This window comes from Chitinophaga pinensis (assembly GCF_007896845.1).
Lineage (GTDB): Bacteria > Bacteroidota > Bacteroidia > Chitinophagales > Chitinophagaceae > Chitinophaga > Chitinophaga pinensis_C.
Genome location: NZ_VOHS01000026.1, coordinates 1 through 57,671, shown reverse-complemented (window position 1 = coordinate 57,671; position 57,671 = coordinate 1). Strand labels below are relative to the sequence as shown.

The window sequence follows — 57,671 nt, the reverse complement described above, 5'->3', positions numbered from 1 at the left end:
AAACCATCATTTATGTATTTATGAGCAGTCTCCGCGGACTGAAACGCGAGATGTATCTGGAAAACAGCTACGCCCGTATGGAACCCGCTATTGATATGCTCGTACGCATGACCATGCTGACAATTAAAGACTGATATTTTTTTGTCCCACTTTCGACAATTTACCAAATTATGTCGAAAAGTAAAGAAAGGAACAGACTGTATATATGACGACACAAGCTGAAAAATCCAATGCCTTCCGGGCATTCCGTAATAGAAACTACGCATTGTTCTTTGCCGGACAATCCACCTCACAGATCGGCACATGGATGCAACGCACCGCCGTCAGCTGGGTGATTTATTCCATTACCCACTCTGCCTCCATGCTCGGACTGGCTGTGTTTGCACAACAATTTCCCTCCTTCCTGTTTTCATTGCTGGGAGGAATCGCTTCTGACCGCTATGACCGCCGCAAAATATTACTGATCACACAAACAGCTTCGCTGATACAATCCGTTTTACTGGCAATACTCACCTTCACCAATCACTACATGATCTGGGAAATAATGGTATTGAGCGTCATCCTCGGGATCGTAAATGCGTTTGACACACCCGCCAGACAACCCATGGTACACGAACTGGTCAGTAACAAGGAAGATATTACCAACGCACTGGCGCTTAACTCCGCCATGGTAAATATCGCCCGGCTTGTCGGTCCTGCCCTCTCAGGTATTGTATTGCAATCCTTCGGCGCACATACCTGTTTTATCTTAAACGCAGTAAGCTTTCTGGCCGTACTGGCATCACTATTACTGTTAAAGTTGCCTCCGTTCATAGCACCCACCAACAAAAAACACGTGGTAACAGACTTATCCGAAGGTTTCCTGTATTTGAGACAAACACCGCGTATAGGCACCATCATCATACTGATGATGTGTATGGCGTTCTTCGTATTCCCATACGATACCCTCACACCTGTCTTTGCAAAAACCATCTTCAATGGTGACGCCCGCACATTTGGCTATATCGCCAGCGCCGTGGGGTTTGGCGCCATCACCGGCAGCTTCTTTCTCGCCTCTTTGAAAAAGAATGCCAACCTCACCAACATTCTGTTGATCAGCATAGGTGTACTGGGAGCAGGATTAATAGGATTCTCGCAATGCACCTCCTTTTTCGGGGCCATCCCCTTCGCTGTGATCATTGGCATCGCATCGCTGACTCCCGCCACAGTCAGTATTACCATTATTCAGATAGAAGCAGCAACCAACATGCGCGGCCGGGTAATGAGTTATGTCGCTATGGCCTACTTTGGCATGTTGCCTTTGGGCAGCCTGCTGGCCGGCGCCGCCTCACAACAGCTATCAGCACCATGGACGATGCTCCTGCAGGGAATCATCTCAATCATTATAATGCTTGTATTCTACCGCTATCTCAGACCGGAACACATCCATAAAAAGGACCTGCAAAATCTGCAGGAAGCCGAAAATAGCGTCACCGATAAAGTATAAGATTCAAATTACACACTATAAAACGTATGCAATGAGTAACAACACAAACAACACCGCCTTACTGGTGATGGACATGCAGAACGCAATGTTATCTACATTCTCCGAAGGCGCAGCAGTAACAGCCAATGTGGCCAAAGCAATAGCAAACGCCCGTAGCAAAGGAATACCTGTGATCTATGTAGTCGTAGGCTTCAGACAAGGCGCACCCGAAATCAGTGCCAACAACAAAGTATTCATAGAAAATAAAGCACGGTTTTCCAATGTAAACTTTACCGATTTCACCGCCATACACCCCGATCTCGCCCCACAAGCACATGAGCCGGTGGTAGTAAAACGCCGCTTCAGCGCTTTTACAGGCAGCGATCTGGAAGTACTGCTGAGAGGCTTACGTGTTGACCACCTCGTATTGACAGGTATTGTTACCAGCGGTGTTGTCCTTTCTACATTGAGAGAAGCAGCTGATAAAGACTTTCGCATCACCGTATTATCCGACGGCTGTGCAGACCGGGAAGCAGACGTACACGAGTTTCTGATGACGAAGATATTCCCTCGTCAGGCAGAAGTACGCACCATAGAAGAATGGAATAAAGCCTGACCGCGTCAGAAATACTTTTCTATCGTCAGGCCATAGTTAAATAACAGGTTCTCTCTCCCCGTCCGGTTGAGCTTATTGTAAGTAAGTGTAGAAGTGATGCTCAGCCATTTATTGAGGAGAATAGACAGACTTGAGGTGGACTTGATATTGATATCCCGTCCCAACGACAGGGAATTTTGCAGAAAATGCGCCCCGTCAATGACCACGATATCATGGATCACAAACTTGTAAAGTAAGCGAAAAGAATTACGGAAAGTGTGATAAATATCGGGAATGGTGTCTTCCAGAAAGAGGTTGCTGGTTTCGAATAATATGCCGTCGCTTAACGACAGATACGCCTTTTTTGAATCCAGAAGGTTATAAGCAATACCAGCGCCTCCCTGGAAGCGGTCATTGATTTTCAGGGAATAACTTTTATCGTAAGTGGCCAGTCCCCAGTAATAAATCTGACGGACAGACCGGAACAAACTAAAATCAAGTGCAGATGCAAAGTCATTATTGGTCAGCGTTCCATCCTGCTGCCCATAGATCCATCCGCCACTGCCATTCAGGGAGATTTTCTTTTTACTGACACCCACCTTGAAGCTATTGTTGAGCAAATACGCCCTGCCATCCTGTGTGGTGTTAATAGAACCCATAGAAGCAAATTTGCCGTAATAGTGCACGGAATCGCTGAATTGTGCAGAAGCTGTGGTGAAAAAAGTCAGTGTCAGCAAGAGAGAAAAAACATACTTCATAAATCAGTGCATTCTTTTTAAAATCACGTAATCAGTCCTATCTTTTGAGAATGAGCAATGGCTTCACTGCTATGTTTAAAATAACAGCAGGGAATACCTCTGCTCATGATCACATCGGCAACCTCCTGAGTGGCCGCATAACGGCTGTTGCGCACATGACGCAGGTATACAGCAAGGATCTGGGAAGGAAAGTGTTTCGTGATAGCCTCGTAAATGTTCGGATCTTCCTGCGTATCATCACCCAGCAAAATAAAGCGCATATGTGGATAATGCTTCAGTATACGACTGATCCTCGTGAACTTTGTAGCATGTTTCTGCTGACCGCTTTTCAGCAATAACAGCAAAGGCTTCAGCTGACTTAGCAGGAATACGCCTTCCGGCAAACCATGCATACGACAGAATTCACGGATGTAATTATACAGGTTCCATTCACTACTGGACACATAAAAAAATGGACGCGGCAATCTGCCTTTATTATCTGCATCGCTTAACAGGCGATAATGATTCACGACTCCTTCAAATGGTTTACGTGTACGCGCATTGCGGGTAAATAACACATGCAGTCTTTTGAAAAGTGATGCAGAATGCGACACGAGAAAAGTATCATCAATATCTGAAATGCATCCAAACTGACTACGATGTGGAATTATCACTACACCTACCGCACGCGTTACCGGACTTTGCTCCACATCCGTGATCGTAACCTCCACTGTATGATCACCCGCTTCAGGCATCACTTCCGGCTTCCACTGTAAATGAAAAAAACCGTCTTTCTCCGTAACAGCACGTATGGCCCTTCCCTCCCATATAAGCTCCACTGTTGCGCCATTCCGGGGCTTCACCATAAACAAACGTATCAATGCGAGTGTATTCACGAGGAAAAACCGGCTGTAATGCGTACGTGGCAAAGGGCCACGATCCAGTACATGACCAAATATTTCCATTTGTTCCGCGCCGCCTACACCATGATAAATTTTAATGTGCGTCCGCGCTTCCAAACCCAGCCGATGTAGAATTTTATTCCATAAAGACATTCAGGCGCTTATTTTGCAATGAACAAAAAGTATAATTTATGAGTAAGCACATGGCGCAAACAACACCTATGCGGCTCAGGCTCCTTTTTGTGATAAATCCTGTTTCAGGCGGCAAAAAGAAGGCCGATCCTGAAACATTCATCAAAAATTATTTCCGCGAACGCGCGGAAGAAGTCCACTTTTTCATGCTGGACGGGCCACAGCAGTCACTTACAGCGGTTATAAAAAAAATAGCACCCGACAGAGTTATTGCTGTCGGCGGAGACGGTACAGTAAAGATGGTAGCAGAAGAACTGCTGGGAAAAGACATTCCCCTCGGTATTCTACCCACAGGATCCGCGAATGGTATGGCTACGGAATTGTGTGTACCGGCCGACTGGGAACAGGTATTACACCTGATTTGCAATGAAACACCAGCGGAAGAGAAACATATTGATCTGATCAGGGTCAATAAAAAAGATGTCTGTATACACCTGAGTGACGTCGGATTAAACGCCTTACTGGTAAAGAATTTCGAACAACGCGGCATTCGCGGAAAGCTCGGATATGCCCTCTCTTCCTTCAAAACATTATGGCAAAATAAACGCCTCGCTGTTCGTATTGAAAATAAAGACCTCCAACTGACCCGACAAGCCCACATGATCGTACTGGCCAATGCCCGTATGTACGGCACCGGTGCCTGCATCAATCCGGACGGAGACCTGACCGATGGTTTATTCGAAGTAGTGATCCTGCGGAGATTGTCCATTCCGGAACTCCTGAAAATGCTGTTCAGACACCGCCCCTTTGATCCGGCCAAGACAGAAATACTGCAGGCCAGTCAGGTGACCATTTATACCCGTAAAAAAGCTCATTTTCAGATAGATGGCGAATACAGGGGTAAAATAAACGAAGTAACAGCCTCAATCCTCCCCAAAGCACTTAAAGTAATCGTACCTGCTCCCCCGCCTTCGGCAGACAGCTAAGATCATATCAGCTATTAAGTGGAAACTATCAGCTGAAATACAATGTTGACACAGCTCTCCGGACGCGTATACCGTTCTTCCGGGCTACTCTCCATCCGTCAATATATTGCCGGCAATTGTATTCTGCTTTCTATTTTGTATACAAATAATTTATATGCGGAAGATACTACTGCTCCTGGCAATTCTACTGTCAGGTTATGGCGTTATTGCTCAACAGACTTACGAGTTTAAAGATGGATTGATCAGCGGCCCCTGCCACCAATACGGCAGAACAGCCCTGTTCACAGATCAGCTGGCCTATGAACTTTGCAACGGACAACTGAAAACACCCGCGAAAGGTGCTGCTTCCTTTCCGGACGAAAAAGGTGCTGCACAACAATGGGAGACAATTACAGCCGGTACCGACGGCTCCTTCACCGGTCGTAGAATCAACAACGGCTACCTATATGTCTCCTATAATGCGCCAAAAGCACAAACTGCGATACTGAACATTTCCGGTCACCAGATGGTGTATGTCAACGGTACACCACACGCCGGAGACATGTATCGTTATGGCTGGATGTACATTCCCGTGCAACTCCGTCAGGGAAACAACGAATTTTATATCCGTACCGGCCGTAGCTGGGGTCGCGCAGGTATCAAAGCTAAACTGCTCTTCCCCGAAAAACCGGTATATATCAGCATCGCTGATTCTACCATGCCTTTTGTAGTAGCAGGCAATAATAACAGTGATCTCTTGGGAGCAGTGGTTGTTGTCAACACCTCTGCACAACCCCTGAAAGGACTGTCCATCAGCGCAAAAGTAAACGGTAAAACAGTGACCACTGCCATCCCGGAAATAGCCGCCCTCAGCACACGTAAAGTGGGCTTTAAATTTGACGCTTCTGCAACAGCGGCAGATGGTAGCTATAACTGTGAACTGACCCTGAGTGGTAAACAGATAGCAGATACGAAGACCTTTGCACTGAAAGCTGTAACCAACAAAGATCACTACAGCAATACATTCATCAGCGATATCGATGGCAGTGTACAATATTATGCCGTTTCTCCACAGGCGAATCCGGATGGCAAAGCTCCTGCCTTCTTCCTGTCAGTACATGGCGCAGAAGTACAGGCGATCAATCAGGCCAGCGCGTACAAATACAAAGACTGGGGTGTACTGGTAGCTCCTACCAACCGTCGTCCGCGTGGTTTCAACTGGGAAGACTGGGGACGTCTCGATGCACTGGAAGTATTGAATATCGGTCTGAATACCTTCCATCCGGATCCTGAAAGAATATACCTGACAGGTCACTCTATGGGTGGACATGGTACATGGTACCTCGGCGCTACCTATGCAGGCAAATGGGCCGCTATCGCTCCTTGTTCGGGTTATCCTACCCTGATGGGCTATGGTTCAGCAGATGGTCTGATACCAGATTCTCCGCGCAACAGCACCGAACAGATCCTGCTGAGAGCAAGTAATCCCAGCAACACCTTCAAACTGGCCACCAACTACAAAGCTGGTGGTGTATATATCCTGCATGGCGACAGCGATAAGGTAGTTTCTGTCGATTATGCAAGACAGATGAAGAAGATCCTGGCCGACTTCCATAAAGACTTCAGCTATTACGAATATCCGGGTGGCGAACACTGGTATGGCGATACCTGTGTAGACTGGGGTCCTTTATTCCAATACTTCAAATGGCATACGATTCCTGCTGATACCAGCGTAAATGAAATCGACTTCACGACTGCCAATCCTGCTATATCCGCAGTACACCACTGGGTACGTATCCTGCAACAGCAACACGCACTGGAATACAGCCGTATACAGCTCAGCAGGAATCATGCACGCAACGCAGTAACGGGTACAACCACCAATATCCGCACACTGGCGATCGACCTGAAAGACGTACCAGTTGGTCAGGCACTCAGCATCACCCTCGATGGCAATCCTGCTATCAGCTATACCCGCCGGAATGGCGACAGTCTGCTGTACCTCCAACAGGATGCACAATGGGCAATCAGTAAAGCGCCATCGGCTACGGATAAAGGCTCTGTACGTAACGGTACCTTCAAAGAAGCCTTCAACCACCGTATGGTATTTGTATACAGCACGGCAGGTCAGCCAGCTGAAAATGAATGGTCACTTAACAAAGCCCGTTATGATGCAGAAACCTGGTATTATAGAGGCAATGGTGCGATTGATATCGTAGCTGATAAAGACTTCAATGCGGCCAGCTATCCTGACCGTGGCATCATTATCTATGGTAACGCAAGCACCAACAAAGCATGGAAACAACTCCTGTCACAATCGCCTGTACAGATAACACGCGGTAAAGTAACCGTAGGCAAACAGGAATATAACGGTGAAGGATTTGCCGCTTATTTCATGTGGCCGAGAGCTGATAGTAAAACAGCTTCTGTTGCAGTAGTAGCAGGCACCGGATTAGCCGGTATGCGTGCTGCAGATGCAAACCAATACTTCGCAGGTGGCAGTGGATTCCCTGACTATATGATCTTTGATGTAGAATTGCTGAAAGGCAATACACAGGCAGTAAAGACAGCAGGATTCTATGATAACACATGGAAAATGGACGAGAAAGAACAGATTAAGAATTAAGAATAACCTGAGAAATAAAAAAGGGATGCGTCTACATCAGATGCATCCCTTTTTTATTTCAATATCATTTTACACCAATTTCCACAACACTTTAATTGCTGATTCACTATTGCTTAACCGACACTATCCTCCATAACTTCCCCTTCCCTTCTACCGGCAGACAACTTGCCTCCAGCGTTCTGTCCACCATCTTCCAGATCATATTCTCCACCCTGCTGGCCGGTGACGCAAATGCCTGCATTGCCAGTCCTGCAATCTCACTTTTATTCAGCGCCTGTTGGATCAGGACAGCCATCGCACCTGACAGGACCGCAGGGGCATATTCCCCGGGCCCCTCCAGTTGTAATATCTGCGCAGCTGCGATGTTCACCCAACCGGAATAACCATCTCCGCCGATAAAGACAAGCGCCTCTGAGAGTGTATTAAGAATGGAGGTATAACGGGTAATTGCCTTATCTGAAGTATGTTCGATCTGTGCCTGACGACACACTTCCTCCATCCGGGTACGTACTGTATCCATAAATTCACGGAAGGAGGGGTCACAAGCCTGAATATCACTCCATCCCAGCACGATTAAGGCGTTTACTTCGCCCGCACGGACTGGTATAATGACAGCCGAGGAAAGTGCCTCAAAAAGGTCTTCAAATGCGTTTTTTTCAGGAATCTGCGTCCAGTAGATAGGACGATGGCCTGCTTTTTCCAATAGCTGATGTATCGGCCCGGGATTGAAAATAAGCTCATCAAGGTAAACAGGCGTTGCGCCTTTTACTCTGGCCGTGTAACTATCCTCAAAGTCCAGCTGCAGGGACATATAAGCCCCGGTCAGCTCACGTAATAACGAGATACCAAATGATAAAAAAGTACGGATGTCTCTCCGTCTGTCCCATTCACTAGTCTGACTGATAAAGGTCAATGCTTTTCGTTCCCAGCTTGCCAAAATGTGTGATGTTTGGTTGTAGTCATATAAAATTACGGATAGCGCTGATCACTTCCAGCGGCGCTACCACATGGGGGAAATGTCCCGTTGCGGATACATTTACTTTTTTGCTGCCGGGTATATGTTGTGCAAGATAATCACCTACTACCAGCGGTACAGCTACATCATCCGTGGTCTGTACAATCAGGGAAGGTACGCTACACTTTGCAAGATCTTCGCGGTGATCCATCTCGAAGATAGCCTTTGCTACTGACAATGCAATATCCGGACGTATCACCGATAAGGATGCTGCAAATGCTTCAGCCAGGTGAGGCCGGTCAGCATTCCTCATCACTAGCGCAGAAAATCCGCTGGCCCATGCATAATAATTTGTACTCATTGCATTGTATAAACCATTGAGTGCTTCCATGTCAAACCCACCGGTGTAGCCACTTGCAGGATCGTTCAAATATCTCGGACTACTGCCCAGCAGAATCAGTTTATCAAAACAATCAGGGTATTTAATCGCAGTCAGCAGCCCGATCATACCATTCACAGAATGGCCCACGTATATAATATGAGAGAGCTGCAAAGATTTAATGATATCCGAAAGGTCTGTCACATATCCCTGCATATTACTGTAACGGGACGGATGAAAGGCTTCGATATCAGCCTTCCCACCACCGACATTATCAAACAAAACAATCTTATAGTCCTGTTCAAAAGCTTTTACCAGAGGATCAAACGCCGTCTGGTCAGATCCAAAGCCATGGCCGAAGATGATTGTTTGCGCTGCGTTCCGGTTACCGCAGATGTGTATATTATTCTTCTGTGTTACACTTGCTGTGCTGCTCATACGATATGGAATATTAGAAACAGGGATAGCTTACACTTCAGCTAAAATACGCAAATTATGTGGTTAAACAGACTTACATGATCTGAGGAATAAAAGCATACACGACAGGACAAGATGTGTAAAATTGCCACTAAACAGCGGACTATATCAGTAAAACAGCACACTTGTAACTCCGATGGCACAGTTTATGTTTTTAGAGGAGTAAAATCATTGTTCATTTTTTAAAAGCTCCAAAATTATGACACCTCTGAATTATGCCAGCAAGGGTCTGTTAACCATGTTAGCCCTGACAGGATTAATTGCTTTCTCATCATGCAGCAAAGACGATGATGATTCCACTGTTGACCCGGATGCAACTGTCAAAATTGTAAACGTTTTACCTGATGCAGGATCTGTAGATGTATACAACGGATCCAGCAAGATCACTGCTTCCGCTATCGGCTATGGCGAATCTACCGGTTATCTGAATGTAAAGGATGGCGATGCAACCTTTGATTTTAAATCTACCGCTACCGGCAACACGGTATTGTCTGCACCTGTTAAGTTTAAAGGTGGTAGTTATTCATTGTTTGCTACTGGTGAAACAGATGGTAATGCTACTGTAGGTATCCTTGCAGAAGACAATCTCGGGGCACCTGCAAGTGGTAAAGCGAAAATTCGTTTTGTACACGCAGGCAGCGATGCACCTCCCGTTAACTTTCTCGTAAATGACAGCCTGCTGTTCACCGGTACAGGCTACAAAACGGCTACCGAATTCAAAGAAATGGCAGCAGGAACCTACACACTGAAACTTAATAATGCAAGCAGCGGAGAGACTGCCATCAGCCGCACAGGTATTGTATTGGAAGCTGGTAAAATTTATACAGTTGTTGCACAGGGATTACTGACGCCAACACCAGTACTGGAACAACCATTTGCATTAAATGTAATGGCTAATAACTAGTACATCAGGATCATACACACCTGCATAAAAAAACCCGGTTGCCATAGCAACCGGGTTTTTTCTTTTTATATCTTTTCAGATAATTACCATTGCAGGTCGAAAGTACCACCGCCGTTCACAACGAATGTACCTTTTCTTCCACCTTTGAAAGTGATAATACCCTGATAGCTGAACGCATTACCTTTGCTGTCCTTACCTGTGATCTTTACAGCAGCACTACCGGAAACGATTTCCTGTGTTGTTTTATTCACTTTAATGTTAGTTGATTCGTAGTGAATTTCGCTGGAGTAAGAAGGAATTTCAGCAGTTTTAGAAGTCAGGTCGCCTGTAGCGTCATATTTCTGGCTGATCTCCCAGTTTGCGCTGTTTGCACCCAGACCTCTCAGTGTATATACTGAAGAGAATTTGCTGGATGTAGCAAATTTTTCCATTGCCAGTGCAACACGGCCGGAGTAAGAGAAGTCAAACTGTGAAGGGATAGTCTGCTGACAAGTCAGGCCATATGTCCAGTACAGTGCATAGTCAAAGCTGAAGTTCTGGCCATCACCAGCAAGTTTAAGAGAATCTTTTTCAGACTTACCACAAAAGTCGCTCAGTTTACCACCAGATGCTTTTCTTGCTTCGAGATTAGCCACAGCCATGGTTGCAGAAGAGATCTGATCGGTCAGACCACCCTGTGCAGTCACAGACTGAGTTACCATTACAGCCGCATTTTCGCTGGTTACGCCCGGAGTGTTTTTGTCATCGTCCTTTTTAGAACAGGAAGTTACGCCAACAGCAATACCGGCAGCTACCAACAGGAACAACAGTGTAGATCTTCCCTTTGCGAAAGAGAGGTTTTGTCTTTTCATAGATTGCGACATTTTGGAATTTAATGTTGATGATATATTAATGATTGATGCTTCTTTACATTCACACGTAGGCTAAGTACAGTTTCCTTGTCTCACAAATCTATAATAATATAATTTTAAATCATAATATAAACGGAGATTTTACAATTCTATTGTTCTCATGACAATTGTGATAAAACTTTCTCCTGATAATCAATGCAGAAAGAGAAATCTGACAAAAAAATACGCTTCTCTTACAGTCCGGTTATCACTCAATTCAAAATTCATTTAGAATCCCCGGACGCTCTCTTACACATTCATCCAATGCTTAAACTCTCCTCCCCTCGCTTTACTGATCAGTATCTGCTCTCTTGCAGGTGGATTCACCTTCAATAACAAACGCCCATTAAAATAAAAATCTACTTCCTGTATGGCTGATCGCTGTACTATAAACTGTCTGTTAGCCCGGAAGAAGATCGCAGGATCCAACTGTTGTTGCAACTGTTCAAGCGTAAAATCAATGATAAATTCCCGCTTATCAACTGTCCCCGCATACACCAGTTCATTGGCGGTATAAAACCATGCAATATTGCCGGCAGATAAGGGCAGTAGTTTATCACGGCTATGCACGAGAAAAGATTGTTTGTAACTAACAGGCCCCTCTCTCATACCCGCTGCCATCTTCAGCAGCGCCTCGTATCCCGCAGTATCTGCAAACGGTTGATGTAAACGTTTGAATTTCGCAATAGCGTTCTTCAGATCCTCCTCATCCACCGGTTTCAGAATATAATCAATACCATTGGCCTTAAATGCCTGCAGTGCATAATCATCATATGCCGTAATAAAGATCACCGGCAAAGAGACATCTATCTTCGTGAAAATATCAAAAGAAAGTCCATCTCCAAGACGGATATCCATAAACAACAGGTCACATCGCTGCATATGTTGCTGCAGCCAGTTTACCGCTTCTCCCACACCACTCAGTATTGCCAGTACCTCACTGTCAGGCGCCACATCCTGTATCATATAGCGCAGGTTACGGGCGGTGGCTGGTTCATCTTCTATGATCGCGACACGTAAAGACATATTATTTCAATGGTAGTTTTACAATAAAATCTGCTGCTGTTTTGCTGATACTGATCTCCTGCTCCAGCAATATGCGATAACGCTCATTCAGATTAGATAATCCGATACCAGTACCCGGCGGATAAAATGATAAAGGCTGTAGATTATTCCGGACTAACAGACACCATCTATCCCCATTCCTTTCAGCAGTAACACTGACAAGTAAAGGGCTGGACACCGTAACAACATTGTGCTTCAGCGCATTTTCCATCAGGGGTTGAAGAGACATGTGTGGGAGCTTCTCTGTCAACAGTGCCTCCGGTATATCAATAAGCAATTCAAAGCCCGCTTCATGACGCATTTTCAACAAGGCCGCATAAGCACGTACAGCCTCCAGCTCTTCTTTCAAAGACACCAGATGATTATCTTCACGCTGCAACGAATAACGGAATACTTTGGATAGCTGGTTGATGTAATATTGTGCCTTTGTCGGATCTTCCCTGACAACACCAGACAGACTACTCAGCGCATTAAAAAAGAAATGCGGCTGCAACTGTCCCTTCAGCAGTTCAAGTGCTGTTTTGAGATGCGCATTACGCAGACGCACATTTTCCAGTTCACTGGACCTCGCCATACGCAGAATATTCACAATTTTCAATTCAATGCCTGCCAGTATAAGTATGAGCATAAACTTTATGCCGATACCATTCCCCGGCAGTAACCCCTGTCCAAAGAAACGGCGCTGTACACCAATACTGACCGTCGTAAAAAAGAAAAATAACAGCAGGAGTAATAAAGCGGTCCGCCCTTCCCGGATCCATTTCCACCTGCGGAAGGGACCCTGAAAATGATGTTGCGCCAGCAGGAATACCAACAGACAAAACAGGAAGCTCACGCCGGTCTGAAATAACCATTCCCCCATGTTGAAATGCATGTATCTCGCCATTACACTGTCTTCCTTCAGCGCAAGCAGACGGGCAATATTCAGTGCGATGGCAATAAACAGGGAGCTATAGATATATAACATTCTTCCCATTGGCTCAGTCATAGATGCAAATGAACAACACCTGCGCTAAATGTATAAAAAAATAAGGGGGAAGCTGTAAAAGAGAGGGGTGAAATAAAAAATCGCTTCCGCCGGCAGGCGAAAGCGATTTACTGCTGCAATATCGATCGCGGCTGTCTGTAACAGACTATAATTCTCTGATCCAGATATTTCTGAAGCTCAACGGCTCACTCTTATCGCCATGGGACTGCAATTTGATCGGGCAGGCGCCATGTGCCTTGTCATAAGAAGCTTTACCGATGTATTTGGTTGGTCCGTGCAGCTCGGTATTGTTCTGTACCAGCACACCGTTAAAGAATATGGTTACACGGGCAGGTGACTGCAATGAACCATCGCTGTTGAAACGGGGAGCCGTCCAGATAATATCATACGTCTGCCACTCGCCTGGCTTGCGGTTAGGATTCACCAGCGGAGCGGTTTGCTTATAAATACTACCCGCCTGACCATTTACATATGTTTTGTTGTTGAAGTTGTCAAGGATCTGTAATTCATAACCATCATCACCTGCACCTGTAGACGCGAGGAACAGACCGCTGTTACCCCTGCCCTGCCCGGTACCGGTTATATTTTTAGGTACACGCCATTCAACATGTAACTGATAGTTAGTGAAGGATCTTTTTGTCTGGATGTTACCAGTCGTTTTATCTACAGTGAAGATGCCTCCTGCTACTTTCCACTTCGCAGGCTGCTCCGGGTTACTTACAGATACCCACTGGTCCAGACTCTTACCGTCAAATAATACGATCGCATCTGATGGCGCATCTGCGGCTGTTTTACCGGGTGTAACAACTGTTGGAACCGGTTCCCATACTTCCGTGTCTTCAGGCTTTGACTGCGCAAATAACGTGGCTGAGAGCACAACAGCAGCTGCCGTTGTTAACGTTTTCTTGTACATGATCTCTTTAATTTAATTCCCTAAATTAAAAATAGATATCACAAATAACAATCCAGTCATCATTTTTAAGTCTTTTTTCAGGAAGATTGTCGTTGGCCCCTCACTATAAACCATCCATATATCAATATATTTGTATATAATTCTATAAGTCGTATCTTGGACTTGCAGTTAATCGTATGTGAGAGAATTATTGTTCTTGTTGACCACCCCGGGGACAGGTTGGCATCTGGAGGACCGCCTCCTGCGCATTTACATCATCCCAGGACTATTACCGGTTTTCAGCAATGGCTAACACCATGGCGGGTACGTCTGCGCCAACACATTAATACCATGACACTAAGTGAATTTATATCATCACTGATTAATAAGGGAGAAGTAAGGGTTGCTCATGCACTGCAGGATTTTGACGAGGAAGAAATACGTCTGGCAAAGGTACACCTGCAGCAATACTATACCGACGATATCAACGAAATGCCGGGACAGGCGCCCCCATATGATGAAAAAGCAGCACTCTGGGCGGCAGCTTATCTGTACCGGACCATCCAGTTCCTGCTGCTACGACATCTGGAAGCAACAGCGTTAACGCGTTACCTGCCCCCTTTCGATGACCAACAGACTCCTGCGGCAAGCTATTCCGCAGATCTTTGTCTGCGATACCTCCCGGACATATTCTTGCTGGCAAAAGGTATTTCTCCGGAAGATCCTCTGGTAACAACACTTACCGCACTGGCCGCACAATGGCCTTTATCGGCCGCCGCCATTCCGGAAGTCCCGGCAGAAGGATTGTCTCCCATATTGGAACATCCCTCTCTGAAACGCACCTACATCGACCGGATCATCCTGGCAAAAGACTATGAGAAATGCCGGCATCCGGCATGCCTCCCAATGGTAGAAGAAGCCCTCGGTATGTACGCCGTACAATTCTGGCCACAATTTAAAATTGATCTTACTGCTTCATAACAACAATATGGAACCATTAACCGTTGAATCACCACTGATAGACAAGCTGAATGATGTACTTCAACGCATGAAAGACACATTCGTAGGAAAAGATGACATTATTGACCTGATGGGAATTTGTCTGGCAGGAAGAGAAAACCTTTTTCTGTTCGGTCCCCCGGGTACCGCCAAAAGTGCTCTGGTACGCGAACTCGCACGCCAGCTGGACCTGAAAACATTTGAATACCTGCTGACCCGCTTTACCGAGCCCAATGAACTATTCGGACCATTCGACATCCGTAAATTGCGTGACGGCGACCTTGTCACCAATACAGACGGTATGCTGCCGGAAGCTTCATTGGTATTTCTGGATGAATTACTAAATGCCAACAGCGCCATTCTAAACAGCCTGCTCATGGCGTTGAATGAAAAAATATTCCGTAGAGGAAAAGAAACCCGTCAGCTACCTGCCCTGACCTTCATCGGTGCAAGCAACCACCTCCCGGAAGATGAGGCACTGCAGGCACTGTTCGACAGGTTCCTGATAAGAGTACGCTGTAGTAACGTTGATCCGGTGATGCTGGATAGTGTACTGCAGGCCGGATGGGGACTGGAACAGCAAACAGATAATAAACGTGAAGGAATAGCCGCTGAAGAACTTCGTGCATTACAGCAGCTGAATACCACCATAGATCTCAGTAGTATAAGGACCGAATATATCTCCCTGATACAGCAACTCAGAAATGCAGGTATACAGATATCTGACAGACGCGCTGTAAAACTGCAACGATTGATAGCCGCCAGTGCCCTGCTTTGCAGAAGAGATAAAGCTATTCTCTCTGATCTGTGGATACTGCGCTATATCTGGGATACGGAAGAACAGATTGAGATCATCGCAGGTATCGTAAATGCCATAATTGCGAAAGGTGAACAGCATCCACAGGAACACCCACGCGCCAACAACAGCGGCACACCAGATGCCGAAGCCCTGTACCGGGAAGTGGAACAATTGCAGCAGCAATGGGACAATCCGGATACACCTGCAGCCACCCGTGCACAGATCAAAGACAGACTACGCAGCATCAATAGCCGCTGTGAGTGGATCAGCAACAACACACAACGCAGCTATGTACTGACTCCTATCGACGCACTCTGGAAGAAGATAATGCAATCAGCATGAAAGAAATGATCATCGTGCTTCCCCTGACACAACTGGAAACACTGGGAAACATACGCACCTGGCCGGATCTGCAGGTAGCTCTCTCAGGAGATGACATCTGGGTAAGAGGCATCCCGGCGGAAAGTACAGATATACGGCTGCGTAAGTTGCCTGTAAAACATACTTACCTCGCGGATTTCGAAGGACGCTTATTCCTGCCCGGCCGGCAAACACCGCACGATACACTTAAAAGAATGACATGGGAAGCCCTGACGTCTTTTCTTACAGTAGAATTGCCTGTTTCTGCCTTACCGGGAAAAACCCGGCAGACATTCACGATACAACTCACCCCTGCACCACAGACTACAGAACCAGCAGCTGTTATCACCAATCTGGCACACTGGAAAGCATACGCTGACAATGCCCCTTTGATCAGATTACAGCAACTCAGTTTTGCAGTATGCGAATCGGAAGAAGTATTGGTAATCGGCGCTCCTGTACCCTCCCTGCCGGGAAAGGCTTATGTGGTCAGAAACAATCTGCTGTTGCCAGCCGGCTATGATTTCGATCCGTCAATGGCTGGCGCATTTATCATAGAGCAGTTTGCCGCAGATAAAGACGCCATGATATTGTTTCATCCGGACGGACAATGGGAACGTATTCCCATGAATTGTTTTGTAATGGCAACCAGAAGCGCCATCCGCCTCACCAATGTACTTTAAATGGAAAATCTGCACGATAGAACCATCGCTTATTTCAGTGCACCCAAAGACTATTTCTGGCACTGGACAGAAGACGGCACTGTCATAGAATTTGCCAAAGGAAACACAATCTGTTTCAAAGAAGAATTGATCGGTCTCCTGTCGCAGGAATATGCGACAACACCTCCCTTATCTGTTTTGCTGATCATTTTAATGATCGGTAAAGTGGATACACAACGGCCACGGGAAGGTATTACCCCGGACGTATTAAAGCAGGAATTATGGCGTGCCATGATAAATCCCGAAAGCTGGTTATACCGCTCCAATCCTGAAGATCTGACGGATGATTCCAACCTGTTAAGCTCATTTGTTGACCTGTTATATCCGCTGTCCCGCCAATACTGGCACGAGGATAAACGTACCATACTCTTCAACTGCCTTTTTGAACAGATTCCACTGGCACTGGCGAATGGTTCCGGAAAGGAAATGATCGCTATATTTCAAAAACTGCCAGCCGAAGATTATTGTGCACCACGAATAGACGATAATAACTGGTCGAATACACAGGCAAACACGGACCTCCGTATCATGTCCCGTATCCTGCATAAATATCCTTATACAGATGTGCTGGAACAGGAACTGGAAACACGGATCAAAACACCAGCTACACCTCCTCCCCCACTGGCACCTGTAGAGATGCCGGAAGCATTACCCTTGCCGCCACAGGCAGGAGAAAAAGACCTGCTGGAAGAACTGGCAGAAGATGACAACACCGCATATATTGCATTACTGACCCAACGCCTGATGGCAGCCATTCATCTGCCCATGCATACGAATCGGGCGGGAGACAGAACGATCGGTGGTGTGTCTGATATTACCAATAAAGGCACTATTGATAAACTGCTGCTCAGTGAACTGGCCAATGAAGATGATGTGCTGATGGCAAGACTGGCCAACAATGAAGCCTTATACCTTCGCCGGGAAGAAATCCCCGACAAACTGCATACACACCGTTTTATACTGATTGACAAGAGTATAAAAATGTGGGGAACGCCGCATATGCTGGCCGTATCCACTACTCTGGCCTCCATCGTGGATAAGAAACAGCAGGCCACTATCACAAGCTATGCCCTCGCAGGAGACCAATGCAAAACCATTGACCTTACCAATAAAAAAGATGTGGTAAAGTCCATGCACGTACTTTCGCCGGCATTGCGCAGCGCCAATGCTTTATTGGCATTTAATGAATTGCATACACTCAGCAATGACCACGAATTTTTCCTGATCACCAGCGAAGAGCTGTTCCATGAAACAGACTTTCAACATGCGTTTGCCTCCTTGCGTCCGCACAATGGATTTCTGGTAACAATAGAACGGGATGCGACAGTTCACTTGTACAGGTATCTCTCCGGACACAGAAAGCTACTCAGCACTGCCCGTATCAATCTGGAACCGCCTCCTCCACGTGCTAAAAAACAGCCGCTCACACATAGCTTCAGAGGTACTCCCACAATGCTGGATATTCCCCTGTTCCTCGAACACGTGCCCTTTCCTTTGTTATTACCGGCAAGACGCAATTATGGCTACAACGGTATTGCCTCAAAGGACCATAGTGGTATCTGCATAACAGACCAGCGACAACTGGTATACTGGCAGAATCAACATAAAGGAGCTCTGGAAATGATGTCCCTGTTCCCCGAAGCGTATATGTCAGTCTATAACTACGGACATGATGAAAACAATTTCTTCATCCAGTTCCGGGACAGGCATACCAAAGCCTTCATCATCTGCCACCTGGATAAAAAGACACGACAGTTGTCAAGCCATCCGGTCACGATTAAGTTGATACAGGAAACAAGCATCGGTAAAATATTCAGAACTGAATTCAGTATTAATGATAAGTCATTCCTTTTTGAAACGGCCAACGGCATCTATTCACTGAATGTGTACAGTAGAGAACTGACAGCTGCACCTCCTGGCCTGCAGCGAACACAGCTCGACAATATCCGTTCAATGACATTGATGTCAACCAACGTTTACAGCAACAGCTCAGCGGCATATGATATGGTGAGTAAGATCAAACATATCGCCATCAATGACAATGGAAACTTTGAAGTCAACAGGCATGAACTGATCTTCAGCCAGAATAAAGTTGAATTCATTCCTGTTAACGGCCCTGCACCGGAGCATAACATCATCAGCACGATGCAAAAGCTGAAAGTAAAAGACCTGCGACAACCATTATTGCGATACCACTGGCCGGATGGTAGTGAGGCATGGTTTGATGCAGTACGCCATATGCTCTACCTCCGTAGCTCTAATAAGGCATTACCTGAAATAGCGCTCCCTGTAATGGTGAACATCGGCATTTCCTGCTGGGCTTCCAATGGGGATACCTGCGGACACCCATATTTAAGACCGGAAGACGCTAAAGTGGTAGAAATAATGGCCTTCCATCAGAAATATATTCGTCCATTTATACACATAATCCAGAAATATGTTACTGCAGCTGCAATATGATGCACAGATCCTGCACAACACAGGCGCTGCTTTCCTCCGCGGCAATACACCGGAGGAATGGTTCCGTGAAATGAATGAATGGCAGATCCCTCTGACAGGGCTCTCCGGCTTTCTATTACCGGAACACAAAAACACAGAAGAAGCGGGTGGTCTGCTGGTTGTTTTCAAAAATCAGCTCCCATCACCCGAAAAAATACGTCATCCCTATACTGTCATTAACGGGAATTGCTTTATTCCTGTCAATGCGCGTATCACACCAGCCATCTCTCCGGCAGAAATGAAAGACCTCCTGATCTGGCACCGCCAGATATTACATCCTGCAATAGGTTTTGTTGGTTTCGAGATACGGGATGAAATCAGCCTGTCAGTATTGGTAAATGCCGGAAAACAACTAACGCGTTCCTGGGATCATGCGCATCCCGGTATGCCGCCTATAGCCAGATTAACCAATATCGGCATTACGCAGGTTGCCACAACCGCCAATATCAGTGAATTACTGGGAAACGGAGATGCCCCCAGACCATTATATGACTTACCGCAGGAGGATGGTACTATCCTGTCTGGTCTTCCACCTGACGAAAACCCGGATACTTCCGGTCAGCAGGCATCATTTTTCCGTGAAAGTATAATTGGTAAATTCCTTTCCGCTTTAAAATTATTCTCTTTCGGTGGCCGTACTGCATCATCAGAAAGAAGTGGTGGCAGATCCGTTCGCGGAGGTGCTGGCGGATCTGGTGGATCTGGTAGCTCATATGTACAACGTGGCCTTGAAAAAATGATGCAGGACCTGCAGGCTAAAGAGACCGTGAATTAGAACGCCTGCTTAAATTATTTGAAACAAACCCCGGAGAGGCACTGAAATACGCTATTCCCTTGTCAGATAATGCAGCGGGTAGAGGCACAGCACCGCCATCTGACCGCCTGAGTGTACGCAACACCAACTTCAGCCTGAGTGGTCTGTTCAGCGCCCACAGCGTAGACGGATGGCATGCCAGTGAAAATCAGGGAGAACGGCTGAGACAAAAATATCAGGAACAGGCACGGAAAGCGATTGAAGAAGGTGATTTCCGGCAGGCAGCCTATATCTATGCACACCTGCTGGGTGATCTGTGGCAGGCGGCAAGACTATTGGAAAAGGGAAAGTTCTATCACGAAGCAGCCATCCTCTACCAAAGTCATCTCAACCAGCCTTTGGAAGCAGCAAGGTGTTATGAACAGGGCGGACTCTTGCTGGAAGCCATCAAAATCTATAAAGAACAAAAGAAATTTGAGAAAACAGGGGATCTGCTGATGCAACTTTCCCGACGGGAAAGCGCACTCGAATACTATCAGCTGGCAGTAGAACAATATCTGGGTACACGGGACTATCTGGCGGCAGCGCGTATCCTGCATGAAAAAACAGCAGATACAACCGCCGCTACCAATATACTCGCAAATGGCTGGCAAAATGACTATAATGGCAGAAATTGCCTGATCAGATATCTTGAGATCAATAACCAGCAGGATAAAACCGGACTGGCAGCAAAGATCAGCAGCATATATAGCGAAAAGACCCCGCAGGAGCGATATGACCAGTTCCTGTCCATTTACTCGACTTCCGTGAACAAATGGACGAACAAGCCGGCAATGTCACCACACAAATAACTTATGAGGTGATCAGTCCTCAGATAGAACAGGGCGACACCAACAAACTGAACCTCCTGAAAAGGATCCTGCCGGAAGATAAACAGGTTCAGCACGATATTCAACGCTATCACGACCGCCAGAAATACCCGGAAGCAAATATTAAAACAACACAGGGATTCCGGCTTAGGGAAGATATCGAATGGTATGGCGCAACGGCATCGATGCAGCAGCTTCTGTTCGTAGGTAAACTGTCCGCCCGTGTCTTTGTGCTACGCATGACCCTGCAAGGCCATCAGAAATACTATTCGTGGGAAAGCCGGCATCTGGCAGAACAGGTCAGACGTAAAAGAGAAGTCACCCTTCAGCCTTACTTCCCCATCAGCGGAAATATGCGGCACAGCAAGCTGACGATGTTCCTGAAAACAAACCGGGGGGTTATTGATATCGGTGTCCCCGACCTGCCACATGTCAGCCCTTTTCATAGCCATATAAAGCTGGATACCACTGACTTTTCTGCCGGACAAGAACTGCTGGGCGTAACAAACGATCTGGATAGTCAACCGGTATTGTTCATTGCTGATAAAAACACCGGGGAACTCTATCTTCAGGATGATAATATGGAAGGCGAAAAAGTGCTCACCAGATGCTTCAATGAAACAAATAACGAACCCGTCATACTCCTGAGAGGATCAGCACCTTACCAGATCTATGGTAATGACCCTTTTTACCTCTTTCAGGGGAACGTTTATACAGAATAGAGAGCCTCGGCAGTACTGCTGTGCTGAAAATGGAGACCGATATCGACAATATGACCATTTTCCAGCATTCCCTTAGTACGACACTCGTGGTATCGACGAAAAAGGGTTGTTTTTTAGTAAGAGAAGACAGTCAGGGATTCCAGATAACAAACCATTTTAATCCCGGGCCGAATACATTACCGTGGCTACTGTTGTCAGAATCCCTGCTGGTCATGGCAACCGAACCTTCTGGTGCTCAGGTATATGAATTTTCCACAAAAAAAATCAGGGAGCTAAAAACGGCATCTCAGGTCAGATTTATCCTGCCTACGGGCGATGCCGGAACGGTTGTGCTGGTAGATGATAAAGGCAGAGTTACAGTGGCCGAAACCGGTGATCGTCCTGCCTGATCAATTTAGGGTTTTATTAACAGTCCACGGCGGGAGATTGATCTTAATCCGGCGTTTGTGGCGTAAATTTGTAATAGCTGGTGACGTTTAACCCGCGTCACCTGTTGTCATGTTTTTTCTTACACGCCAAACCATGGATCATGGATAAAAAACTCATACGCGACGCTTATAAAACATATTGGCTGGAAAATGGTAAAAGACCCGTTTCTGTATATGCCTTCTGCCAACAGCTGGATATCTCGGAAATCACCTTTTACGACGGCTATTCCTCGTTCGATTCTCTGGAAAAAGACATCTGGCGCTCTTTCTTTGAGGAAACATTGGACAAGCTGAAAGAAGATGAAATCTACCGGAACTATTCCGCCCGGGAAAAGCTCCTGACCTTTTACTTCCTGTGGGTACAGCAACTACGTGAAAACAGAAGCTACATTCTCCAGCAAAAAGAACAATACCTGATGCCCGGTCTGCATCTGGAAAAACTGGAATCCTTCCGTATCGCGTTTTACGATTATATCCGCGAACTGATCAAAGAAGGTTATCAGACCGGTGAAATCAAGGAACGCAAGTATATTTCAGATCAGTATGTACATGGCTTCTGGGTACAGGCCCTGTTTGTACTCCGCTACTGGACAAAAGATGACAGTGAACGCTTCGAAATGACAGATGCCGCCATAGAAAAAGCCGTTAACCTCAGCTTCCAGCTGATCAGCTCTAATACACTTGACAGCATCCTCGACTTCGGAAAATTCATGTTTGCAAGGAAATAACAATGTGATGAAAGAACAGACTAACATCCCTACCGGAAAAGTTGAACGTGCCAGCAAATTTGTTACAACTGGATTAAAAGTAGGTACCAATTACCTCAAACACTATACAAAAAAACTCATAGATCCCTCCACCAGCAGAGAAGAACTGCATGCCGACAACGCGGAGGACATTTACGATACACTCAGCAATCTTAAAGGAAGTGCACTAAAAGTAGCACAGATGCTCAGTATGGACAAGGGAATGCTTCCAAAAGCCTATACCGAGCGTTTTGCTATGTCGCAATACAGCGCACCACCCCTTTCAGGCCCTTTGGTGATCAATACATTCGTTAAAACACTGGGTAAAACCCCTACACAATTATATGACAAGTTCGAAATGCAGGCATCCAATGCCGCCTCTATCGGACAAGTACACAAAGCCGTGAAATGGGAAAAAGATCTGGCCGTAAAAATTCAGTATCCCGGTGTGGCTAACAGTGTAAAATCAGATCTCCGTATAGTAAAGCCTTTCGCCATCCGTATTGTGGGCATGAATGAAGTGGATATGGACAAATATTTTGAGGAGATCGAAGGCAAATTGCTGGAAGAGACAGATTACAAACTGGAACTGCGCCGCTCAATGGAAGTATCAGCCCAGTGTGCGCATATCCCGAATCTGGTCTTTCCGGTGTATTACCCTGAACTATCCAGCGACAGGATCATTACGATGGACTGGCTCAAAGGATTCCACCTGAAAGAATTTCTGGAGCGCAATCCTTCGCAGGAAGCAAGAAACCAGATCGGACAGGCACTCTGGGATTTCTACCAGTTCCAGGTACACGCACTGAAGAAAGTACACGCAGACCCTCATCCGGGCAATTTCCTGATGCGGGAAGATGGTACTGTCGGCGTGTTTGACTTTGGATGTATCAAGGAAATTCCGGAGGACTTTTATGCCAATTACTTCCTGCTGGTTGACAAGGAAGTACTGAAAGATGAAGCCAGACGGAAAGAAATCTATCTGAACCTCGAGATGATACATCCGAATGACACAGAAAAAGAAATCGTATTCTTCTCAGGACTTTTCCAGAAGATGATCGATATGCTGACACTTCCCTTTACTCAGGAAGAATTTGATTTCGGAGACGAAACTTATTTTGCGGAGATCTACGCCTACATGGACTACCTGTACAATCTTAAAGAAGTAAGAGATTCCAAGGTCGCGAGAGGATCACGACATTCTTTATATGTGAACCGGACCTATTTTGGTCTATACTCCATTCTCAGTGATCTGAAAGCGAAGATCTTCACCAGTGAAGCCCGTATACAAAGCATGTTACGCCCTGTATAAAAGGACTACTACTATATTAAGTGATGCTATTGCCGGTACTTATATAACCGCTAAGGTTATATTAAAGTACCGGCTTTTTTATTGTATAAGTGCTCATTTCCAATTCCATTTTAATTTTTTTTAACAAAAAGAAGGGCTCAACTAATACGTAACTAACTGATAAACAACATTTTTATATTTCAATTAAAACTCCGTTAACATTCTGTTAAAATCTGTTAACAGGTTTGGAAAACAAATCCTACTATTTTTATAGGGTCGGGAAAATACGCTGATTAACATTACCGAAAACGTTGATACTAAGTAATGCAGATCATAAAAATGATCCCTCGTACTATGGCTGAGAGAATTCTAAGTTGTGAGAGAGAGTTAAAGGAGAGACCAAAATCAATGTATGTAAGCAGATAGCAGTTATAAGCCCTATGCCGTATAACTGATTCTATCCCTAAGGAATAGCTAGTTCGTCGTTATAAAAAATAATAATCAGCCACAAAATGGGGGAAGTAAATTGTCATCTTATACTTTTAAGGGAACCAGGCAGTAATGCTTAATTATTTTTTCTTGTAATCGTCTCTGATAAAAAAGAGACCGGCTATCGTCTGCCCTGTCGTTTTACACAAAGCGATGGGAACGGAAAGGGATTTTTATACGCCATAGTGAACGAGCAATACAACAATGCACTTCAAGCCAAAATCGATATGAACATGAAGATTTACAAACTAACCAACATTAAAGCACTGGTCTTTCTTGCGCTGATAATGGCGGTTCTCGCAGGATGCGACAAAAAGAAAGAACGCGTCTATGAATTACTCCCTCCTGATCCGGAAGTTGAGATGGATGTGACGGAAGCTAACATCGCTATGACAGTAAGCATCGAAAACACTGGCGGTCCGAATGCAGGTGAAGGTTCAAGGAGATTGATTGACAATGACCTCGGATCTAAATTCCTCATCTTCACATTCGATCCTACTTTTTACATCCAGCTGGAGTTTCAGGATCCTGAAAGAGTAGATGCATACACTTTCACTTCTGCCAACGACGCTGATGGAAGAGATCCTAAAAACTGGAAAATACTGGCGTCAAATGATCTGAACACATGGAAAGAACTGGATACCAGAACCGATCATATGTTCACAGAAAGAAAACAAACTGTTCGCTTCGAGTATACCAATGCCGAGTCCTATAAGTACTATCGTCTGGCGATTACCGAGCTGAAAGGTGGTACAAGTGGCCTTTTCCAGATGGCAGAATGGCGTCTGATCAAAAGACCAAAACAGTAATCAGGTTGTTTTGACGTGCGGATCTATCTGACACGTTTTACGCTCTGTAAATGATAATATTTTCCATAATCAACCAAACAAAGCAACTATGCTTGTGAATTTTAGAAAATCTATTGCGATGGGTAGCCTATGCCTGTCGGGTATATTTGTCACTACGGCGGTTGTCGCACAGCAAGCCGAAAAAATCACCATCACCGGTAATGTAAAGGATGAACTGAGAGCTGCGATGCCAGGTGTGATGATCATCAACCAGACTTCAAAGTCGGGTGTACCTACTGATGATAAAGGTCATTTCTCTATCGCGGCCAAAAGAGGTGATACGCTCGTAGCCCGCCTCGTGGGATATGAACCATTTCAATTTGTAATCAACAAGACGATTGATTTTGATATTACGATGAAGGCCACCAATAGCTCCCTCAATGAGGTAGTAGTAGTTGGTTTCGGTCAGCAGAAAAAGATCAGCCTCGTGGGTGCACAGTCTACCGTAAAAATGGAAGACCTGAAACAACCCGTGGCGAATCTGAGTGCTGCCCTCGCTGGTCGCCTTGCCGGTGTGGTAGGTGTTCAGCGTTCCGGTCTGCCAGGTTCTAATGGTGCTGACCTGTGGATCCGCGGTATCGCTACCTTCAATGGTTCCGGTAACAGTGCTTCACCGCTCATCGTAGTGGATGGTGTACAGGGACGTGATATCAACGCCTTCGATCCGGAAGACATCGCATCCTTCACCGTACTGAAAGACGCTGCTGCTACTGCTGTATATGGTGTGGCAGGTGCGAACGGTGTTATCATCATCACAACCAAAAAAGGTACTTCAGGTAAATCTACCCTGATGGCCAACTACAATCAGGGGATCACTTCTTTCACTAAAAGACCTGAGCTGACTGATGGTGTGATGTACATGATGCTGCGTAATGAAGCACAGCGCAATACCGGCCTGAATCCGGAATACTCCAATAATACAATCAATGCAACTATTCTGAAACAGGATCCGAATTTATATCCGGATGTAGACTGGATGGATGCACTCTTCAAAGACGTAAGTACCAACAGACGCGCTAACTTCAGTGCACGTGGCGGTTCTGATAATGCAACGTATTATGTGTCGCTGGGCTACTACGATGAGTCAAGTTTGCTGAGAACCGACAAATCACAGACCTACGATGCATCTACCCGTTTCAAACGTTACAACTTTACTTCCAACACGAATATGAACTGGACTAAGACAACCAAATTCGATCTTGGTATCCAGGGATATATCAGTTCTGTAAATACGCCGAATGTCAACCCTGAAGACGCATTCAGAAACGTAATGCAGACTAATCCGGTGTTGTATCCAATCATGTACCCGGGTAATCTGGTACCAAGTGTGAACTCACAGGGTGCACAACCTAACCCGTATGCACAGGTTACCCAGACAGGTTTCAAAAATACCTTCAACAACCAGGTATATTCAAATGCGCGTATTTCCCAGGATCTGAGTGAAATCACGCCAGGTTTATCCGCTTACGCCCTGTTCTCATTTGACGTATTCAATAACCACCAGATCAGCCGTTTCCGTAACAGAAGCGGATACCTGATCAATAAAGTACGTCCTTACAATGCTGATGGCAGTATCAACCTGAACCTGATCTCCAATGGTAGCGACGAACTGCAATATGACCGTTCCAATGGAGGCAGACGCCAGTTCTATCTGGAAGGTGCTGTAAACTATGACAAGAATATTGGTAAGAAAGGTCACCTGACTGCAATGATGCTCTACAACCAGCGTGAGCGTACAGAGGCATTCGCTAACGACCTGACCGGATCCATTCCATACCGTAGCCTTGGTATAGCAGGTAGAGGTACCTACTCTTACGATGAGAAATACTTCGTTGAGGCAAACTTTGGTTACAATGGTTCTGAGAACTTCGCACCATCCAAAAGATTCGGTTTCTTCCCATCTTTTGGTGTGGGTTGGGTAGTGTCTAATGAAGACTTCTTTGAAGGTGTAAAAAGCAGCATACAGTTCCTGAAGATTCGTTACTCCGATGGTAAAGTGGGTGATGGTGGTAACGGTGGCCGTCGTTTCGGTTACCTGACACTGGTTGCACAGGATCCTTTGGATGCGAACGGTAACCCACAGGACCTTGGTCTGGATTTCGGTAAAAACAGTAACCCGGTTGGCAGAAGAAGTATTGTAATCACCGACTACGGTTCCAACGTAACCTGGGCTACTTCTCACAAACAGGACCTTGGTATTGAATTCAAAACACTGAACGAACATATCTCCGTTACTGCAGACGTATTTAAAGAAAGACGTTCCGGCGTATTCCTGCAGCGAGAATCACTGTCTTCTTTCGTAGGTCTGAACTCCCGTCCATGGGGTAACCTCGGTATCATCCAGAACAAGGGTATCGATGCAACCATCGAAATGTCTCCTGTGAAAATCGCAAAAAATATGACACTGGATGGTCGCGCTACCTTCACATATAATAGAGATAGAGTGATCGAAAACGATCAGCCAAAGCAACCATATGATTATATGGAAACACGCGGTACCAACTACAACGCCACTTTTGGTTATGTAGCAGAAGGACTGTTCGCTGATCAGGCAGATATCGACAAACATGCTAACCAGTCTTTATTCGGTACGGTGCATCCTGGTGATATCAAATATGCTGACCTGAACGGTGATGGTGTGATCACAGCAAATGACAGAAAACGCATCGGTAACGGTGACGTTCCTACTACTGTATATGGTTTCGGCCTGAACCTGACATGGAAAAACTTCTACATCGGTGCATTCTTCCAGGGTGTTGCCGGCGCAGACAGACTGCTGGGGGGCGATGGTATTATTCCATTCAACAACAGCACCGGTCCTGAAAGAAGTAACCTGTTCGCAATAGCAGAAGACAGATGGACAGAAGATAATCCTAATCCGAACGCTTTCTATCCTCGTCTGGCATACGGTAACGCTGCCAACAAGAATAATTCACAGGAATCCAGCTGGTGGGTAAAAGATATCAGCTTCCTGCGTCTTAAAACTGCAGATTTCGGATATAACCTGCCAAAGGGTCTGATGAAAAAAGCACATATTAAAAATGCCCGCCTGTATGTGCAGGGTCTGAACCTGTTCTACTGGAGCAAATTCAAGCTGTGGGATCCTGAGCTGAACACGAGCAATGGTACCAACTATCCAAACACCAGATCTGTAAACTTCGGTCTGCAGGCTAACTTCTAAAACAGGTTTTGAATCGCCCGTTATGCATATAGCGGGATATGTGACCAAGTCAAACACTCGTACATGAAAAAAGTCTTTCTAATATTTTCTGCCGTAATAGCGCTGGGTATCACCGCCTGTAACAAATATCTTGATCAGGTGCCTGATGATATCCTCACCATTGACGACATCTTCAAGTCAAAAACCAATACGGATAACTTCCTCGCGAATATCTATTTCTCCCTGCCAAACGAACTGCAACAGCGTTTTACAGGTAACCAGAACTCAGGCGCGTGGTATGCAGGATCAGACGAATCCAAGTATACATGGTCATTCAATTATACCAATAATATGAATACCGGTGCATGGTCCAGTACTGATGGTGAAGTAGAAACCTACTGGACGAACTATTATAAAGCGATCCGTAATGCTTCCTACTTTATACAGAATATCGACAACGCCAATCCGGTAGAAGTAAATGACGGTCTTAAAAAGCAATATAAAGCAGAAGCACGTGCCCTGCGCGCTATGTTTTATTTCTTCATGGTGAAGATCTACGGTCCGGTAATCCTTCTGGGTGAAGATCCGATTGATATCAATACGCCAGCTGACCAACTACAGCTTAAGCGTGCTCACATGGACACCTGTATCAACTACATCGTAAATGAACTGGACAAAGCTGCTGCTGATCTGGGAGAAAAAATTCCGGGAGGTACAGAATATGGAAGGATCACCAGCGGTGTTGCGAAAGCATACAAAGTAGAAGCACTCATGCTGGCTGCCAGCCCACTGTGGAATGGTAATGCTGACTATGCTAACTTCAAAAATGCGGATGGTACGGCACTCGTAAATACAACCTTTGATGCGGCTAAATGGACAAGAGCTGCCACTGCCGCCAAAGAATTCCTTGATACATACGTTCCGAGCCAATATAGCCTGTTCACAGCCACCGGTCCGGATGCCTTCACTGCAGCCTACAATTCCTGCAGCCAGGTAATGACGACCGAATGGAATCAGGAATGGATCTACGCACGCTCCAACTCTGGTAGCTTCATGCGCTACGACAGAACACCATTCCATGCAGGCTTCCCTGCGGAACAACATGGTGCAGGTGCAAACGGTGCTACTCAGGCAATGGTAGATGCTTACTTTATGGCTAACGGCCGTCCGATCTCAGACGCTGCATCCGGTTACGTAGCCAGTGGCTTCTCCAACTACAAAGCACCTTTTGACAACGCTGCAAGAAATACCTACAATCAATGGGTAAATAGAGAACCTCGTTTCTATGTTGGTATTACTTACAACAATAGTTACTGGTTGTATCAGACTGGTTCCAGCACAATCATCACCAACATGGAGTTCAGTGGTAACTCCGGCAGAAAACAAAGTACTTCCGACGTATCTCCTACAGGTTATATCGTTAGAAAAGATGTAATGCCGAATGAAAATGGCCCTCGTGGTGCATTGATGCTTAGATTAGCAAACATTTTCCTGGACTATGCAGAAGCACTGAACGAATCTTCTCCTGCTAATGCAGACATCCTGAAATATGTGAACCTGATCCGTGAACGCGCTGGTATCCCACAATATGGTAGCGGTGAAGGTATGCTTCCTGCTCCTGCTTCTCAGGATGCAATGCGTGAAGCCATTCGTGCTGAAAGAAGAGTAGAACTGGCATTCGAAAGCGTACGTTACTTCGATACCCGTCGCTGGAAAATTGCTAAAACTACCAACAACGGCCCGATCTATGGTATGAACATGAACGGTGATGGTACTGCTTTCTATCAGAAAACACAGATCGAAAACCGCATCTTTACTGATAAAGACTATCTGTTCCCTATACCAAATAAACAAATCCTGATCAATCCTAACCTGGTTCAGAACCCAGGCTGGAAATAAGCAAACCCTATGAGAATGCTATTTTTTAGTCTAACGCTTCTGGGACTTTTAACTTCCTGCGGCAAAGCCGAAAAGGAAGTAATAAAACTCACAGGCAATCAGGCTGATCCCAATGCTCCTTCTTCCACATGGAAGGAGCATTGGTTTGAACATAATCAGCTGGTGAAATTAGTATCCTACAATAGTGAAGTAGGAGTATATTACGATGACGATGTTCCTAAAGACATTACCTGGCCACAACGTACCATGACCGCCATCTGGGTGTATACCAAAGCGACTTATGGTGCCTTCGGACAGGACAAGGACAAACGCCTTTCCGTAATCCTTCACTTCAACAAATATGGCGGTGGCCACCCATCAACCTTCTTTGATGCCAGCCATGACTACCGCAATATGATCGATGTAGGATCCAACAATCCATGGATAGATAGTACGGGATGGAACCTCGACATTGTAGCGCATGAAGTAGGTCATATCGTGGAAGGAGCGTCCAAAGGCACGCACAACTCCCCTGCTATGGCCATCTGGCATGACAGTAAATGGATGGAGATCTACCAGTATGATGTATACAAGAATCTGGGATGGGATAAAGAAGCAGAACGTTGGTACAATGACAAAATGAATGCAGTTGACAACTATCCGAAAGCGGGTACACAATGGTTTAAAAACTGGTTCTATCCTATTTACCGCGATCACGGTGGTAAAAATGTGCTGAATGGCTTCTTTACCTTATTATCACAGCAGTTCCCTACCAGAACAATTTCCCTTGGTAAAGAATATACAAGAGACCTGAATATGGGTGAATTTGTACACTTCTGGAGCGGCGCCGCTCATGCCAATCTGAAACAACTGGCTCTGGATGCTTTCGGTACTAATGATGAGAAAGGACAGGACTGGACAGTGCAGTTCGAACAGGCTCGCAAAGACTTCCCGAACATCACCTATTAATCAGTTTGTTGTTTCGTTTTTTTATAAAAAAAGCGTCTGCCGCAAGGCAGGCGCTTTCTATTTTAAGATGGAATCTGTTCTATCTTATTTTACAGGCACTTCAACATGCGCTTCATCCCACTCTACTACCAGTTTATTAGCAGGTACAGTGATTGTAAGCTTTTCTACAGGTGCGCTGGTTTTAGTAGCTTTCGCCTTTACTTCCAGTACATTCTTGCCTTTGATCTCATCGTATTTGTAAGCACCCCACTGTTTCAGCTCGCTGTTCAGAATGAATGTCCATTCGTTTGCTTCCGGAATAGTGAATAAAGTGTAAGTACCTGCTTTTACGGGTTTACCGCCAAAGCTACCGTCTTTCGCAAAAGTAATCTCAGTGGCTTCATTAGCGCCCAAACGCCATACTTTACCATAGGGTACCAGCTCACCAAAGATAACTCTGCCTTTTTTAGATGGTTGTCCGTAGGCTACTGTAACATTTTTTCCTTCAGCAGTCACGCGTGGACTTTGCGGCGCTTTCTTTTCCTGTGCGGAAACAAAGCTGCTGGTGCCCGCCAGCAATGCAAAGAATAAGAGAACGTGTTTCATAGTAATGTGTTATTTTACTGTTCAGAATTCTATGAAAGTACATCCTTTCGGTCAAACAACACTACCGCCCATAACAATTAGGGAACCCGGCAGTAAGCGTCCTGTCTATTTCTTCTCGCAAATATTCTTAAGCTTTGTCAGACCAGTTTCCAGCTGAGGCCCGGTCAGTTTATCTGCCAGAAATCCTCTCAGTTTCCACCACGGCAACATCCCCAGTTTTGTCTCCACCCTCCATTGAATAGCGGTCGCATTTCCATCAGCTGATGGCTTGATCTCAAAAGTACCGGTCATCGGTTTCATACTGCTGAAATCAAGATTGTATACCAGCTCCTTACCATCCTCACTTTTGCTGATAGTTACCTTACCGGAAACAGGATGCTCGTTATGCACGCCTGACCAGATATAATAGGCCCCTTTTCCAACAGCAGGACTGGAAAATTCGATCTTTTGCGCCACATCCGGTGCCGCCCAGGGATTCCAGGAAGGCCAGGTGGAAAGATCATTAATATGGGAATATACAGTTGACATAGGCGCATCGATCACACCGGAACGCTCAACAATAGCAGTTGAAGGAAATAAAAGGGATATCAGGAATATCAATGTCCCGAAAACAATGCCACTTAACAATAATAATTTAATAAAACGCATATCTATTGATTTCTCCGGCAACAGACCGGCTTTCAAAATCTCCTTCTACCGGTCTACTCCCAGCGGAATACTTTTACTGCCACAATATACACCACAATACCCCAGGCAGTGATCACCCCGAGCTCCAGCCCTACATTCCAGAGGTGCAGTCCTTCAAAGGCCACTTTACGAAAAGCGTCATTCAGGTAAGTCAGCGGCATAATACGGCAAATAGGCTGTAACCATGATGGAAAGGAATCCACCGATACAAAAGTACCTGCCAGCAGGAACTGTGGCAAAGTGATCACATTCGCAATAGGAGGGATGGTGCTTTCGCTGTTAGCAATACCGCTCACCACGAAACCAAAACCCATAAATACGACCACCCCGAAAGCGGTCAGGAACAACATTTCAAAAAAGGTACTCCATCCATGCACCAACGTAAACCCAAAAGCAAAATAACCGATCGCAATGATCAGTATAGCACCGGCTACCTGAAACACCAGACGGGCCAACGCCTCACCCAACACAATATAAAGACGACGGATAGGCGTCGCGAAGAAACGTTTTAACACCAGTGTCTGGCGCAGGTTAAAAAACAGAAAAGCCGTACTGAATACCGCAGCGCTTAATAAAGAGAAACTCAGCAGACCGGGTAAGATAAAGTCAATAGTACGGTAACGACGGCCGGGCAGTACTTCCACTGGTTCCAGTTTTGCAATGGACTGCCTTGGATAATAATTGTCATCCGCCTTATATATGACACCTGTCAGGATCGAATTGAACAGGGAAATCTTGTCAACCGCCGCTTTGGAGGTACGCACCTTCACACTACAGGCAGGCGCATTGGTATCCACTGACTGAGATGTAATACGGATAATCGCAGTAATATGTCCCTTTTTCAGGTCTTCTTCCATTTCTGCAGCCGGCTGACCCGTCTGCAACTTCAGGCTCTTTTCTTTCGCCAGTTGCCTGTACAGGTAACTGGTGGTATCTGTCGCAGCGTCCACCCCTACTTTTACCGATACGCCATTATCGCCGATAAAGCCGAATACCAGAATGAATACCAGAGGAAACCCTAAACTGAAAATAACCGCTGAAGGGCTTCTTAATATTCCTTTCAGGCTTGCCCTGGACATGGCTAACAGCGCCTTCCATTGATTATATTTAACCGCCATACTTAACTTTCGCTGAATCTGTTCTTGAAAAATCGCCTAAAACTACTATTGTTTTACCCATTTCCATAAAAAAACCTGCCGCAAGCGGCAGGTTTAATACTTTTTTAAGTCAGTGCCGGGATAGTTTCAAACCCCTCTACCGACTGCTAACTTGTTGTATCACAGCGGGATTACCGGATATCTACCGCATAAGGCAGTTTAGCCTGAATCTCTCCGCTCATTTCCTTCATCTCTTTGATCTGTCGGTAAATGTCATACTGCTCACCAAGTTCGCTCTTCACAGCAGCCTCCACATGAGCACTGGTACCAAAGCTCTTCATCATACGGGAAAGAGAAGCATCTGATTCAGGATACTCACGGAGACGGTAGGAACTTACCTTCGCCAGTTTAGCTGCGCAGGCGATCGCCTCATTGATACCACCGATACGGTCTACCAGTCCCAGTTGTTTTGCCTGAATACCACTCCATACACGTCCCTGTGCAATGCTGTCTACCACAGCACCACTCAGCTTACGACCTTCTACCACACGTCCTTTGAAGGTGGCGTAAATGCCGTCTACTGAATTCTGGATAAATTTCTTCTCAATATCAGTCAGCGGACGGGAAGTATTACCCAGATCCGCATATTGCGCGGTTTTCACCCCGTCAAAGGTGACACCCAGTTTATTCTTAAAGAATCCCTGCAGGTTAGGCAGAACAGCAAATACACCGATAGAACCGGTCAGAGTATTCGGCTGTGCAAAGATAGAGTCAGCCATACAGGAGATATAATAACCGCCGGAAGCCGCATAATCCCCCATGGATACTACTACCGGTTTGCTCTTTTTAGCCAGTACCAGCTCACGCCAGATAGACTCTGAAGCAAGGGCACTACCGCCCGGTGAATTCACACGGAAAACGATCGCCTTTACATCCTTATCTTGTCTTGCTTCACGGATCAATTTGATAAAATGACCGCTGCTGATGGTAACGTCCTTCTCGCTGTCTCCTCCTACTATACTTCCTTCTGCATAAATAATAGCTACCTTATTGTCAGCGTCTTTGTTTTCTGTCAGATCAACGGCATCCATATATTTAGACACAGAAACGAAGTTTACATCATCAGCACCTTTCAGACCCAGTCTGGATTTAATTTCATCCATCACCTGATCATTATATTTCAGACCGTCTACCAGTTTATACTTCAATGCATCTGCCGCTTCCTGTATCAGACCTTCATTGGCATAACGATGCAGGGAGGCAGTATCTATTTTACGGGATGCACCAATGTTCTTCAGGAAATTAGCATACAGATCGCCCAGATAAGCGTTGGTCTGAATACGGTTCGCCAGTGTCATTTCCGTTTCGCGTAAAGGTTCAGTAGCACTTTTGAAACGACCATCATAGAAGATCTGTGGCTGGATCTCCAGTTTCTCAAGGGTCCCTTTCAAAAAGGTCAGCTGGGTAAAGAAACCGCTGAATTCCACACCACCTTTAGGGTGTACATATACCCGGTCAGCAAGGGATGCCATATAATAGCTCTTCTGGTCCATGACTTCGCCATAAGCGAAGACAAACTTGCCGGATTGCTTGAAACGCAGCAGCGCATTGCGCACTTCTTCGTTGGTAGCGAACCCGTTAGCGTTACCTTCCGCTTTCAGATAAATACCTTTAATATCATCATCAGTTTCCGCATGTTTGATCAGACGGATCATGTCGTTCAGGCCGGGTACCGATTTCGGTTCCTGACGGAGGATGGCATTTACGGGATTAGAAACTTTTTGTTCGTTGTATTGCTGACTGGTTTCCAGGACCAGCACGCTGTTAGGCGACAGGGTAACAACTTCGGGGCTGATAGCGCTGCCGATCACCCCCATCAGCAGGATTACCCCTAAAATGAGGATCACGATGAAGGCCAGAAGGGTGGCAAAGAAAATTTTAAAAAAGCTACGCATTTATTAGAGGATTTAGTTTTAAAGGACAGACGCTCCGTCTTCCTTTTTCCAAAAATAAAGAATATGTCTACTTTTGGGCCGTTGAAGATACATGAATAAAGCAATATTACTTATAGGTGGCAATCTGGGAGACCGTACAGGGCATCTCCGGGAAGCAGTGGAGCAGATAGATAAACAGGTTGGAAGGGTGGAAAAACAGTCTTCCCTTTATGAAACGGCTGCCTGGGGCGTAGCCGGACAACCAGATTACCTGAATCAGGCCCTTTTGGTGGCTACTGAAATGGACGCACGAACCCTGCTGCACACAGTTCTGGCCATCGAACACACAATAGGTCGCATACGCCGGCAGAAATGGGGCGCAAGGGTAATCGACATTGACATCATTTTCTTTAATGATGCCGTCATCAATGAACCGGATCTTAAAATCCCTCATCCGCAAATGCAATTCAGACAGTTTGTACTGGTACCACTCATGGAAATCCTTCCCGACTGGGAACATCCTGTATTGCACCAGTCCGTCAGTACCTTACTGAACAACTGCACTGATCAATTACCTGCCAGCAAATACACTGGCATATCCTAAACCATCTAACCGGCTCATGCAATATAAATACATTACAATAGAAGGGAATATAGGCGCTGGTAAAACGACGCTCGCCAATAAACTGTCTGCGCACTTCGGCGCAAAACTCATCCTCGAAGAATTTGCAGACAATCCCTTCCTGCCCAAATTCTACGAAAAACCACAACAATACGCTTTCCCCCTCGAACTGTTCTTCATGGCGGAACGTTACAAACAGCTGAAAGATATGCTGCAGATGCAGGATATGTTCAGCAATCTGGTTATTTCAGACTATCTTTTTATCAAGAGCCTCCTGTTTGCCAAGATCAATCTGAAAGAAGAGGAATACAATCTTTATCAGAAACTTTTTGATATCATCAACCCCCAGCTGATACAACCTGACCTGCTCATCTTCCTGAATGCACCGGTCAGCAAACTGCAACAAAATATAAAACACCGCAACCGCTCCTACGAACAGCAGATAGAAGATCAATACCTGACCAATGTACATGATATGTACATGCAGTATATCAGACAACATCCTGTTCGTGTGCTCATGCTCGATATGACGAAAATAGATTTCGTAAAAGATACGGGTGACTTCGAAAAACTATTAGCCGCTCTGGATAAGGATTACGAGCCGGGCATCCATTACCTATAAAGATTCTCTATCGTATAATAAACAATATCGCTGTGCTCTATAAGTAAGGGAAGGCTACTTTTGTCGTGTACCGGGTAAACAAACAGGAAAGACACCACTTTATAGAAGTTGACTGTTTAAAAGACACATCAGGTACGCACACATTATTCATTCCTTAAACTTACTTTATGTCTGAGCAGAAGAAGCTGACCACAGCCTCCGGCATTCCTTACTTTGAGCATGAAAACTCTATGACAGCAGGCGCCAGAGGCCCCATATTGCTGCAGGATTTCATACTTCATGAGAAAATGGCGCATTTCAACAGAGAGCGTATCCCTGAAAGAGTCGTACATGCAAAAGGAAGCGGAGCTTATGGTACATTTACCGTTACCCACGATATCACCGCGTTTACAAAAGCAAAGCTTTTTGATACCATCGGCAAACAGACCCGCGTCTTCGTTCGCTTCTCCACTGTAGGTGGAGAAAAAGGATCGGCCGATAGCGAGCGTGATCCTCGTGGATTCGCAGTAAAATTCTACACAGAAGAAGGTAACTGGGATCTGGTAGGTAACAATACCCCTATCTTTTTTATCAAAGATCCAAAGAAGTTCAGCGACTTCATTCACACACAAAAACGCGATCCGCGCACCAATACAAAGAGTGCCACAATGGTATGGGATTTCTGGAGCCTGAACCCCGAAAGCCTGCATCAGGTACTGATCCTGATGAGTGATAGAGGTACCCCTGTCAGCTATCGCCATATGCACGGTTTCGGCAGTCATACCTTCTCTTTCCTGAATAAAGACAATGAACGCTTCTATGTGAAATTCCATTTTATTACCGAACAGGGAATAAAAAACTTTACTAATGAAGAAGCAGCAGAAATGCGGGGTAAAGATCCGGATCATGCACAACGCGACCTCGTTGAATCAATCGATAAAGGTGATTTCCCGAAATGGAAACTGAAAGTACAGATCATGCCGGAAGCAGCAGCCAAAACATACATCTGGAATCCTTTTGATCTGACTAAAGTATGGCCACATGCTGATTATCCATTGGTGGATGTAGGTGTGATGGAACTGAATGAGAATCCGGATAACTATTTCGCACATGTGGAACAGGCCGCTTTTGCTCCTGCACACGTGGTAGATGGTATCGGTTACTCTCCGGATAAAATGCTTCAGGGACGCCTGCTCTCCTACCCTGACGCACATCGTTACCGCCTCGGTGTAAACTATGAACAGATACCAGTGAACAGATGTCCGTTTGCAGTTAACAACTATCACCGTGACGGCGCTATGCGCGTAGATGGTAATGGTGGCAGTCATCCAAATTATTTCCCTAACAGCTTTGGCAATATCACACCTGATCCCGCATATAAAGAACCGGGCATGCCATTGGATTCACTGTTTGCTGACTGGTATGACCGTAACGCAGATGGTGAAAACGATCACTATACACAGCCGGGTAACCTGTTCCGTCTGATGACATCCGAAGAAAAGAAAAAGACAATCAGTAACATCGTTGGCGCAATGAGTGGTATTGAAGGACACAAAAGAGAGGAAATTATTAACCGCCAGTTATGCCACTGGTTCCGTGCAGACCTGCAATTAGGCATGGGTATCGCACAGGGACTGGGCGTATCAGTAGATGCAATGGCTGCACACGGGCAACCTGCCTGATGCAGCAGTGATCACAGATAATGTTAAGACAAACGCTCCGGTAAGTTCTCTTACCGGAGTTTTGTTTTTTATCGTGTAGCAATGGTACCCGCAGCGATCCAACCGCTCGTCCACGCATGCTGAAAATTAAAGCCCCCCGTAATTCCATCCACATCCATCACCTCTCCCGCGAAAAACAAACCCGGTGCCAGTTTGCTTTCCATCGTATTAGGATCTATCTCTGACAACTGTATACCTCCACAGGTAACAAATTCTTCCTTAAAGGTCGTTTTCCCTTTCACACCGCATTCCATCGCAGTCAGACTCTTGACCAGTTTATGCTGTTCTTTCGCCGGCATGTCTGCCCATCTTATATCTTCTCCGATACCGGATTGCTGTAACAGAAACTGCCAAAGCCTCTGCGGCAGACCAAAAGGATTTTTGTGATGCATTTTCTGCCCGCCAAGCGTAAACCGCAAGCCCTGCATCTCATCCCGCAGACTGTTTTCGTTGAATGCAGGCAACCAGTTGACAATAGCTGTAAACTGGTATTGAATGTCTCCCAGCTCACGGGCGCCCCACGCAGATAAACGTAAAACACACGGACCACTCATGCCCCAGTGGGTGATCATTAAAGGACCTTTCTCCTGCAGTTTGGTACCAGCTATTTTGATATGCGCTTCTTCCACACTTACACCCATCAGCGAAGTAATGGGATTACCCGGCATATTAAACGTAAACAATGAGGGCATAGGCGCCACGATCTGGTGCCCGACAGCCTTTAACCATGCAAACTTGTCCGCCTGCGCATACCCGCCGGCTGCCACACAAACATAATTTGTCTTCAGCGAACTACCATCCTGTAATTGCACATCCCAACCCGTATCTGTCTTTACCAAAGCAGTAACAGCAGCATTCAGGCGGATTTTTACATTATAACGATCCGCCTCCTTCAGTAAACAATCTATGATCGTCTGGGAGCTATCAGTCACCGGAAACATACGGCCGTCCGCTTCCGCCTTCAGTCCCACACCCCTCTCCTTAAACCAGCTGATTGTATCGGGTACAAAAAAGTGGTTAAAAGTCTTCTTTACGAAATGCTGACCCCTCGGATAACGTTTCGACATATATAATATGTCCGGCGCATTATGGGTCACATTACACCTTCCGCCGCCCGAAATTTTCACTTTAGATAAAAGCTTATTGCTTTTTTCTATCACAATGACTTCCAGCTGACTATGCAGTCTTGCGGCATTTACTGCACAGAAAAAACCGGCAGCTCCGCCACCTATTACTACTAATCTATTGTTTATCATGATCTTATAAAACCGGTTATGCTAATTTCACATTCCCGGCCGCAATAATAATCCAAAGCCGGGAGATTGTAAATTATTAGGAACCAATAACATTATTTGTATATATTAAATTTTCAGTCTATTTTGCATATTATATTTTTTGATACTATATTGTCGCAAAATGTTGTTCCACATGCAATCTGTGTTCTATAAAAACAAAAAACGCTTAAAGTGGCTCCTCCCTGCCTGTCTGCTGGGGGTTTCGAGCGCACTTGCATTTTACCCCGCCGATGAATGGCAGGATAAAATCACACAAGCCTTAGAACAGTACAGCAAACGCTTCCCCCAGGAAAAGGTTTACCTGCACCTGGACAAAGATTACTATGCCGCTGGGGAAACCATGTGGTTCAAAGCGTATGTTTTGCTACAAGGCCAACCATCCCTTTCTGCAACCAACCTGTACATTGAACTGGTGGATAAAGCAGGAACCGTGGTTAACAAAAAACTGATCTCCGTGGGTGGCGCTACCGGCGCCGGAGCAATCGAACTCCCGGACAATCAGAAACCGGGTCAATATCAGCTGCGTGCATATACGGCATGGATGCTGAACTTTGACGCCGAATATCTCTTCTACAAAAACATTGAAATATTTGACCCGTCTAAGCAGATCGGTCCTGGCCAAAAACCGGCTACGACTGACTTTGCTGTGAACTTCTTCCCGGAAGGCGGTAGTCTGATAGCGGGCGTTCCCGGACGCGTTGCTTTCAAGGCAATCGACCAGCAGGGTTATCCACAGGAAGCAAACGGGATCATTCAAAACCTGAAAGGTGAAACCGTAGCACAGGTTAAAACTACCCGTGATGGTATGGGTATGTTTGAACTGACTCCTGCTGCCGGCGAAACCTACAAGGCCCTGATGCAGACAAGCAAAGGCCTGCAGAAAACCATTCTGCTGCCTGTTGTAAAAACTTCAGGCGTTGGTCTGAAGGTCTTCAACAAGAGCACCCGTATCTTCTACCAGACCTCCCCTGCTACAAAAGACGATCCGATGTACAACAATCTGATGATTGTTGCGCAGATGCAGCAGCACATCGTGTACAAGGCAAAACTGAATGCAGCAGAAGGTCAGATGAGCGGTTTCATTCCTACCAAAGAATTACCTTCCGGCATCCTGCAACTGACCGTTTTCAACAGCGACGGTTTACCTCTGGCCGAAAGACTGGCTTTCGTAAGAAAGAACGACTTACTGTCACTGGGCCTGCAGAACCTGGCCATCAATACACAGCCAAGACAGAAGAATACTCTGGAGATCAAAATCCCGGATACAATGCTGACCAGCTTGTCAGTATCCATCATAGATGCTGACCAGATCGTAAAAGATCAGGATGAGAACAACATTATATCCAACCTGCTGATGACTTCTGATCTGAAAGGTTATATCTCTAATCCGGCACAGTACTTCAAAGATGCTGACCCTACCACACTGGCAGGACTGGATCTCGTGATGATGACCAATGGATGGAGAAGATTCAGCTGGGAAAAAATCCTGCATAACTACATGCCGGATATCAAATACCCTTATGAGCAGGGTTTACTGCTGAAGGGTGTGGCTACTACCAACAAAGGCGTTGCCCCACTGTCTAATGGTAAGGTTGACTTTATCCTGAAACAGCCGATCGATACTTCTACCGCATTCTCTTCTGTTACTACCAATGATAAAGGTGAGTTTGCAGTAGACCGTCTGCAGTTCGTAGATACCATCAACGTATTCTACCGTGCAAACGATCCTAACAAAGCGTGGAAAGACGTATCTGTGAAATTTGAGCCACACTTCTTTGAAGCGAATAGCGCAGTAACACTGCCTTATCCATTCAGAAACACATTGGAAATCGAGAACAAAGTACTGAGTTCTTACCTGTCCACTGTAGCTGAAAACACAGCCGTTACCAAATCCATGGCTAATAAACCGATCTTCCTGAAAGAGATCAACGTACGTGAAAAACGTCTCAACAAAACTGAGAGTGTTGAAGCACGTTACGCTTCCGGTATGTTCCATGCAGGTGATGGTTACGCCTTTGACCTGACAAGAGACGAAGCGGGTAGCCTGAGTATCTTCCAATACCTGCAATCCAAAGTACCAGGTCTGACAGTAAACCTGTCTGACCCGACTACCGGTCCTTCATTACAATGGCGTGGCGGTCCTCCCGTACTGTTCCTGAACGAAATGCCAACCAATATCAACATGCTGAGTAACATCAATATCGGTGATGTGGCATTCATCAAGGTACTCCGTCCAACCTTCGTAGGTGGTTTCGGTGGTAGCTCCGGTGCTATCGCAGTATATACCAGAAAAGGTGGTGACAGCAAAAACGATGTGGATACACGTGGTTTTGAGAAATACAAAAAAGGTGGTTATAACATCGTGAAAGAATTCTACGCACCGGATTATACCGTTCGTAAAGAAATTCACATCCTTCAGGATAAGCGACTGACGCTCTACTGGAACCCGAATCTGGTTGCAGATTCACTGACACATACCGCTAAAGTCTCCTTCTATAACAACGACTTCACAAGACGTTTCCGTATAGTAGTAGAAGGTATGGGTGAAGACGGATCATTAGGACACACGGAACAACTGTTACAATAAGCTATATACTGGCTGACAAAAAAATAGTCCATAGTTCATCACTATGGACTATTTTTATTTATACAATATGCCAGGAATATGAATAATCGTGTTAACATTCACCCAAAAGGCTGGCAGGCCCTCCATTGTCTACTTTTATTAGTCATTACAGGCTGCCTGACGATACTGCTGTCCCAAACTGCCTCCGCCCAACAACTCAAACCCGGATTTGATGCCCGGGAGTACCTCGATATGCTCAGTATGGACTTTCTGACAGCAGATACCCCGTGGACCAATAAACAGATCTCCATCCCCGAAAACGCACAATTGGTATACCGCTCTCCGGAGACCGGTCTATACAATCGCTGGGACCTCTGGATCCGTGACGATAAAACAGCTGTCATCATCATCAGAGGTACCGTCGGGAACAAAGAATCATGGATGGAAAACTTCTTTGCTGGGATGATACCCGCTACCGGGCAATTACAGCTCAATGACAGCACCAATTTTAAATATAAACTGGCGAAGGATGAAAGAGCCTACGTACATGCCGGCTGGACGCTTGCATTAGCCAGTATGGCCCCGGATATCGTGGCACATATCAAGACTTGCTATCAGCAGGGCATCCGTGACTTTCTCATCTCAGGACACAGTCAGGGAGGCGCTATCAGCTTCCTCCTCCGTTCTTACCTGCAATATCTCGAAGAACCCGGTTTTCCAAAGAATATTACCTACAAAACCTATTGCAGCGCAGCTCCTAAACCGGGCAACCTCTATTACGCCTACGACTTCGATTTCATCACCGGTAATGGCTGGGGCTTCCGTATCGTAAATGTAAGAGACTGGGTACCAGAGACACCCTTTTCTATTCAGACCACCCGCGATTTCAATACACCTAACCCTTTCATGAACGTAAAAGGCGCACTCAAAAAGCAAAACATTTTCGTCCGGCTGGTCATAGGGTCTATGTACAATAAGCTGGATCGTAGCACCAAAAGAGCCAGCCGCCGTATGCAGAAAATGTTGGGTAAAAGACTGGCCCGTCTGGTAAAGAAATCGGTGCCCGGTTATGTACCTCCTCCCTTTACAGAAAGTCATAACTACAGCCCCGCGGGTACCCCCATCATCCTGTATCCCGACGCGGCATATGACAGCAAACACGTCTTCGATGGAAAGAACATTTTCATTCACCACATGTATGCCCCCTACCGGGAAATGGTAAAAAGTATCTATCAATCCAGCATATCAGAAAAGGCCTCAGATCGTTAACATGAGGTTAACCAACCGATTAACCTGAAATTAACAGTTCAGTTTTTTTTTCGAGGTATGTTTGTATCGATAAAAGCAAAAGCACGTTGTCCTTTACTACCAGGTTCTCATACACAGGTATGGGAGCTTGGATGGTAAGGGGTTCCAAAAAAGAGATTACATATACATGTCCTGCAAACTATTAGAGGGGGATATTGTAGACTAATATACTTTACATGGCCACCAGCATACACACTGTGGTCAATCAAATCAAAAACCAACTAACGAAAAAGGTCTCGTTTTCACGAGACCTTTTTGCTGTCTAAACATGTAGCAAACGATGTAACAGTTATTGCTTTTAATAATAATTATCTGCTCCCGACTCACTGTCCTTTCTCATCGTCTCTTACACTGTTTCGCTGGCACTCATAAGCAGAAAATAACCGGACAGTTCATCCGCATCAGCGCGGATCTCTTGTTTAATAATATATGTGCCTTTCTCCTGCTTTCTATCATCTCTCACACCCATCCCGCCAACACGTACATTTCCTTCCTTGCAGTTCCTTTTTTATCGTCTCCCGCATCTTTTTTCCTACACACATTCCCCAAAAACAAGCTTACAGTAACTCCCTCTCCCTTTCTTTCCGAAAAGCCTCCTGATATCCACCTAGACAGATCTTTTACTATACACCATACTTACTGTTCTCTTATCTGCTCCTTTCTCTTTCACACATCCGCGAAAACAAGCTCACACTAACTCCCTCTCCCTTTCTCTCCGAAAAGCCTCCTGATATCCGCCTAAACGGATCTTGTACTATACACGATACTTACTGTTCTCTTATCCGCTCCTTTCTCTTTCACACACCCTCCAAAAACAAGCTCACACTAATTCCCTCTCCCTTTCTCTCCGACAGACCTCCCAATATCCGCCTAAACGGATCTTCTACTATACACTATACTTACTGTTCTCTTTCTCTTTCCCCCCAAAAACAAGCTTACACTAACTCCCTCTCCTGCTAATCTCTCAGCTTATGCAGAAAAGTAGACAGTTTAAACAACAACTCATCCTGCAAACCAGCCCGCAACTTCGCCTCTTCATCTGTAATACCCAGCTTACGCATCCGCTGATAATAACCATAAGAACCGCCGATCAATTCAAGACACTCTTCGATCTTTCCTCTGATCTCCGCTTCCTTACTCTTCTTATCATACTCCTTTCTGGAAAGGATCTTATCAACAAAGTACAAGTTGTCCTTCGTCTCCACCCATTTCCCTCTGGACTGATGCTGTGGTTTATACACCTCCAGATGACAATCATCCAGCTGTAACACCTGACCAAATTCTGCCCTTACATCTATTGCAATAGGCTTTTCTTTCTGCGAACCAGACAGTTTCTTTTTGATGAAAGCACTGATCTCTGCACCCAGTTCCGCACTCGATTGTAACACCTGATTCAGTTGAGAAAACTCCATCACCATCGTCACCCGGATATAACGGCTGCCCGACTTCAGCTTGCCAATAATACTTGGCATCTGCTGCTCATCAAACAGGATATCCTCAACCTGCAGTTTGCTGACCATACGCAGATTAGGCGTATACCCTTCAGAAGCTGGCAGGGCTTTTTTCCCGGCCGCCTTCGCATTTTGCTGTTTCAGTGACTGCTGCGCGTAATCATCTACAAAACGGAGCTCATGATCCTTCATACGGTGATACAGTTCATGCGTATTATAGTTCGCGATCTTTCCGAGTAACAGCACATCGTCCCAGACATCTGCATATTGCACTTTCTTCAGTTCCTCAAGCACATCAGCAGCAATGATATTCCTGCGATATAACAACTCTCCTATCAGGAATACAGCATAATCATTGACCGGATAACCCAGCTCAGGCAACAGATCATATGGTGATTTCTTCTGCTCCTTTGCCTGATCCAGCTGTTCCAGATCAGAAATTACGGGCGCCAGCAGATACTTACGTGCCGCTGTCCGCAATTTCTTACTCACATAATCAAGTAAATGATCATTCACTTCACGCTGGCTGACGAAGTCATGCAATATCTGCACAAAACGCTTGGAAGCAGGCAAGCCGAACTGCAGCAGAATATCATTCTCCATATCCAGCACACTTGCACCACCCGCCTGTTCACGGCTGGTTTTACTACGCGTTTCCTGCCGTTGGCAGCGCTGATAATATTCCTGTAATTTCAGTTTAAGCTTATCCATATGTTTATCTGATTAAATTAACTTATAATGCCTTCCAGCCCTTTCGGACAAAAGACCGCACCGTCCGTTTCCAGATCAGGGTCATAGCAATACCTAAGGCAGTGCAGACGCTGCAGTAGCGAACACAATTGCTTGTTTTACAATAAGTTATTCAATGGGAGTAGTATAGCGATTCTAATGGGAAGAATGCAAATATACACTTTTTGGGATTCCACCCCAATCTGCTCTGTAATCAAATTGTAAAGTGCCGTTTTACCGGATAGCGGCCTTCGCCCGCTCCCAAAACTCCAGCCGGTCGTCATAACCGTTCAGGCCACCATTGATTTTGATCGTCAGCCACTGGAATTTATTATACACCTTTCCCTTAAAGGTGGTCGTCCAGTTATCAGACTGGTCAGCAACGTCATTTAAGCCCTTGTAAACCGTCCAGAACCAACAGGCAGACGCAACTGCATACTGAGGGGTCACCAGCAGATCTGCACTGTCCTGAAAAGTCTTTTTGTCGCCGGTCAGCGCCTTACTACAGTCGCCATAAGTCTTCCTGCCGGTCAACTGTATCAGTCCCCTGCCACGAAAGCGCCAGCCATCTCCGCTTTCTTCGGGACCATTCCCTAAGCGGCTGGCATAGACCTTATTCGCAATCTTCTCCGGCTTACCGGCATACGCCTGTGTCGCTGCCAGATCAGGAAAGTATTTAGGGAATACCTTGACAAGTCTTTCGGCCTTGTAATTCAGATTTTCAGTCACAACGCTGAACTGACCACTCTCATGGGCCAGATGTGCCAGAAATGCACAGCCTCTTGCAGGTGTATTGATGTGATATACAGGCATTTCCTGATTCAAATAGGGCAGGTATTGCTGGATATTGGCGGGCGTAGCCGCAGGCATAACAGCCTTTAATTGTTCGCTGGTAATATTCATGGGGATACTGAGATTAACACTACAAATGTAATGTTAAACATACTCACCCGGCACTAAATCTTCGTCCTCATTATACAAAACAGAATGTTCCTCCCACTGCTCCCTGAATGTGATATTTAACGTCAATCCGGCATTATTCACCAGCTCCAGTGTACCGTCCAGCTGCTGTGTCAGCGTATCGATCAGACTCATACCAAAAGTGCCCCGCTTACGCTGTGTCTTGAAATCAGCGGGTAAGCCAACGCCGTCATCTGCTACGCTCAACAGATACATCCTCTCAGGCAACTGCTTAAACAATACACTGATATTCCCCTTTCCCCTGCCCTGAAATGCATACTTGATCGCATTTGTAATGGCTTCATTCAGCAACAGGCCCACAGGTGTCGCCTGCGATACATCCAGTAATACCGGCGCTATCTCCACATGAAAACGGATATCATCCACACAATCACATCCCAGACGAAGATTGCCCACCAACTCATTAATATAACACGACACATCTATCAGACCCGCATTCTCCACCTGATACAACTTCTGGTGCAATAAGGCAATCGCCTGCATGCGCAAACGGCTGTCGCGGATAGCCGCCAATGCCGAACCTTCTTCCATATGTGCTGCCTGCGTATTCAGCAAACTCACAACGATCTGCAAATTATTCTTTACCCGGTGATGAATCTCCTTCACCAGCCAGTCCTTCTCCCGGATCAATTTTTTGAGAGAAATATTTTGCCGGTTGATCTGATGTTGCTTAGATTGTAACTCCCGGTTGGTATGCTGTTTCAGCCGATACCTGTTGTAACCCAATATCAACAATAAAAGCAGTAAAACAGCTCCCACAATGATCATATTACGCACAATCGTCACCCTTTTCAGTTCCTCCTTCTGCAATTGCGCCTGCTGATGTAACAACGTAATATCACGTTCGCGCAACTTCAGATCCTTTGCTTTTCTGATTGTTTCAAACTCCACCTGCACCCGCGCAAATTCTCTTGTCTTCGTGGCAAGCGTAATAGAATCCTCCAACGTTTTGTAGGCCTTGTAATGCGCAAACGCAGCTGCAAAATCCCCTCTCGCAGAATCTATTCCTGACCATGTCAGATGGTTCTCCGCCAGCAGATCTGTACGGGCTCTCCGATATACCTGCTCCTCATATAGCTTCAGCAATTTTGCAGCAGCATCATACTCATGCATGTGCATATAATAAACAATAGCAGAACGATAGAAAGGCATCCTATACCATGAGGTAAGTCTTAGATTATCTATAATAGATAACGATTCATTCAGATAAAATTTAGCCAGCGTTGTCCTCCCCAGTTCTGTGTAAGTATGGACATATATACTGTTCATCCGTACTCTTGTTTCGAAATCATCCGCCGGCAACGGAAACTTCTTTAACATAGTCGTCAGATATTGTACGCGCTCATTTTTGTCAGTAATCTCTGAAGTTACATTCGGCACCAATGTCCATATCGCATCCATGTCCCTGTGCCTTTCCGCAACACCAAGCGCTTTAAGAAAAAACTCCTTTGCCTTCTCCCGCTCCCCTATCTCATAATAAGCAAGCCCCATCCTGTTGTACACAGTACATAACTGCATCGTACTATCTCTTTCTTCTGCCACAGCAACAGCCATCTCACAATACCGGATCGCTTCGATCGGGTTATTCCTGACCGAATACTGACTACCGATCAGATAAAGTACACCCTGCAGATCTTTATAACCGATATTTCTAAATATCCGCAGCGCCTCCAATGCCATCTCAAGGTCCTCACCACTATCTGTGATCTCTGAAAGAAAGACCAGCTCTTTTGCATACGTCAGACTATCTCCGGATTCTTTATAAAGCTGAACGGCCTTTTCCTCATAATAAATCTTCTGACTACGCTCGTCAATAACAACATGGCCAGGGTACATAGAACGTTCTTTCCATGCATTTCCCTGTTCCAGTTTTGAACCGTAGCGACTCAATGTTACAATCGACATATCAGCAAAAGGCCGTCCCCTTGCCGTATCTCCCTTCTCCCGCCACGCCTGTGAAATGACAAGATAACTCAGTCCCGTTCCTCTTGGATAATGCAGCCGCCCGCTTAAAGCTTCTGCCTGACGGGCCATTAGTACAGCAGAGTCCAGATCCTTTACCTGTTCGCCGGGTTTAAAGACATAAAAGTGCGCTATTTTCAACAGCAGACTTACACTGCCCGTATCTGCCCTTGCTTTTTTCAGTTGCTGTAAAAGTTGCGGTATAGCCTTCGTATATTCATCCTGTGCCTGCACCATATAAGAAAGCAGCAGGCACATTAAGATCATCAGTGTCTTTCGCATAGAGGAAATCCCTTTTTTGTTCGCTGTGTACATGGAGATAACGAATCCCATACCAACACTTAAACAATTGTCCATCAATATCTTAAGACCTGACATATCCTGAAAAGCTCACGATATATGGACAATCCACAGAAATTCACGTCATTTCGTGATTCCACCTGCCCCCCTATAAATGCAGTAAGGAGTCCGTATACACGAACTCCTTACCGTATCGTCATGGTATTAAAACCTATTTCGAACGCGCTTTAAAACGGGCTTTCATCTCCTGCCTGTTTTGCTTTTTGAATTCCTGAAACGACTTGAACTGCTCTGCTGACAATACCGTTTTCAATGCCTTGTCGCGATCTTCATCAATCGCCTTCAACTTTTTAAACTTCGCCATCTTGCTGTCACCATCACCTTTCACACCTGCCAGTTTATCCATGAAATCAGCATTGATATCATATACTTTGCTATACTGGGTATCATCAAGTGATAACTGCGTCCGCATAGTATCTGTCAGGGCCTTTGCCGCCTTGTCCTTTTTAGTGTCCTGTGCAAAAGAAGGCGTGGCTACCAAAACTAAGAAAAGTAGCAAACCTGCTGTTAAGAGAGTAAGGATCTGTTTCATTGTCATCTTCTTGTTTTAAAGGTGTAATAATGGATATTCATCTATAAGACAGGCAGACGAGACCAAAATTCTGAAAATTGCTGCAAGACTGACAAAAACAGGGATGAACTGACTCAGATGTACATTGAACCGCCCTGCCGCTTCCGGCACGCTAATTATATACAATTTTCCGGATGACGGGTATTATAGCTTTGTTCCCGGTGGGCCGCCACAATAAAACAGACCATTCTGATTCCTGATATATGAAGGCCTGCATAAGCAATTATGCAGGCCCCTTTGTTTATAGATTCATCCACACGATGTACGCATTCATATGTCGGCCTTTCCGCTCTACCATCATTGTCGCATATTGTTTCCCATCCCCACTATAGGTACTGATCCCCAATTCCGTAAAACGGGCTTCCTTATCACCGGAAGGCGCTCCAAACAGGTATGTTTTCCGGATGTCTTTACCGTCGTATGTCGCCAATACGGTGTTGGCATCACTTATAAAATAAACGTCTTTTTTTGTGCGGTAATCTTCTTCCCTGCTGTCGGTATTGACAGCATAATCATTATAAATAATGGCTCCGTTAGCCGGCAGGTACTGATAAGAAAAGAATCCGGGTATCCTGCTGTAAGATGGTCTGCGGTCAAGGAAATTGAGCTTACCGACAGCGCCTCGGTTCTGATAATACATACCGATTTTCACGCCGGCCTGTTGTGCTTTAGCGATAGCATAACTGTTGATCTCCTGTCCGCTGGAATCCAGTTTCACCACAGCAATTTCTCCCAGACGGGTACTATATTTTTTACCCGTAATACCGGCCAGTGAAGAATCAATGGAGCTCATTACATCCTGGGTTATATAGATTTCTTCGAATAACAGATGAACACTCTTATCCGGATTGACATAGAAATCCTGAATAAGACCGTAATAAGGATTTTTATATTTCAGGTGATCTTTCACATAATCATTCAGCTGCGGATGCTTTACAAAATACTGCCGCCTTATCTGCAGGGACAAGGGATCAAAAATGGTCATCTGTAAAGCATAATCAAAAGCAAACTGGCTTTGCTGCATAATGATATTTTCCCTGACACTTTTTGCATGTACGCCTGTCAGCAGATACAGGTTTCCTTCCTCGCTGTTATATTTCAATGCAGCTCTCACATCCCTGTAGTCACCTGTACTATCCAATGCCTGATGCCTGAATACAGGTGTACCCTGTAGTAACGAAGACAACCTGATCTCTGCATTCTTCACACTGACCGCATTCTCCCGGTAATGATAGGATGCCAGACTCACAAAGCGGTTACTATTGACATACATATCCAGAAATACAACATGCTGATGGATATCTGCGGTGGAGATGTATTCTCCTGTATTGATCACCTGATGTGCCGGGGTATAATGCGTCACTTTTATCCTCTGCCCTTCCGGCCCTCTGCGCTCGTTGCAGATGGCAATAGCATAATATTCAGACACAGGATCTTTCCTGATATAAAACTTCGACAGAAATTCTCCTGTAGGCAGTAATATCAACCCCTTCATATGTACGCTTTCTACAAGGTCTTCCCGCATAAGTTTACCGGAATGGATATCAAAGATGAACCGGTAAAGGTTCAAATCTCTCTTTACTTCTTTTTCCATAAAAACAACTGCCTGACCATTCATTTCAAACACCCCTTTCAATGACGCTTCATCCATATGCCAGTTGTTCCATGAACGGACAGCATTATACACTACCGGTGCTGCCTGACGCTGTGCATCATAGACAGTCACCGCTATCCCCTTCCTACGTGTAAACTGAAAATAAAGTGTGTTCCCATTGCCGGCCAGCAACAAACGACCGGAGCCATACTCCGGATCATTAAAAGCTGCACTACGGGTAACTGCGGGTTCCTGGGCTTTCGTCATGACGGGCAGTAACAATATGCAGATAATGGCTAACAAAACACACTTGCGCATAGGTCCTCCGATTTTAATATAAGATACGATTTTTTAAGCGTACTGAGCATAGTATCCGTAGAATATTTCCCCTGTTTGCTGCACGTTTATCTACAAAAAAACGCTGCTTTCATCCATCACTCTGGGAGCTTATCTGCGGTATAGAATTTGGCTGTTTAAACAGGTGACTATTCAATAAAATCATCACACCTAAAACGTTTGGTTATGCAGATACAATCCAACACATTTACTAACTCAAAACTGGAGCAATTCTTTGTGACCATGCTGCAGGAGGTTTACTGGTCAGAGCAGCATCTGGTCAATGTGCTCTCTACCATGACGGGAGCAGCCACCAATGACGAACTGATTCAGGCATTTGACCAGCACAGACAGCAGACGGAAGAACATGTGAAAATTGTAGAAAGGGTATTTGAAATACTGGGATTGCCCGCAGAAGCAGAACCGAGTATGGGCTTACAGGGACTTTTTGACGAAGGATGGCAGGTAATAGACGAAACCGATGAAGGATCCGCGCAGCGGGACGTGGCCCTGATTATTGCCGCTCAAAAGGTAGAACACTATGAAATTGCCTGTTATGGTAGTCTGGTAACACTGGCAGCCACACTGGGAGAAACAGATGTAGCTGATCTGCTGAGGACTGTACTGGCAGAAGAAAAGGAAACTGATGCAACACTGACCATCATTGCAGAAAGTAAGATCAATGCACAAGCCGGTGAGGAAACTGTATAATAGCAGCAATTGACAATTAAGAACTAATAATTAAGCATTAAGTCTTTACTCAAAGCGCAATGCTTAACTATTAGTTCTTAATTGTTAATTGATTAAAGTCCCTTCTTCTCATACCTCCCCATTAACACGCCTTCCGCAATCACATGTCCTGCTATCGCAGCTTTTAATGCCGCCTTATCAGCCCCGCCATCCAGATCAAGCATTGTGTCCAGCGCATACGCATAAAAATAATAGCGGTGTACGCCGGAAGGAGGACAAGGACCATAATAACCGGTCTGACCACCGCCATTCTTTCCACTAATACCGGGTACACTATCCCCGCCAATGATATTCGTGGCAGGCGGAATATTCCATACCAGCCAGTGATCGAAAGTCCCGTTGGGGGCATCCGGATCTTCCATGATAATAGCCAGTGACTGTGTTTCCGGTGGAATCTGGTCGATCTGCAACGGTGGATTAACTTCTTCTCCTTCACATGTGTACTTTGAAGGGATCACACCTTCATGATCGAAGGCGCTGCTCGAAATCTTCAAGGTTTTTTCTGTATTGTTTTCCATACCCATGGAGCAAAAAAATCAAGCCAGATTCAGGTGCTGTAAATAGCGTATAAATAACGCTTAAGGGGGGTATGCATGCTACATTCATACCAACACTGTGGAGATGTTGTAGAGACTATTCATCAATCATTTGTACCAGCTCATCTATAAAGGCGGCCTGTCTTTCGAGAATCTTTTCCCGGGCCTCTTCAACAGAAAACCACGCGGCCCTGTCTATTTCAGGAAACGATTTCATCTTCCCGGAACGGGGCGGCCACTCCATCTCAAAATCATTACTGACAATCTTCTCCGGGTCAAGATCACCGGCTACCGCCCAGCAATGTACCGTTTTATGCCCTTTCTGGCGGATGGTGGTCAGCTGGATAAAGTCGCCCGCCGGCCGATAGCCTGTTTCCTCTTCAAACTCCCTGATGGCTGCCTGTAACGGTTCTTCTCCGTCCAGATATTCACCTTTAGGCACAGACCAGCTGCCCAGATCCTTTTTGGCCCAGAATGGTCCGCCGGGATGCCCGAGAAAGACCTCCAGCTTTTTAGCCTTCCGGCGGTATAATAAGATACCTGCACTTTGTTTTGCCATATGCTGAATAAATATAGCAATTCTGATTCCGGTCGTAAGTAATAATAAAATAACTTTGCATGACCAGCACGTATCTTGTTAATAACGAAGCAGGTAATAACAACTGCATGAGAAATCGGCATCATTTCGACAGGACTCAGTATATCAGATTAAAAAATTACGCTAACTTAGAATTCTCATGATTGTAGCAGCTTTTCTCGCTCTGGCCCTTAGTTACACCTCAGAAACAGTACTAACGCCAAGACACTATACGCCCCTTATCGACACGTTATCAGCCGCTTCCAGAGAATATACCCTGGTTGCTGATAAAAATGGAAGACTAGTCATCGACAACAGAAATAATACCTACAGACCGGGAGATATCCTGAACCTCAAGGGTAATTTCAAATCCGTATTCATTACGAATATGAGTGGTTCGGATAAGAAACCGATTATTGTCCGCAACTACCGTAATACTGTTGTTAAAGTCGGAGAACCTTACTGGAACGGTGGCGCGTGGTCGGTCGCCTTCGAATTCAATAACTGCCATTACATCCGCTTCGGCAGTATGTCCGACAGGAACCAGCTGATTATTGACGGCTCCGTACAGGCAGCCCGCGAAGCCTACCATGATCTCCACATGGGTAATAAGACAGATAATATGGAAGTCTGCTTCCTGACCATCCGGAACGGTGGAAATGGGATCGTTGCCAAAACAGACCCTATAAAAGGAGATGCCAGCACCGCCTATCCGAATAGCTATATTAAGAACCTGTCCATTCATGACCTGACAATCACGGATACGAAAAATGAGGCGATGTACATCGGTCATACGGCTACCTATTGGGATCATACCGTGAATCAGCCTTACTATAGCTCTCCTTCCAAATTTACACCCGGACATGATTATGTGCAGCCGATCAAATGGCGTAATGTGAAGATTTACAATAATCTGGTGAGAAACAGCGGACTGGATGGTATCCAGACAGCCGCTGTGGACGGACTGGAGATATATAATAATGAAGTGACCAACTGGGGTACCCAGCACAATGCCGCCCATAATGGTGGTATCCTGATCGGTGGCAGAACGACGAACACCAATACCCACGACAACTATGTACATGATGGCTGGGGAGAAATGTGCCAGTTCTATGGTTCCGGTGAAAATAATGCGACACACGTCATCAGTAATAACCTTTTCATTAATAACCAGAGCGATGGTATCAGTATGCGGGGTACCGAAAATGCGATCGTAAAGATCATTAATAATACCATCGCAGGTACGAAAGGGAATAGTTTACGTATCAACGGATATACCGGTATGAAGGGTAAACAGATCGTGAATGCCAATATATTTGTAGCACCCAATGGCGGGGTGAATATCGGCAGCCGTAATTATGTATATGTGGAAGTAGGCGGTGATGCCGTAGAAGGAACCGGCGGAGAGGAAAACAAGAAGTTTGCAACCGTAGCCGCTGCCGGCTTAAACACAGCTAACTACTACAAACCGGTGGAGGGCTCCGCTGTCAACACGGCCGGTTACAGAAAGCAATAACTCATTCATTATTAATCTTATTAAAAGGCTGTGAGCGTTCACAGCCTTTTTTATGTCTGCAAGAGACCATTCCTGTTTATTACCGTCACTTCAGGCGCATTATGCCCCTATCTGTCCGTCCCGGGACGAAGAGAGGTGGTGCTGATAAGATAGTAAAGACGTTTTAATGGTATAATCCTCCGAAATATCCACACTGGTGCCAGTCTTCAGGGTATTTGGATGATCAGATAGTTAGCGCCCCTAACATTGCTATCTCATTCATATACCGGTAAATACTCATTTAAAAATTATTTGCTTCCTAAAAAAAAGAACATATATCTTTGTTACCACATTATTCGTAATCCATGATTTTGACCCTATTCTGTTGAAAACCTCACGTTTCTAGGGACAGCTATATTTATCGAGAGACGAGCTTTCTTCTATTATTTGGAACCTAATGGACTGTTACACCAGACCCTAAAACAGGAATAGTTCCTTATGCATACAACCAGTAGAAGGCATTTTTTAAAAAATGCCGCCATTTTATCCCCTGTACTTACGTTTCTACCTTCCTATCTGAAGGCTGGGACAGGTTCCCGCTTACGCACCGGTTTTATTGGTCTTGGTCCTGGGGGCAGCAGTATCTTTCTCAGGCTTTACAGCACAGAGATATTGATGTCAGAGCGATCTGTGACACTGATCCGGCAGCTATCAAAGCAGGCCTTCAATTATTCAGCGGTATGGGATATTCCCGTCCGGAAGTCTATCAGGAAAGCTATAATGACCTGTTATCCCGCAAGGATATCGATGCGGTCGTTATTGCAGCACCCTGGCAGCTTCATTATGAGATAGCCAAAGCTGCGATGCTGGCAGGTAAACATGTAGCCTGCGGCGCCATTATGGGCACCACCCTGGAAGAGCACAGAGACATTGTTCGTCTTAGCGAAAAAACGGGGCTTCAGTATTTTACCCTGGAAGAAGACAGTTATCGCAGCGACCTGCTGGCCGTTACCAATATGGCGAAAGAAGGTCTGTTCGGTACTTTAGAGTCTATCCAGGCCGGTGCGCGTCACGACGTACTGGCGGCGACAAACGAAAAAGAGCAGTCTTCTTATCCGGTGTACCCCGCAATTGCTGCGGCCAGAATACTGGAGGTAACAAAGGACAACCGCTTCGTTTCATTGCAGGTAGTCAAACAAAAACAGGATTATGTAGTCAACAATCCTGATCGTAAAAAGGGGCATTCCCGTCTGTTTTTCAGAACAGGTGAAATCAGCACGATTTGTCTGACCACCGAAAAGGGACAAACTTTATCCCTTCAGATGGATGCAGCAAAGGAACAGCCTATTGCCACAGGTTTCCGTATTAAAGGGACAGATGGAGCCTGGTTAGATCTGTCGAATAGTATTTATCTGAAAGACCAGCATTCTGCCACAAACGCATGGGATGCCGGTAAGCCTTATCTTGTTCAACACACACAACAGGCAGACCTACAACGCTTCAGAAAAGTAACTGCCAACAATGGATATGCTATGGCCCTACAAGAGTTCGTAAACATCGTCAGCAGCCCAACTGTACAGGAACGTCCTGTGTATGCCGCCGCTGCCAACAGTATGATTGGCCCATTGGCCGCACTCTCCGCTCAAAAAAACGGCGCTGTAGTCAACTTCCCTGATTTAACAAACCCACCTATTTTTAATTAGTAAACAAACAAATACACATCAGATGTACGAACCATTTATCGCAGCGATCGTAATGTTTGGCGGCAATTTCGCGCCAAGAAGCTGGGCGCTCTGCTGGGGACAGATCCTGTCCATCGCACAGAACACAGCTCTGTTTTCTCTCCTCGGTACTACTTTCGGTGGTAACGGTCAGACCACCTTTGCATTGCCAGATCTGAGAGGTCGTGTACCAGTGGGTACCGGTCAGGGTCCTGGATTACCAAATGTTAATCTGGGTGAGATAGCCGGTGAACCGTCACACACCCTCATCATTACTGAGATGCCTGCGCACAACCACGTTGCAACCGCTGGTGCTATGGTGGCTTCACCATCAGCTTCAACAGCTGCCGGTACCACCAATACCCCAGGTCCGGGTTTAGTACCTGCTGCCATACCTAGAATAGGTAGTGGTCCTGCTGCTAACTTCTATCAATGCGTATGTAGCACAGGATAACACCACGACCCTGGCGCCAGGTAATGTTACCGGTAGTGTCAATGTTGGCATCGCAGGTGGTAGCCAGCCACACAACAACATGCACCTTATCTTGGTATGAACTATATCATCGCTCTGGAAGGAGTATACCCTAGCCGTAACTAATTGACAGCCCTATGCCATCGCCACTTTCTATTGGGTTTTCTAACTCCCTTTCCGGTGTATATCCCTATTATTCATTACATCTTGTTGCA

General features: G+C 45.6%; 49 protein-coding genes (1 of these 49 running past the window's edge). 29 read left to right on the top strand and 20 right to left on the bottom strand.

What is annotated here, in order from left to right:
- The 3 genes from FEF09_RS21000 to FEF09_RS20990 form a co-directional block, all read left to right on the top strand.
- Positions 1–134 carry the final stretch of a TetR/AcrR family transcriptional regulator gene (locus FEF09_RS21000; RefSeq protein WP_146306926.1) on the top strand. It extends 484 nt beyond the left edge of the window, so only the last 134 of its 618 coding nucleotides appear in the window; the start codon falls outside the window, past its left edge; it ends in the stop codon at positions 132–134.
- Positions 135–205: 71 nt separating this feature from the next.
- Positions 206–1,486 (top strand): MFS transporter, encoded by a 1,281-nt coding sequence (locus tag FEF09_RS20995; RefSeq protein WP_146306925.1) that lies wholly within the window; start codon positions 206–208, stop codon positions 1,484–1,486.
- 31 nt (positions 1,487–1,517) lie between these two features.
- The gene (locus FEF09_RS20990; RefSeq protein WP_146306924.1) at positions 1,518–2,081 is read left to right on the top strand and encodes a cysteine hydrolase family protein; all 564 of its coding nucleotides are present in this window, start codon (positions 1,518–1,520) and stop codon (positions 2,079–2,081) included.
- Between the two features lie 5 nt (positions 2,082–2,086).
- On the opposite strand, the gene FEF09_RS20985 is transcribed toward FEF09_RS20990, so the two are convergent.
- Both FEF09_RS20985 and FEF09_RS20980 read right to left on the bottom strand, forming a co-directional pair.
- The gene (locus FEF09_RS20985; protein ID WP_146306923.1) at positions 2,087–2,818 is read right to left on the bottom strand and encodes a DUF481 domain-containing protein; all 732 of its coding nucleotides are present in this window, start codon (positions 2,816–2,818) and stop codon (positions 2,087–2,089) included.
- 23 nt (positions 2,819–2,841) lie between these two features.
- Entirely contained in the window at positions 2,842–3,852 is a 1,011-nt protein-coding gene (locus FEF09_RS20980) for an App1 family protein (RefSeq protein ID WP_146306922.1), read from the bottom strand.
- A 38-nt stretch (positions 3,853–3,890) separates the two neighbouring features.
- On the opposite strand from FEF09_RS20980, the gene FEF09_RS20975 reads away from it, so the two are divergent.
- Both FEF09_RS20975 and FEF09_RS20970 read left to right on the top strand, forming a co-directional pair.
- The gene (locus FEF09_RS20975) at positions 3,891–4,817 is read left to right on the top strand and encodes a diacylglycerol/lipid kinase family protein (RefSeq protein ID WP_261387639.1); all 927 of its coding nucleotides are present in this window, start codon (positions 3,891–3,893) and stop codon (positions 4,815–4,817) included.
- Between the two features lie 154 nt (positions 4,818–4,971).
- Complete coding sequence (locus FEF09_RS20970) at positions 4,972–7,422, top strand: alpha/beta hydrolase (RefSeq protein WP_146306921.1); 2,451 nt, start codon at positions 4,972–4,974, stop codon at positions 7,420–7,422.
- Between the two features lie 106 nt (positions 7,423–7,528).
- Here the strand turns inward: FEF09_RS20970 and FEF09_RS20965 are convergent, their stop codons facing one another.
- Both FEF09_RS20965 and FEF09_RS20960 read right to left on the bottom strand, forming a co-directional pair.
- Positions 7,529–8,359 carry a hypothetical protein gene (locus FEF09_RS20965; protein ID WP_146306920.1) on the bottom strand — a complete coding sequence of 277 codons (831 nt, stop codon included), beginning with the start codon at positions 8,357–8,359 and terminating at the stop codon, positions 7,529–7,531.
- Positions 8,360–8,381: 22 nt separating this feature from the next.
- Positions 8,382–9,194, bottom strand: coding sequence for an alpha/beta fold hydrolase (locus FEF09_RS20960; RefSeq protein WP_146306919.1), 813 nt, complete (start codon positions 9,192–9,194; stop codon positions 8,382–8,384).
- 238 nt (positions 9,195–9,432) lie between these two features.
- Between FEF09_RS20960 and FEF09_RS20955 the strand changes: the two genes are divergently transcribed.
- Positions 9,433–10,137 carry a DUF4397 domain-containing protein gene (locus FEF09_RS20955; protein ID WP_146306918.1) on the top strand — a complete coding sequence of 235 codons (705 nt, stop codon included), beginning with the start codon at positions 9,433–9,435 and terminating at the stop codon, positions 10,135–10,137.
- Positions 10,138–10,220: 83 nt separating this feature from the next.
- Here the strand turns inward: FEF09_RS20955 and FEF09_RS20950 are convergent, their stop codons facing one another.
- The 4 genes from FEF09_RS20950 to FEF09_RS20935 all read right to left on the bottom strand — a co-directional run bounded on the left by FEF09_RS20950 (position 10,221) and on the right by FEF09_RS20935 (position 13,993).
- Positions 10,221–10,988 carry a hypothetical protein gene (locus FEF09_RS20950; protein WP_146306917.1) on the bottom strand — a complete coding sequence of 256 codons (768 nt, stop codon included), beginning with the start codon at positions 10,986–10,988 and terminating at the stop codon, positions 10,221–10,223.
- Positions 10,989–11,276: 288 nt separating this feature from the next.
- Positions 11,277–12,053 carry a LytR/AlgR family response regulator transcription factor gene (locus FEF09_RS20945; RefSeq protein WP_146306916.1) on the bottom strand — a complete coding sequence of 259 codons (777 nt, stop codon included), beginning with the start codon at positions 12,051–12,053 and terminating at the stop codon, positions 11,277–11,279.
- Between the two features lies 1 nt (position 12,054).
- Positions 12,055–13,068 carry a sensor histidine kinase gene (locus FEF09_RS20940; RefSeq protein ID WP_186774442.1) on the bottom strand — a complete coding sequence of 338 codons (1,014 nt, stop codon included), beginning with the start codon at positions 13,066–13,068 and terminating at the stop codon, positions 12,055–12,057.
- A 157-nt stretch (positions 13,069–13,225) separates the two neighbouring features.
- Positions 13,226–13,993, bottom strand: a complete 768-nt coding sequence (locus tag FEF09_RS20935; RefSeq protein ID WP_146306914.1) for a DUF1080 domain-containing protein — start codon at positions 13,991–13,993, stop codon at positions 13,226–13,228.
- Between the two features lie 330 nt (positions 13,994–14,323).
- Between FEF09_RS20935 and FEF09_RS20930 the strand changes: the two genes are divergently transcribed.
- The 14 genes from FEF09_RS20930 (at position 14,324) to FEF09_RS20865 (ending at position 31,505) form a co-directional block, all read left to right on the top strand.
- Entirely contained in the window at positions 14,324–14,953 is a 630-nt protein-coding gene (locus FEF09_RS20930; protein ID WP_146306913.1) for a hypothetical protein, read from the top strand.
- Between the two features lie 7 nt (positions 14,954–14,960).
- Positions 14,961–16,112, top strand: a complete 1,152-nt coding sequence (locus FEF09_RS20925) for an AAA family ATPase (RefSeq protein ID WP_146306912.1) — start codon at positions 14,961–14,963, stop codon at positions 16,110–16,112.
- A complete protein-coding gene (locus FEF09_RS20920) occupies positions 16,109–16,813 on the top strand; it encodes a hypothetical protein (protein ID WP_146306911.1) in 705 nt (234 codons plus the stop codon). Before FEF09_RS20925 ends, FEF09_RS20920 begins: the two co-directional genes overlap by 4 nt.
- Positions 16,814–19,312, top strand: coding sequence for a hypothetical protein (locus FEF09_RS20915; protein WP_146306910.1), 2,499 nt, complete (start codon positions 16,814–16,816; stop codon positions 19,310–19,312).
- Complete coding sequence (locus FEF09_RS20910) at positions 19,290–20,126, top strand: hypothetical protein (RefSeq protein WP_146306909.1); 837 nt, start codon at positions 19,290–19,292, stop codon at positions 20,124–20,126. Before FEF09_RS20915 ends, FEF09_RS20910 begins: the two co-directional genes overlap by 23 nt.
- A 59-nt stretch (positions 20,127–20,185) precedes the next feature.
- A complete protein-coding gene (locus FEF09_RS20905; RefSeq protein ID WP_146306908.1) occupies positions 20,186–20,956 on the top strand; it encodes a hypothetical protein in 771 nt (256 codons plus the stop codon).
- Positions 20,920–21,696 (top strand): hypothetical protein, encoded by a 777-nt coding sequence (locus tag FEF09_RS20900; protein WP_146306907.1) that lies wholly within the window; start codon positions 20,920–20,922, stop codon positions 21,694–21,696. Before FEF09_RS20905 ends, FEF09_RS20900 begins: the two co-directional genes overlap by 37 nt.
- Positions 21,697–21,725: 29 nt before the next feature.
- The gene (locus tag FEF09_RS20895) at positions 21,726–22,085 is read left to right on the top strand and encodes a hypothetical protein (protein WP_146306906.1); all 360 of its coding nucleotides are present in this window, start codon (positions 21,726–21,728) and stop codon (positions 22,083–22,085) included.
- Positions 22,086–22,225: 140 nt separating this feature from the next.
- Complete coding sequence (locus FEF09_RS20890) at positions 22,226–22,852, top strand: TetR/AcrR family transcriptional regulator (RefSeq protein ID WP_146306905.1); 627 nt, start codon at positions 22,226–22,228, stop codon at positions 22,850–22,852.
- 7 nt (positions 22,853–22,859) lie between these two features.
- Positions 22,860–24,182 carry an ABC1 kinase family protein gene (locus tag FEF09_RS20885; RefSeq protein ID WP_146306904.1) on the top strand — a complete coding sequence of 441 codons (1,323 nt, stop codon included), beginning with the start codon at positions 22,860–22,862 and terminating at the stop codon, positions 24,180–24,182.
- 701 nt (positions 24,183–24,883) lie between these two features.
- Positions 24,884–25,459, top strand: a complete 576-nt coding sequence (locus FEF09_RS20880; RefSeq protein WP_186774441.1) for a discoidin domain-containing protein — start codon at positions 24,884–24,886, stop codon at positions 25,457–25,459.
- Positions 25,460–25,547: 88 nt separating this feature from the next.
- Entirely contained in the window at positions 25,548–28,679 is a 3,132-nt protein-coding gene (locus FEF09_RS20875) for a SusC/RagA family TonB-linked outer membrane protein (RefSeq protein WP_261387638.1), read from the top strand.
- Between the two features lie 63 nt (positions 28,680–28,742).
- Positions 28,743–30,557 carry a RagB/SusD family nutrient uptake outer membrane protein gene (locus FEF09_RS20870; protein WP_146306902.1) on the top strand — a complete coding sequence of 605 codons (1,815 nt, stop codon included), beginning with the start codon at positions 28,743–28,745 and terminating at the stop codon, positions 30,555–30,557.
- A 15-nt stretch (positions 30,558–30,572) separates the two neighbouring features.
- Complete coding sequence (locus FEF09_RS20865; protein ID WP_261387637.1) at positions 30,573–31,505, top strand: hypothetical protein; 933 nt, start codon at positions 30,573–30,575, stop codon at positions 31,503–31,505.
- An 84-nt stretch (positions 31,506–31,589) separates the two neighbouring features.
- Here FEF09_RS20865 and FEF09_RS20860 read toward each other — a convergent pair whose 3' ends face one another.
- The 4 genes from FEF09_RS20860 to sppA form a co-directional block, all read right to left on the bottom strand.
- Entirely contained in the window at positions 31,590–32,090 is a 501-nt protein-coding gene (locus FEF09_RS20860; RefSeq protein ID WP_146306900.1) for a DUF2911 domain-containing protein, read from the bottom strand.
- A gap of 105 nt (positions 32,091–32,195) precedes the next feature.
- A complete protein-coding gene (locus FEF09_RS20855; protein WP_146306899.1) occupies positions 32,196–32,738 on the bottom strand; it encodes an SRPBCC family protein in 543 nt (180 codons plus the stop codon).
- A 53-nt stretch (positions 32,739–32,791) separates the two neighbouring features.
- Complete coding sequence (locus FEF09_RS20850) at positions 32,792–33,895, bottom strand: ABC transporter permease (protein ID WP_146306898.1); 1,104 nt, start codon at positions 33,893–33,895, stop codon at positions 32,792–32,794.
- 170 nt (positions 33,896–34,065) lie between these two features.
- A complete protein-coding gene (sppA, locus tag FEF09_RS20845) occupies positions 34,066–35,829 on the bottom strand; it encodes a signal peptide peptidase SppA (RefSeq protein WP_146306897.1) in 1,764 nt (587 codons plus the stop codon).
- 91 nt (positions 35,830–35,920) lie between these two features.
- Between sppA and folK the strand changes: the two genes are divergently transcribed.
- The 3 genes from folK to FEF09_RS20830 all read left to right on the top strand — a co-directional run bounded on the left by folK (position 35,921) and on the right by FEF09_RS20830 (position 38,713).
- Positions 35,921–36,412, top strand: coding sequence for a 2-amino-4-hydroxy-6-hydroxymethyldihydropteridine diphosphokinase (folK, locus tag FEF09_RS20840; RefSeq protein ID WP_146306896.1), 492 nt, complete (start codon positions 35,921–35,923; stop codon positions 36,410–36,412).
- A 16-nt stretch (positions 36,413–36,428) separates the two neighbouring features.
- Positions 36,429–37,052, top strand: coding sequence for a deoxynucleoside kinase (locus tag FEF09_RS20835; RefSeq protein WP_146306895.1), 624 nt, complete (start codon positions 36,429–36,431; stop codon positions 37,050–37,052).
- A gap of 167 nt (positions 37,053–37,219) precedes the next feature.
- On the top strand, positions 37,220–38,713 hold the full coding sequence (locus FEF09_RS20830) for a catalase (RefSeq protein ID WP_146306894.1): 1,494 nt from the start codon (positions 37,220–37,222) through the stop codon (positions 38,711–38,713).
- Between the two features lie 68 nt (positions 38,714–38,781).
- Here FEF09_RS20830 and FEF09_RS20825 read toward each other — a convergent pair whose 3' ends face one another.
- Positions 38,782–40,008 (bottom strand): NAD(P)/FAD-dependent oxidoreductase, encoded by a 1,227-nt coding sequence (locus FEF09_RS20825; RefSeq protein WP_146306893.1) that lies wholly within the window; start codon positions 40,006–40,008, stop codon positions 38,782–38,784.
- 172 nt (positions 40,009–40,180) lie between these two features.
- Between FEF09_RS20825 and FEF09_RS20820 the strand changes: the two genes are divergently transcribed.
- Together FEF09_RS20820 and FEF09_RS20815 are read left to right on the top strand one after the other, a co-directional pair.
- Positions 40,181–42,634, top strand: a complete 2,454-nt coding sequence (locus FEF09_RS20820; RefSeq protein ID WP_146306892.1) for a hypothetical protein — start codon at positions 40,181–40,183, stop codon at positions 42,632–42,634.
- 78 nt (positions 42,635–42,712) lie between these two features.
- Positions 42,713–43,882, top strand: coding sequence for a lipase family protein (locus FEF09_RS20815; RefSeq protein ID WP_146306891.1), 1,170 nt, complete (start codon positions 42,713–42,715; stop codon positions 43,880–43,882).
- 995 nt (positions 43,883–44,877) lie between these two features.
- On the opposite strand, the gene FEF09_RS20810 is transcribed toward FEF09_RS20815, so the two are convergent.
- The 5 genes from FEF09_RS20810 to FEF09_RS20790 form a co-directional block, all read right to left on the bottom strand.
- Complete coding sequence (locus tag FEF09_RS20810) at positions 44,878–46,083, bottom strand: hypothetical protein (protein ID WP_146306890.1); 1,206 nt, start codon at positions 46,081–46,083, stop codon at positions 44,878–44,880.
- 252 nt (positions 46,084–46,335) lie between these two features.
- Positions 46,336–47,004, bottom strand: coding sequence for a glycoside hydrolase family 19 protein (locus FEF09_RS20805; protein ID WP_146306889.1), 669 nt, complete (start codon positions 47,002–47,004; stop codon positions 46,336–46,338).
- Between the two features lie 33 nt (positions 47,005–47,037).
- Positions 47,038–49,326, bottom strand: coding sequence for a histidine kinase dimerization/phosphoacceptor domain -containing protein (locus FEF09_RS20800; RefSeq protein ID WP_186774440.1), 2,289 nt, complete (start codon positions 49,324–49,326; stop codon positions 47,038–47,040).
- Positions 49,327–49,555: 229 nt separating this feature from the next.
- Complete coding sequence (locus FEF09_RS20795) at positions 49,556–49,936, bottom strand: hypothetical protein (RefSeq protein ID WP_146306887.1); 381 nt, start codon at positions 49,934–49,936, stop codon at positions 49,556–49,558.
- Between the two features lie 280 nt (positions 49,937–50,216).
- Positions 50,217–51,887 carry a hypothetical protein gene (locus tag FEF09_RS20790; protein ID WP_146306886.1) on the bottom strand — a complete coding sequence of 557 codons (1,671 nt, stop codon included), beginning with the start codon at positions 51,885–51,887 and terminating at the stop codon, positions 50,217–50,219.
- 204 nt (positions 51,888–52,091) lie between these two features.
- On the opposite strand from FEF09_RS20790, the gene FEF09_RS20785 reads away from it, so the two are divergent.
- Complete coding sequence (locus FEF09_RS20785) at positions 52,092–52,616, top strand: ferritin-like domain-containing protein (protein WP_146306885.1); 525 nt, start codon at positions 52,092–52,094, stop codon at positions 52,614–52,616.
- A gap of 92 nt (positions 52,617–52,708) precedes the next feature.
- Here the strand turns inward: FEF09_RS20785 and FEF09_RS20780 are convergent, their stop codons facing one another.
- Entirely contained in the window at positions 52,709–53,149 is a 441-nt protein-coding gene (locus FEF09_RS20780; RefSeq protein ID WP_261387636.1) for a YbhB/YbcL family Raf kinase inhibitor-like protein, read from the bottom strand.
- A gap of 139 nt (positions 53,150–53,288) precedes the next feature.
- Positions 53,289–53,750 (bottom strand): NUDIX domain-containing protein, encoded by a 462-nt coding sequence (locus tag FEF09_RS20775; protein WP_146306883.1) that lies wholly within the window; start codon positions 53,748–53,750, stop codon positions 53,289–53,291.
- Positions 53,751–53,928: 178 nt separating this feature from the next.
- Between FEF09_RS20775 and FEF09_RS20770 the strand changes: the two genes are divergently transcribed.
- The 3 genes from FEF09_RS20770 (at position 53,929) to FEF09_RS20760 (ending at position 57,438) form a co-directional block, all read left to right on the top strand.
- Positions 53,929–55,284 (top strand): right-handed parallel beta-helix repeat-containing protein, encoded by a 1,356-nt coding sequence (locus FEF09_RS20770; RefSeq protein WP_146306882.1) that lies wholly within the window; start codon positions 53,929–53,931, stop codon positions 55,282–55,284.
- 524 nt (positions 55,285–55,808) lie between these two features.
- Positions 55,809–56,966: a Gfo/Idh/MocA family protein gene (locus FEF09_RS20765; protein ID WP_146306881.1), complete on the top strand. Its 1,158-nt coding sequence runs from the start codon at positions 55,809–55,811 to the stop codon at positions 56,964–56,966.
- A gap of 22 nt (positions 56,967–56,988) precedes the next feature.
- Positions 56,989–57,438 (top strand): phage tail protein, encoded by a 450-nt coding sequence (locus FEF09_RS20760; protein ID WP_261387635.1) that lies wholly within the window; start codon positions 56,989–56,991, stop codon positions 57,436–57,438.
- Positions 57,439–57,671: the final 233 nt, after the last annotated feature.

Excerpts from the sequence above, each read along its gene's own strand:
- FEF09_RS20785 (WP_146306885.1), top strand. The coding sequence starts at position 52,092 with ATGCAGATACAATCCAACACATTTACTAACTCAAAACTGGAGCAATTC.
- FEF09_RS20985 (WP_146306923.1), bottom strand. The coding sequence starts at position 2,818 with ATGAAGTATGTTTTTTCTCTCTTGCTGACACTGACTTTTTTCACCACA.
- FEF09_RS20820 (WP_146306892.1), top strand. The coding sequence starts at position 40,181 with ATGCAATCTGTGTTCTATAAAAACAAAAAACGCTTAAAGTGGCTCCTC.
- FEF09_RS20795 (WP_146306887.1), bottom strand. The coding sequence starts at position 49,936 with ATGAAACAGATCCTTACTCTCTTAACAGCAGGTTTGCTACTTTTCTTA.
- FEF09_RS20960 (WP_146306919.1), bottom strand. The coding sequence starts at position 9,194 with ATGAGCAGCACAGCAAGTGTAACACAGAAGAATAATATACACATCTGC.
- FEF09_RS20800 (WP_186774440.1), bottom strand. The coding sequence starts at position 49,326 with ATGCGAAAGACACTGATGATCTTAATGTGCCTGCTGCTTTCTTATATG.
- FEF09_RS20805 (WP_146306889.1), bottom strand. The coding sequence starts at position 47,004 with ATGAATATTACCAGCGAACAATTAAAGGCTGTTATGCCTGCGGCTACG.
- FEF09_RS20835 (WP_146306895.1), top strand. The coding sequence starts at position 36,429 with ATGCAATATAAATACATTACAATAGAAGGGAATATAGGCGCTGGTAAA.
- sppA (WP_146306897.1), bottom strand. The coding sequence starts at position 35,829 with ATGCGTAGCTTTTTTAAAATTTTCTTTGCCACCCTTCTGGCCTTCATC.
- FEF09_RS20770 (WP_146306882.1), top strand. The coding sequence starts at position 53,929 with ATGATTGTAGCAGCTTTTCTCGCTCTGGCCCTTAGTTACACCTCAGAA.
- FEF09_RS20975 (WP_261387639.1), top strand. The coding sequence starts at position 3,891 with ATGAGTAAGCACATGGCGCAAACAACACCTATGCGGCTCAGGCTCCTT.
- FEF09_RS20895 (WP_146306906.1), top strand. The coding sequence starts at position 21,726 with ATGGAGACCGATATCGACAATATGACCATTTTCCAGCATTCCCTTAGT.
- FEF09_RS20885 (WP_146306904.1), top strand. The coding sequence starts at position 22,860 with ATGAAAGAACAGACTAACATCCCTACCGGAAAAGTTGAACGTGCCAGC.
- FEF09_RS20860 (WP_146306900.1), bottom strand. The coding sequence starts at position 32,090 with ATGAAACACGTTCTCTTATTCTTTGCATTGCTGGCGGGCACCAGCAGC.
- FEF09_RS20830 (WP_146306894.1), top strand. The coding sequence starts at position 37,220 with ATGTCTGAGCAGAAGAAGCTGACCACAGCCTCCGGCATTCCTTACTTT.
- FEF09_RS20890 (WP_146306905.1), top strand. The coding sequence starts at position 22,226 with ATGGATAAAAAACTCATACGCGACGCTTATAAAACATATTGGCTGGAA.
- FEF09_RS20900 (WP_146306907.1), top strand. The coding sequence starts at position 20,920 with ATGGACGAACAAGCCGGCAATGTCACCACACAAATAACTTATGAGGTG.
- FEF09_RS20945 (WP_146306916.1), bottom strand. The coding sequence starts at position 12,053 with ATGTCTTTACGTGTCGCGATCATAGAAGATGAACCAGCCACCGCCCGT.
- FEF09_RS20995 (WP_146306925.1), top strand. The coding sequence starts at position 206 with ATGACGACACAAGCTGAAAAATCCAATGCCTTCCGGGCATTCCGTAAT.
- FEF09_RS20970 (WP_146306921.1), top strand. The coding sequence starts at position 4,972 with ATGCGGAAGATACTACTGCTCCTGGCAATTCTACTGTCAGGTTATGGC.
- FEF09_RS20980 (WP_146306922.1), bottom strand. The coding sequence starts at position 3,852 with ATGTCTTTATGGAATAAAATTCTACATCGGCTGGGTTTGGAAGCGCGG.
- FEF09_RS20815 (WP_146306891.1), top strand. The coding sequence starts at position 42,713 with ATGAATAATCGTGTTAACATTCACCCAAAAGGCTGGCAGGCCCTCCAT.
- FEF09_RS20990 (WP_146306924.1), top strand. The coding sequence starts at position 1,518 with ATGAGTAACAACACAAACAACACCGCCTTACTGGTGATGGACATGCAG.
- FEF09_RS20940 (WP_186774442.1), bottom strand. The coding sequence starts at position 13,068 with ATGGGAAGAATGTTATATATCTATAGCTCCCTGTTTATTGCCATCGCA.
- FEF09_RS20870 (WP_146306902.1), top strand. The coding sequence starts at position 28,743 with ATGAAAAAAGTCTTTCTAATATTTTCTGCCGTAATAGCGCTGGGTATC.
- FEF09_RS20760 (WP_261387635.1), top strand. The coding sequence starts at position 56,989 with ATGTACGAACCATTTATCGCAGCGATCGTAATGTTTGGCGGCAATTTC.
- FEF09_RS20880 (WP_186774441.1), top strand. The coding sequence starts at position 24,884 with ATGAAGATTTACAAACTAACCAACATTAAAGCACTGGTCTTTCTTGCG.
- FEF09_RS20865 (WP_261387637.1), top strand. The coding sequence starts at position 30,573 with ATGCTATTTTTTAGTCTAACGCTTCTGGGACTTTTAACTTCCTGCGGC.
- FEF09_RS20930 (WP_146306913.1), top strand. The coding sequence starts at position 14,324 with ATGACACTAAGTGAATTTATATCATCACTGATTAATAAGGGAGAAGTA.
- FEF09_RS20850 (WP_146306898.1), bottom strand. The coding sequence starts at position 33,895 with ATGGCGGTTAAATATAATCAATGGAAGGCGCTGTTAGCCATGTCCAGG.
- FEF09_RS20855 (WP_146306899.1), bottom strand. The coding sequence starts at position 32,738 with ATGCGTTTTATTAAATTATTATTGTTAAGTGGCATTGTTTTCGGGACA.
- FEF09_RS20775 (WP_146306883.1), bottom strand. The coding sequence starts at position 53,750 with ATGGCAAAACAAAGTGCAGGTATCTTATTATACCGCCGGAAGGCTAAA.
- FEF09_RS20910 (WP_146306909.1), top strand. The coding sequence starts at position 19,290 with ATGTTACTGCAGCTGCAATATGATGCACAGATCCTGCACAACACAGGC.
- FEF09_RS20825 (WP_146306893.1), bottom strand. The coding sequence starts at position 40,008 with ATGATAAACAATAGATTAGTAGTAATAGGTGGCGGAGCTGCCGGTTTT.
- FEF09_RS20810 (WP_146306890.1), bottom strand. The coding sequence starts at position 46,083 with ATGGATAAGCTTAAACTGAAATTACAGGAATATTATCAGCGCTGCCAA.
- folK (WP_146306896.1), top strand. The coding sequence starts at position 35,921 with ATGAATAAAGCAATATTACTTATAGGTGGCAATCTGGGAGACCGTACA.
- FEF09_RS20920 (WP_146306911.1), top strand. The coding sequence starts at position 16,109 with ATGAAAGAAATGATCATCGTGCTTCCCCTGACACAACTGGAAACACTG.
- FEF09_RS20875 (WP_261387638.1), top strand. The coding sequence starts at position 25,548 with ATGCTTGTGAATTTTAGAAAATCTATTGCGATGGGTAGCCTATGCCTG.
- FEF09_RS20955 (WP_146306918.1), top strand. The coding sequence starts at position 9,433 with ATGACACCTCTGAATTATGCCAGCAAGGGTCTGTTAACCATGTTAGCC.
- FEF09_RS20950 (WP_146306917.1), bottom strand. The coding sequence starts at position 10,988 with ATGAAAAGACAAAACCTCTCTTTCGCAAAGGGAAGATCTACACTGTTG.
- FEF09_RS20790 (WP_146306886.1), bottom strand. The coding sequence starts at position 51,887 with ATGCGCAAGTGTGTTTTGTTAGCCATTATCTGCATATTGTTACTGCCC.
- FEF09_RS20925 (WP_146306912.1), top strand. The coding sequence starts at position 14,961 with ATGGAACCATTAACCGTTGAATCACCACTGATAGACAAGCTGAATGAT.
- FEF09_RS20915 (WP_146306910.1), top strand. The coding sequence starts at position 16,814 with ATGGAAAATCTGCACGATAGAACCATCGCTTATTTCAGTGCACCCAAA.
- FEF09_RS20935 (WP_146306914.1), bottom strand. The coding sequence starts at position 13,993 with ATGTACAAGAAAACGTTAACAACGGCAGCTGCTGTTGTGCTCTCAGCC.